The following is a 56,848-nucleotide window of genomic DNA, read 5'->3' on the forward strand; positions in this document are numbered from 1 at the left end:
GTTCTGGCCGTCGTGCGCGAGCTTGCCGCCGAGGGAATGACGCTCCTGATGGTAACCCACGAGATGAAGTTCGCCCGCGACGTCTGCAGTCGCGTCGTCTTCATGCATCAGGGCCGTGTCCACGAAGTAGGCCAGCCGGAGGACGTCTTCGCCAATCCGCAGACGGCAGAGCTGAAGCAATTTCTCGGCGTCAGCTAGAGTATCCGTGTGCTTTCCATGTGAGCGACAAATCGCTGTTATCTATCGCAAGTCGCGCTTCAAACTTGAACCCACCAGATCGTTTCGTGGCTGACCGAGATCGGATGAAGCTCCAGCCGCATGCGACCAGCGATCTGCTCGGGTGACCAACGCGCCTTCAGCCGGTCGATGACGAGGTCGCGCAGATGCGGATGGCGTCTGAGTTTGCGCAACCGTCGTCGGCGCTCCTTGCTCATGTCGTTGGCGATACCGCTGTAATAGCCGCTAGCGATGACGGCCGAGCTGGTGGGCAATCTCCGAGACGGGAACCTTGCGTTCTCTGAGGTGAAATAGGCGTCTGCGGTCAGGCAAGGTGAGCTGCGAATAGCAAAGGGACATGCATATATCTCCAAGGCGAAGCCATTGTTTTTATAAGCATGTCGCACTTGGAAATAGAATGTACCCGGCTACATGCATTGTGGCGGGGAAGTTGGAATGTCCGGATCGGTGCAAAGTAGAAGTGTCACTTTCGGCTGCTGCACGGCACGACGACCAGCCCCGATCTGAGCGGCTGGTCCGGGCTGCAAGGGAGGAGCGGGGGCAGGTGAGGGGCACCTTTCGGCTTTAGCTTTGACAGTTGCAGCAGCCAATCATTCCGCCGCATCGAGGCCAGAGAGCGCCTTCTGCCGTCGGGCAATGACGGCGGGATCGTTCATGAAATCTCTGCCTCGTCCCGGCTTGCGGCCCCGCGGCGTGTAGCCGTTCTTCTCGCTGTTGGTCTTCACCTTCGGCGTCGGCAATTGCTCCTGGCGCTCCTTGATGTAGGCCAGCACATCGGAAAGCCGCTTGTTCTCGGTGATCGCCGCATGCGTCACCCGCTGGTCCTTATCGAACGTCCTGTAGGGCAGGGAATGCCCCTTCCACCGCACATCCAATCGACCGTCCGCATAGGCGTAGGTCTCGACATAGCGACCCGCCAAACCGCGCGTCACCTCGCTCTCCTCCAGCATGATCCGCTGGCGCTCAAACGAAAACGTCAACTGCGATCCGACATAGCGCTGCTCGCGCTTGCACAGAATCTCGCTGAGCCGATCCGGCGCCAGATTCATCGGCCGGTGCAGGTCATCGGACCGGGCAGGGACAATCGCAAACCGGGCATTGTAGTCCTCCATGAAGCCCGGCAAAAACGCATTGCCCGCCTCCATATCGCCGATATCCGCCAGCCGTAATTCCTTGACCAGTCGATCCTGCAGCGTCCGGTTCATCCGCTCGACGCGACCTTTGGCCTGACTGGAATTTGCGCAAAGAATCTCGATGTTTAGCTCGCAAAGCGCACGCCCGAACTGGGTCATGCCCTGGCCACCCTTGGCGTCCTTCTTCGCCACCCGGAATACCGAATGCTTGTCGGAGTAGAAGGCCACAGGCGCGCCGTGACGCTTGAGGTAAAGCGCCAGTGCCTCGAAATAGCTGAAGGCACTTTCCGAGCGTACAAAGCGCAACTGCATCAACCTGCCGGTCGCATCGTCGACGAACACCAGCAGCGAACACGGATCACCGCGGTCCTCAAACCAGCGGTGCTCGGATCCGTCGATCTGCACCAGCTCGCCATAGGCTTCACGCCGCAAGCGCGGCTGATGGAACGTCCGGCGCTGCTTGCGCGAGAGCCACAGGCCCGCATCCACCATCCAGCTGCGCAACGTCTCGCGCGACACACGCAATCCATCGCGCTCGGCAAGCTTCTCGGCCGCCAATGTCGGCCCGAAGTCCGCATAGCGTTCGCGAACCAGCGTCACCGCGTAATCTCGAACACCATCGCTGATCCGGTTGTTCGACGGCCGGCCGATCGCCTTGTGCCGGATCGACGCCGCACCACCCGTGCTGATCCGCTCCAGCAGCCGGCGCACCTGGCGCGTACTCAGATCAAGCACATGCGCCGCCGACACCATCGTCATCCGGTCGGCGATCACCTTCGACAAAATCTCGATCCGCTGCAGATCGCGCTCGCTCATCGCTATCAATCCCATCCGCAATCTCCACCGTCATCAAACCCGGGGAGTGTGACATTCCAACTTTGCAGAAACAGGACACTTCAACTTTGCGGCTACATGCATGTATCGCATAAGGTAGTTTATGGAACTAGAGTAGAGGGCTCTTTTTAGCTCGCTCATCCTGTCTCCGACCCGCCGTGTCCAACCCGCAGAGTCGAGGTGGAAGCAAAACCCTCGAAAATCGACAGACAGTAGCGCCTGCGCCGAAGGTCGGGCTGTTATCGCGGGTGTTGAACCGCCACAGCCGGTTTAAAAGTGCCGCGCCTAGCGCGCAATCGCGGTCACAGCCAACATTGGTGGGGACCGCGCCACTCTTCTCAGTTGATTGGCAAATGCGCATCGATGTGACCGGACGGCAAACTTGGCTGACCGATCCCGAAGAACTCGCGCGCGGTCAAGCAAGCGCCATCCCCTGGGACGCAGGCGCGGCAGACGTCAGGCCGAAGATCGTACACTTGACAGGATGTCTCTGAACCGACGCGACCGACCAGTGCGGAGCAACGCGCACCGTCGCAACGCATTCCCTGCTCGTTCGCGGCTACGAAGTGCGCCGGCAGCAAATCGAGAGCAGCTTCTGTCTCGGTGGAAAATCTGGGCCAGGTCGACGAATAGGAGCAGCAGGCTCCGCAGCTTCGGCAATCAAAATCGATCAGTGATGTCATGAGCCGCTCCTACCACACAGCCTGCCAATGATAAAGCTGCCGGCTAACTTCTTCTCTTGGAGCGAGCGCATCCATCTTCATCAGGCTCCTCGTCCTGACGTTGGGCCTCAAGGCGATCTTGCCGATGCTATCGAGCGCCGCCGATCGCTCGACGATTGAGGCTTACCGGAGCGGCGGTTCGTGCGTCAGGACCATGTCGATCGGCTTTCGGGCCGATACCGGCACGCGAAAATCCTCGCGCATCTCACCGAAACCGATCAGCGTGATGATGATTTCGTTGTCGGGGATGCCGACGCAGGTCCGCATCTTGATATCCTGCTCGCGCGCAGCACTCCAGTTCAGCATACAGGCGCCCAGCCCCTCCGCGTGGAGGCCGAGCGCCAGCGTCATGGCGAACATGCCGCCGTCCACCCATCCCTGGTTTCGTTCGCCGACCGTATTCCAATGCGACAGGTCCACCGTCACGACGAATACGCCGCCGAGTTGCTCGCCGAAGCCGCGATTGCCATCATGATGGGCGAGAACGCGGGCGATCGACGGCTTCTCGGTGAAGGCGTAGACGCGGCATGTCTGTCGGTTGCAGCTCGAAGGCGATTGCTGGGCCGCACGGATGGCTCTTTCGATCTTCTCGAACGCGACTGGCCTGTTGCCGTCATACTGGCGCACGCTGTGGCGTGTCTCCATGAAGGAGACAAAATCCATCCGCGCGTGCCTGACGATCTCGGCTGCACTGACCGCCTCGCTGCCGCCGGGCCGAATATTGTGCCCGGCGCCGGCGACGACGAGCAGATCGTCCAGCAGTGCCTGTGCCTCGCTGACATCGCCCTGCTCCGCATTGAAGGCGACATAGGCCGAGAGCACGGAAAGACCGATATCGGCCGAGGCGTCGCGGCCGTGCTGCTCGATATAGCGGCGCGTCTCTGCTGCCAGCAACCGCACCTTGTCCATGCCGAAGCCATTGCGCGGATTGGAAAGCGACATGCCGTATTCCAGCATATGCGCCAGGAGATGGATATGTGCCCGCCGGTTTTCGCGCGACTGCGCGCCATCGATGAAGGAGGCGCGGCGGAAACGGCGATAGTCGTAAGCGAAATTCGCAAACAGGCGCCACGCCGTTCTGGCGCGATTCTGGAAGGATGATGCGGAAGGCGCGGCTTTGGCCGAAGGCATGGCACGATTCCCCGAGGATGAGCAGGCGGTCTTGAACCTGCTGTCGTCGATGCAGGGTTATTCGTCTGCTCGGCCTCGTCAAACCCCCTGCCTGCAGCGGATTTTCATGCCGGGATGCGATGCCTCTAGAATCGGAAGATCGACAAGCATTTGTTTCTAAATGCTTTTTTCTAAGCATCCCTATCCATTCGGATAGGTTCTCTGCCATCCGTACCGGCCGATGACCCATCCGAATCACATCGGCACCTACTCATTTCCGAACTTCCAAGCCGGGGCGGACTGCGGCACCGTAAGCCCATGAATTGCCCAGAGCGAATTGCGCATCAAGGAGGCCGGCCGTGCAGGATAGCGTCGTAGAAATTCGCGTGGTGTCACCGATCGTCACCAAAGGATTTCGCAAAGTCGCCGATCTCCGGGCGTTGGAATATCCCGGAATCAAGATCAGCCACGCGCAGATTACGGCCGGACCTGGATCGATCGAGAGCGAGTTCGAGGCTGCCCTCTCGGTGCCGGGAACAATCGCCGAAGCGATCAAGGCGCAGAATGAAGGCGTCCATGCCGTCATCATCGACTGCATGGGCGATCCGGGTCTCAGGCCGTCGCGGGAAGCCGTGACGATCCCGGTGCTTGGTCCCTGCGAGACCGGCATGCACCTTGCGGCGATGCTCGGCCACCGGTTTTCCGTCCTCACCGTGATGCGCCGGCTGCGCGCATCCTTTGAAAACACCGCGGCCGTCGCCGGCCTTTCGACCAAGCTCGCCTCGGTGCGTAGCGTCGATATTCCCGTTCTGGAATTGGAGGAAGATCTCGACCGGACCAAGGCGATGCTGATCAAGGAAGGCATCCGGGCGGTCGAGGAAGATGGCGCCGAGGCGCTCGTCTTCGGCTGCACCGGCCTGATGGGTTGCGCCTTCGCTTTGCGCGAGGGACTTCTGGCGCACGGGATCGACGTGCCTGTCATCGATCCCATTCCCGCCGCTGTTTCCGTTGCCGCGGCGCTGGTGCGTTCGAACCTTGCCCACAGCAAGCTGACCTTCCCGCAGCCGCCCGAAAAACAGTTGCTCGGCTACGACTATATTCATCTGCCCATGCCGCTTGCGGCCGAATGAGAGAACGCTGGACGTTCCATTGAGAGGACAGAGATGGCGATTGCGCAAACGGACACCATGACACAAACGGAAGAGCGGAAAGGATCGACCACCGCCCTTCAGGATTTCCGCCTGTGGTGGCTGGTCATCCCGGCGTTCCTCGTCTTCCTCGTCTTCTTCGTGATCCCGACCGCATCACTGTTCGGGCTCGCCTTCAACAAGTCCGTCGCCGGCGTCATCGCCCTCAACAGCCAGATCACCTTCGACAATTTCGTCCGCATCTTCACACGGGCGAGCTATTATGAATCGATCCTGCGCTCGATCTGGATTTCCGCCATCGTCGGCGCCGCCTGCCTGTTCTTCGGCTATCCCCTCGCCTACGTCATCGCAAAAACGGTGAAGCCGAGCCGCGCCACGCTGTTGATGATCCTCGTGCTCTCCTCCATGCAGCTCGACATGGTGATCCGCATGTACGGGCTTATGGTGCTGCTCGGCGATAACGGCCTCATCAACGGATTTCTCTTGAGGGTCGGGGCGATAACGACGCCGCTGCCGCTGATGTATAATGTCTTCGGCGTCATCGTCGGGTTGGTGCAGATCACCCTGCCCTTCATGGTGCTGTCGCTGATCGGCATCATTAAGGCGATCCATCCCTCGCTCGAAGAGGCAGCCCGAAGCCTCGGCGCCTCGCGCTGGCACGCCTTCGTCACCATCGTGCTGCCGCTCTCCATGCCCGGAATCCTGGCCGGCACGCTTTTGGTCTTTGCGCTTTCGATCAGCTCCTACGTCGTTCCCGCTTTGATGGGTGGCTGGAAGGTGATGGTGCTGCCCATCCATATCTACCAGCAGATCGCCGAGGTCGGGCGCTGGCAGTTCGGCGCCGCCATCGCCGTGGTGCTCTTCGTGACGAGCATCGCAGCCGTTGCGGTCTATCACCAGGCAGCGGTCAGAACTTCGGGAGGGCGCACCTGATGCGTGAAGAATCTGCCATCCCCTTTGCCTTCAAGGCCATTTCGCTGCTGTCGCTGGCGATCCTTCTGGTACCGGTCTTCATCGTGGTGCTTGCCGGCCTGAACTCGGGCGACTACCTGACCTTTCCGCCGGAGGGCCTGTCGCTGCGCTGGATACAGGCCTTCTTGACCTCGCCGGTATTCCTCTCGGCCTATGGCGTCAGCTTCATGATCGCATTGGTCTCGACGCTGATCTCGACCGTGATCGGCACGATGGCGGCGATCTATCTGACACGCTCGCAGAGCCGTACCTCCAGCATCCTGCGCGGCTTCTTCATGCTGCCGATCGTGCTGCCCGGCGTGGTGCTGGGGCTTGCCCTCTACGTCTTCTACGTGACGACGGGCATCGGCCTTGCCCGCACCATGCCGGGGCTGATCATCGGCCACGTGATCGTCACCTGCCCCTTCGTCATCGCGACGGTGACGGCGGCGCTGGTCGGTTTCGACCGCTCGCTGGAGGAGGCCGCCCGCAGCCTTGGCGCCTCGCCCTTCACCGCCTTCCGGCTGGTGACGTTGAAGATCATCGGACCGGCGATCTCGGCGGGCACGATCTTCGCATTCATCGTTTCGTTCGGCCAGTTCGAAGTCACGCTGTTCCTGTCGACGCCGAACCTGCAGACGCTGCCGATCGCGATGTATGTCTCCATGCGCTACCAGTTCGAGCCGACGGCCGCCGCCGCGGGCATCTTCGCCATCGCGCTCGTCATTCTCTCCACCGTGCTGACTTCCAGACTCGTCAACCTGAAACGCACCTTCGGGGGATGAATACCGCCACGCCTTCACATCAACGATAGAGCAAAAAAGGGGAACTTCATGACTGAGAAAACGACAGGGCATACCCGCCGCACGATCCTGAAGATGGGCGTCGCTGCCACGACACTGCCCCTGTTCAACATCAATCACGCCTGGTCGCAGGATGTCGCCTTCGACGGCAAGGTCTTCGATGCCGGCGGCGCGGTGCTGCGCGTCGGCGAATGGGGCGGTCCCTGGGGTGAACTGGTCAACAAATACCTGCTGACCGATTTCCAGAAAGAGTTCAACTGCAAGATCGAGTATGACTCGACTTGGCCCTGGTTCCCGAAATTCGTCGCCGGCGGCGCCGAGAAGCCGCCGCTCGACATCACCAACTGGAACCTGCCGGAGATGTTCAAGACGGCAAAAGCCGGCGATTTCTTCCTGAAACTCGACGAACTGCTGCCGAACGTACCGAACGCCAAGAACCTGTGGCCCTTCGCCACCGCCAACGGCGTCGGCGTCACCTGGGCCTTCAACCAGTATGGTTATGCCTATCGCACCGATCTGGTTTCGCCGCCGCCCTCGTCGTTCAAGGATCTCTGGAAACCGGAATTCGCCGGCAAGCGCGGCACCTACATCACCTCAAACACGCTGCAGATGGACTTCTTCCTCGTCGCCTGCGGCATCTTCGGCAAGGACCAGTACGATCTCGATGCCGGTTACGAGGCGATGAAGGCGCTGATGCCGGCCAAGATCTCCGATTTCACCGGCAACATGCAGACACTGATGGACCGCGGCGAAGTAATAGTCGCTGTGCTCGACGATGCCGAGCCGATGCAGGCCCGTGACAAGGGCGCGCCCTTCGCCTTCTGGTACTGGACCGAACAGCAGCCGATCCTGACGCAGACCTATACGATCAGCCGCTACGCCGAGCCGGTGCAGAAGAAGCTCGCCTTCGCGCTTCTTGACCGCGCCCTCGATCCGACCTTCATCGGCAATATGGGCAAGGAATTCTACCTGCGCCCGACGGTCAGCAATGCGGTCCTGCCCGACAACCTCGCCAAGGCCGGCGTCGTCAACAGTGCCGACGCCATCAAGGGCTTCTGGGTGCCGGACTGGAATTCCTATCTCGAAAACGAAGACGACATCGTCGAAACGGTCAACGGCATCTTCGCCAGCTGATCCCACGGCAGCGGGCGGCTTCCACGCCGCCCGCTATTCATCTTCATAACAGGAGAGCCTTCCCCGCATGTCCGATATCCATCTGAAAAAGCTCGCGAAATCCTATGGCGACAGCGTCGCGGTCGCCGGTATCGACCTCCATATCGCCGAAGGAGAGTTCTTTTCCCTTCTCGGCCCATCGGGATGCGGAAAATCGACGACGCTTCGGATGATCGCCGGCTTCGTGCCGCCGAGCGGCGGCGAGATTCTCATCGGCCGCGACGACGTGACGAGATTGCCGCCGGAGAAGCGCGACATCGGCATCGTGTTCCAGAACTACGCGATCTTCCCCCACATGAATGTTGCCGACAACATCGCCTTCGGCCTGAAGCTTCGGAAGCTGCCGAAGGAGGAGATCCGCAAGCGCGTCACCGCCGCGCTGCGCCAGGTCGGGCTTTCGGGATATGAGGAGCGTTTCCAGCGCCAGCTGTCGGGCGGCGAGCAGCAGCGTGTCGCCCTTGCCCGCGTGCTGGTGACGGAGCCCCGCATCCTCCTTCTCGACGAGCCGCTCTCGGCGCTCGACAAAAGCCTCAGGGAGGAAATGAAATACTGGATCAAGGATCTGCAGAAGAAGCTCGGCATCACCACCGTCTATGTGACCCACGACCAGGACGAGGCCTTGACGATGTCCGACCGCATCGGCGTCATGCAGAAGGCGCACATCGTCCAGGTCGGAACGCCCGAGGAAATCTACGAGCGACCGAAGACGCTGTTCGTCACCACTTTCATCGGCCATTCGAACGTGATCGACGTCACGGTCGGCGCCAATGACGGGCAAGGCATGACGGTGCTGCTGGAGGGAAGCGTGTTGCCGACGCGTGGCCCCGAAGGCCTGGCCGCCGGGCAAGCGGCAAAGCTGGTGGTTCGTCCCGAGAATGTGATCATCGGTCCGGACAGCTCATCCGGCGTCAGCCTTCCCGCAACCGTTCTCAGCGAAACCTACCAGGGTGCGCTGGTGCGCTACCGGCTGGCAGTCGGTTCGCAGGAGATCGTCGCCGAGCGCCAGAACCAGTCTCGCACCGAACGATTTTCCCCCGGCGCCGCCGTCACGGTCGGCTGGGATCCCGACCGATCCGAGGCGCTCGCCTGAAGCAACCCGGAAGCAAAGATCATCGCCAGCACCGGAGCCATCCGCTCCGGCGCCACGGCCAAGCATATTCTCACGGAGGTCATGATGCGTATTGGAATAGATGTGGGCGGCACGAATACCGATGCCGCCCTGATGGACGGCCCGCTGGTGCTCGGCGCGTGCAAGAGCCCGACGACCAGCGATGTCGGCTCAGGCATTGTCGCCGTGCTGAAGCAGGTGCTGTCGATGACCGGCGTCTCGGTGTCGGAAATCCAGGCGGTGATGATCGGTACGACGCATTTCACCAATGCCGTCGTTGAGCGCAAGCGGCTGCTCGAAGTCGCCGCTATCAGGCTCGGCCTGCCGGCGACCAAGGCGCTGCCGCCGATGACCGACTGGCCGAAGGATTTGGCCGATACGCTCGGCCGCCACACCTTCATGGTGCGCGGCGGCAACGAATTCGACGGCCGCAAGATCGCGCCGCTCGATGAGCCCGAAATCCTGCGCATCGCCGGCGAAATCCGCAGCCGCGGCCTTAAGGCAGCCTCGATCACCTCGGTGTTCTCGCCTGTCACACCCGACATGGAACTGCGGGCCGCCGAGATTCTCGGCAACGAGATTCCCGGCCTGTCGATATCGCTCAGCCACGAAGTCGGTCGGGTCGGTTTCCTCGAACGCGAAAACGCCTCGGTGATGAATGCGTCGCTCGCCGACCTGTCGCGCAAGGTCGTCAACTCCTTCCGTAACGCCCTGAAGGAGTTGGCGATCAATGCGCCCTTCTATATCAGCCAGAACGACGGGACGCTGATGGTGCCTGATTACGTCGAGCGTTATCCGGTGCTGACATTCGCCTCCGGCCCGACCAATTCGATGCGCGGCGCCGCGATGCTTGCCGGCGAGAAGGAGGCGATGGTCGTCGATATCGGCGGGACCACGTCGGATGTCGGCATGCTGATGCAGGGCTTCCCGCGCGAATCCGCCGTCGCCGTCGATATCGGCGGGGTCAGAACCAATTTCCGCATGCCCGACGTGCTTGCCATCGGTCTCGGCGGCGGCTCGATCGTGCGCGACGACGGCGCCCGGATCGGCCCGGATTCGGTCGGCTACGAAATCACCTCCCGCGCCCTGATCTTCGGCGGCGATACCCTGACCACGACAGACATCATCGTCGCAGCCGGCCTCGAGGATATCGGCGACCGTTCGCGTGTGGCCCATATCCCGGCAAAGACGATCGACACAGCGCTCGACACCATCCACCGCATGGCCGACGAGGCCGTCGACCGGATGAAGACGAGCGCCGAGCCCCTGCCGGTCATCCTGGTCGGCGGTGGTTCGATCCTGATCTCGCGCGACCTGCCTTCCGCGTCGCGCGTCATCCGCCCTGAGAACGCCTCCGTTGCCAATGCGATCGGCGCTGCGATCGCGCAGGTCGGCGGCGAGGTCGACCGCATCTTCTCGCTCGAAGGTACCTCCCGCGACATCGTGCTCGGCGGCGCCAAGAAGGAGGCCGAGGAGCGTGCCGTCAAGGCGGGCGCGGAGGCCGGAACGGTCAAGATCATGGATATCGAGGAAGTGCCGCTCGCCTATCTGCCGGGCAGTGCGACGCGCATCCGCGTCAAAGCCATCGGCGATCTCGTGATCGGATGAGGACCCTATGAAGCTCAACAGTCAACAGCTCTGCGACCTCGCCGTCGGCGCGGCATTTCTCGGGACCGGCGGCGGCGGCGATCCCTATGTCGGCCGGCTGATGGTGCAGCAATGCCTCGATGAGGGGCTCGAGGTGAACATCATCGACCCGAGCGAACTGGCCGACGACATGCTGGTCATACCAACTGCCATGATGGGCGCGCCGACCGTGCTGGTCGAGAAGATCCCGAGTGGCGAGGAGGCGATGTTTTCGCTGCAGCGGCTTGAGCGCCATCTCGGCCGCAAGGCGCAAGCGACGATGCCGATCGAGATCGGCGGCATCAACTCGACGATCCCGCTCGTCGTCGGCGCCCGCCTCGGCCTGCCGATCGTCGATGGCGACGGCATGGGCCGCGCCTTTCCCTTTCTCGAAATGGAGACCTTCGGCGTCTATGGCGTGTCCGGCAGCCCGATGGCCGTCAGCGACGAATATGGCGATTGCGCCATCATCGAAGCGGTTGACAACCGCCAGATGGAATGGCTTTCACGCGCCGTCGCCATCCGCATGGGCGGCTGCGCCTATATCGCCGAATATCCGATGTCGGGCGCCGACGTCAAACGCACCGCCATCCCGAACACGCTGAGCCTTGCCATCCGCATCGGCGAAGTCCTGCGCAACGCCAAAAGCTCGCACGAAAATCCGATCGAGGCACTGCTCGGCTTTCTGCCTTCGACGCTCTATCGCTACGGGCGCATCATCTTCGGCGGCAAGATCACCGATGTCATGCGCGAGACGAAGGCCGGATTTTCGATCGGCCGCATTACGATCGGCGGTCTGCCGCCCTTCAGCTCGACGATGGAGATCGAGATCCAGAACGAGAACCTGATCGCCCGTGTCGACGGCAAGGTGAAGGCGATCGTGCCCGATCTCATCTGCATCATGAACACGGAAACGGCCGAACCCATCACCAGCGAAAACCTCCGTTACGGGCAGCGCGTCACCGTGCTTGCCGTCTCCGTTCCCGAAATCATGCGGACACCGGAAGCGCTCGATGTCTTCGGCCCTGCCTGCTTCGGGCTGAAGGAACCCTTCATTTCCATCGAAGAGATCGGCTGAACACATGGCAATCATCACCAACGAGGATATCGACGATCTGGCGGTCGGCGCAGCCCTTCTCGGCACCGGCGGCGGCGGCGATCCCTATATCGGTAAACTCATGGCAAAGGCGGCGATCGAACGCCACGGCCCGGTCGATCTTCTGGCGCTCGACGATGTGCCTGACGGCATCGAGGTCGCCGCCTGCGGTGCGATGGGGGCGCCGACGATCCTGATCGAGAAGATGCCGAGCGGCGAAGAGATCGGGCTTGCACTCAGAGCCTACGAGAAACGTGTCGGCAAGGCGATGGGGGCGATCATCCCCTTCGAGGCCGGCGGCATCAACTCGATGGTGCCGATCATGCTGGCGGCGGAATGCCGGCTCCCGGTTATCGACGCGGACGGCATGGGCCGCGCCTTTCCCCAACTCGAAATGGAGACCTTCAACGTTTACGGCGTGCCCGCCGCACCGGTGACAGTCGCCGACGAGCAGGGCAACGTCGTGATCATCGAGACGGAAAGTGCCGCCAAGGCCGAATGGCTCGCTCGCGGCGTGACGATCCGAATGGGCGGCCAGTCCTATATCGTCAATTACGGCATGGATGGCCGCACGACCCGTCGCGTATCCGTTCCCGGAACGATGTCGCTTGCCATCGGCATCGGGCGTACCATCCGGCTGGCGCTTGCCGCGCATCACGATCCGCTCGCCGACCTGATCGAATTCTTCTCCGGAACGCACTACGAGACCGCGCGCCTTCTGGCCTCGGGAAAGGTGGTCGACGTCTCGCGGCGTGAGCAGAACGGCTGGTCGGTCGGTGTCGTGACGATCGAACCTTTCGACACAAGCCGCAGGCCGGTGCGCATCCAGATCCAGAACGAGAATCTGGTGGCCGAGGAAGACGGCAGGGTGCTGGCGATCGTGCCGGATCTCATCTGCATCCTCGAAGCCGACACTGCCGAACCGATAACCACCGAACGCCTGCGTTATGGCCAGCGGGTCAACGTGCTCGGCGTCAAGGTGCCGCCGATCATGCGCACACCGGAGGCATTGGACGTCTTCGGCCCCGCCGCCTTCGGCCTGACGCAGAATTACGCACCGCTCGAAGCCGGGTAGATCTAGGCTGGCACGGGATATGCTTCTTAAAGCTCGCAAGTCAGGATGGTCGAATGAGCGAGGCGTTTTTGGATGCATCACAGTCGTTCCGAAGGCAAAACTGCAACCCGCCCCGGCGGGCGTGAACCGAAGACGCTAGGTTCCCGTTTTCGCCCGCCGCGCATGCTGTTCACGGCCATCGACCGTCCTTTTCCCCTTTCGAAGATCCGCGACGGTCTGGCGCGCCAGATCGTCGTCGTCCATGCACCGTCTGGCTTCGGCAAGACGGCGCTGCTCAAGGCAGGATATGAGGCAGTCACTTCCGGCTCCGATTATTTCCAGTCGCTGTTCGATGGCGGCGTCGGTCATTGCGGCTGGATCACGCTGGACCCCTCGCATGGCCGGCCTGCCGAACTGCTGGCCGATCTTTGCCTGGCGCTCGGCATCCACACTCCACGGCCTCCCGCGTCTCTGAGGGAACTGTTCGACATTGTCGCCGACCGGGAAAGCGGCGCAATCCTGTTTATCGACGAGCTCGATATTGCTTCCTCACCCGACGTGCAGGCTTTCCTCGACGGATTTTTCTTAGGTGCCCCCGACAATCTGAGGATCGTCTGCGCGTCGCAGCAGAAACTGCCGCTGCCGCTCGCCCGGCTCAGGGTGCGCGGGCTCGTAACAGAGATCAACGCCGTCGACCTCGCCTTCAGCCGCAACGAGATCCGCAGCCTGTTTCCACGTAATATCAACACTGGCGACGTCGCAAATTTCGTACGCGCCACTCGTGGATGGCCGGCCTTGACGCAGATCGCGCTCGGCGTGATGGAGAGCGGCGGTACAGACGAGCGCGACAGGCTGCTGGCCGGCGAGCATCCCGACCTTTTCCGCCATATCGACGAAGCAATCCTGCGTCCGCTGTCGCCGGCGCTTCGCCGAACGCTCTGCGTCACGTCGATCCTGGAGGAATTCCCGCTGGAGCTGGCAAGCCATCTCTCCGGCACCGATCTGCAGGCAGATGATCTTCGGCTGCTTGAGGATATGACCCCGCTGATCGAAAGGAGCCAGACGGGTGCGGCCTGGTACAGGCTCCATCCAATCGTCCGGAAGTGCCTGACGACCGAACTTGCCGGCGATCCTCAGATCGACGAGGCGAAGCTTCACTCCATGGCAGCAATCTGGTTCGCCGAGCGCGCGTTCCTGGAAAGAGCCGTTGCGCATGCGGCGCGTGCCGGCAATTATTCGCTCGCCGCGCAGACGATCCGGCAAGCCGGCGGCGTCAATCTCTTCATCCGCGCCGGCCACACAGTGCTCGAACATCTGATCGCCGACCTGCCCGCTGGCGTCATCCACGAATCTCCGAGCCTGTCACTGTGTTACGTGCTGGTGCTCGCGAAGAAGGGGCACATCAAGGCGGCGCGCGAGCGGATGGAAGCGATCAAGCAAGGCCGGGCCGTGCATGGCGACGAGTTCCTGACGATCGAGGCATCGACGCTCGATCACATCGACGGGCTGGTTGATATCTATGAGGATCTTCATCTCGACGATGCGCAGATCCTACATCTCGAACGAATGGCATCAGGTTTTTCGCCGCAATCGACCTGGGAGCTCGGCTGGATCTACAACCATCTGTGCATCGCTTATACCAGGCGCGGCAATCTCGACCTCGCGCGGCTGAGTGCCTTGAAGGCATTGGCCTATTATCGCGAGGAAAAGACGGCCTATGCCCAGATCTTCATGCTGATCCATCTGGGGTTGGTCAATACGCTCGCCGGCAACTTCTCGGCGTCGCTGACTTTCTGCCGGGAGGCGCAGGACCTGATCCAAAGCGCGCAGTGGACTGACGTCAATCTCGAAGCGATCTGCCGCGTGGCGACGGCGGATGTTCTCTACCTCCAGGGCGAGATGGCTCTGGTCGAGAAGAGCCTTGGCGAGGCGGTCAATGCCGTGGTCCAGGGCGAAGGTTGGGTCGATATCTATTCCCGGATGTTTTCGCTGCTGGCCCGCAGCCGGCTGCGGTTGAGCGGTCTCGATACGGCAATGGCAGCGATCGACAAGGCGGAAGAGGTCGCCGTCGAACGCGCGCTGCCGCGCCTGAAGATTGCGGCCGACATCATGCGCGTCGATATTTTCTCGAAGACCGGCCTGATTGAATCGGCGGTGCTTCTGGCCGAGCGGCTGGTTTCATCCTTGCGCGATCCCGAACTCGGGCACTTCTGGACATGGCGCGAGGAAAGCGATTTCCTCGTCGCGCGAGCGCGACTTCTCAAAGCCCAGGGACGACCGGGCGACGGGCTCGCCAATCTGGAGATCGTGATGGCGCGAAGCCGCGCGAACGGCAGCGGTTATCACCTGCTGGCGGCGGAAATACTGGCAACGGTCGCCGCCTGGAACGACGGCCGGCATGCCCAGGCGCTCGAATATTTCCAGTTTGCGATCGCGCGTGCTCGCTCGCACGAGGTAACCCAGCTTTTCGAGGACGAGGGGCTCGAATTCTCCACGGTCGTGCGGGCGATCGTGCGGCGTTTCGGCCTGAAGGTCTTCAGTGCCGATGCCGTCGACTTCATCGGTCGCATCATTGGCCAGGGTGAAAAAAGCGTCTTCGGCAAAGCCGCCGACAACGGCCGCCGGATCAAGGGTCCTCTTGCCGGCGGCAAAAGTCTTCTCAGTCAACGCGAGCAACAGGTCCTGCTCTGCCTACACGAAGGTAAGAGCAACAAGGAAATCGCCCGCGCGCTCGGGCTTTCCGAGCCTACGGTGAAATTCCACCTCAAGAACGTGTTTTCTAAATTGGGGGTCAGTCGCCGGGCAATGGCCCTGGCGGTTTCGGCTAAATTGAACCTTAGATAGCACGACGAAGTGCCGGCACTGTCAGCACGAACGATCTATAATCCACATAAGACAATCCGAACCGGGCAATCATGAAATTCTGCCAGCTGGTGATGGTCGGCCAGTGGTATCGGTGTGTTGAGGGTCACGAGATGCACGCTGCTATATCATGAGCGTGTTAGAACAGCCGCAGCCTGGTCGGCGGCCCGTAACCCGCTTTCCCATGCGCCATGCGCGGTCGAAAAGTCGGACTGGTGCGTCGCCTCGCCGGCGAAAAACAGCCGGTCGCCGACCGGTCGCGCCAGGACTGGGCGTGCACCCGCATGGCCAGGCAGTGCATGGCTGTAAGAGCCGCCTATCCAATCGGTGCGACACCAGGAAGAGGCTGCCAGGGGCCGCAAGTGGCGGCGAATGTTGCTGCCGAGCAGCGATGACAGCTGGTCGAGTGCGAAGGCAAATGCGTCCACCAAACCCGCGCGTTCGATGACGACAGCGCCGTTTCCGCCAAAGAAGCCTTCGATGATTGGCCGGCCGAGCGGCCGGATATAATAGCTCCCGGTCTCGGCATTTTGCGGGTCGCCGAGCAGATGGGTTTCCGGCTCTAAACCATGATTGCCATGGAGTTCCAAAAACAGCTTGTCTGCGAGGCCAAGTGGCAGCTGACTTGCGGCATGGAGGTGATCGTCGGCACCCGGGTCGAAGACAATGGCTCCGCGGGCCAGAACGGTGGTCGATACCGTGATGATCGCGGCACCTGATGTGACAGGACCGCGGTCGGTCTCCAGTCGGATGCCGTTTGCGGTCAATGCCACACGCCGAACGGGCGTCGAAAGGCGCAAGGCCACGTTCGAAACGGCCGCGCTGATCAGACTTCCATAGCCTTCGTGCACCCGCCAATTGGCGTCGGTCGCCGCATTGTCATAGGCAAGAAAGTCATCGATCGACAATCGATCGAGCGGTGCGCCGTTCAGATATCCGCTTAAGGACTGGCAGTAGGCGTTCCATTTGCCGCCAGGCTCCAGCACGTCTGACGCCCTGTCGCTGGCGGGGGGGCTGGTCCGCATCCGCTTCTTAAGTGCGTTCCAAGCCGCCGCCGCCGCCGCGCGCTCATCCTGTGTGAAGCCGAGATCGCGCCACTGGCCTTGCCACGCCGTCGGCCCGCGCTCGATATTGAACCCGGCTGCACGGCCAATGGCGACGAGAGGATTGCGCTCGGCAGAATGCAGCCAGCCGCAACCCATATCCAGCGGCATTCCGGCCAGCTCGATTGTCCAGGCTCGTCCGCCCACGCGATCGCTGGCCTCCAGGATGATGACCGAGCGGCCGGCATCGGCCAGCCCTTTTGCTGCTGCAATACCGGCCGCGCCAGCGCCGACAATCGCAACCTCGTAGTCCATCGTCGCCCTCCGCCGCTGCGTCAGCAGCTTGATACGACACAAGCTTTACATCGGGGCTGCACCCGCTTCAATGTGCCCGAAAGCCTGCTAGTATGCTCAAATGACGTTCTTCGAAACACTTGTCGCATTGCTGGCGGTTGCCATCCTGTTGCTGCAGGTGACGCGTCGCACGCGCCTGCCCTACCCCGGCATCCTGGCTGCCGCCGGCGTCGCCGTGGCGATGCTGCCCGGCGCGCCCGCGATCCCGATCGATCCACCGACGGCGCTGGCCTTGTTCATCGCCCCCGTTCTTGTCGACTCGGCCTATGATTTCCCGGTCGGCGCGGCGCGGCGCATGCTGCTACCGCTGTTCTTCTATGCGGTCGTCGCCGTTCTCGTTACGACAGGCGTGGTCGTGTCGATCAGCATGCTGACTGTCGGGCTTCCGATTGCGGTTGCGGTCACGCTGGGGGCAATCGTTGCGCCGCCCGATGCCGCAGCCGCCACGGCGGTCCTTTCCAATTTGCCCGTTGCCCGCCGTGTGGATGCCCTGCTTAAGGGAGAAAGCCTGTTCAACGACGCGACCGCGCTGCTGCTTTTCGGGGCCGCGCTGACTGTCCAGGCGCGGGGTGGGCTGGATGCCGGGACGGCGCTTCAGGTGGGGTTCGCCGCACCTGGAGGAATCCTGTTCGGTATCGCCTTCGGCTTTGTCGTCTCGCGGCTTCGACAGATAACCGAAAATACGGTCGGCGGGACCCTGCTTCAGTTCGTCTACGCTTTTTCGACCTGGTTGATTGCCGAGCATCTTCACCTGTCGGCTGTCCTTGCCACCGTGGCGAGCGCAATGACCATCGCTAGCCTTTCTTCGGTCGAGGATTCGCCACGGATGCGGGTGCATTCCTTCGCGGTCTGGACGACGGTCGTCTTCCTGTTGAATGTGGTGGCTTTCCTGCTGATGGGGCTGCAGGCGCGCCGCATCCTTGAGGCGATGTCGGCTGAAGAGCTTCAGCGGGCGATGGGATTTGCCGCCATCGTGGTGGTCGGCGTCATCCTGGCGCGCATGGCGATGGCGTTCCTGCTTCACGCCGTCGTCGCGTCTCGCCACCGAAGCGGCCATGAATTGGCGCCTTTCACATCCGGGGAAACCTTGCTGGTGGGTTGGGCCGGTATGCGCGGCCTCGTTACGCTGGCGACGGCCTTCGCACTGCCCGCCGACTTTCCCGAGCGAGACCTGGTCGTGCTCACGGCCTTCACGGTGGTGCTCGCGACCCTGGTCATTCAAGGGGCGACCCTGGCGCCGATGATCCATTTCCTGAAACTCGGTCGGCAGGCAGAAGTCCGCGATGAACTCAAGGCGGCCCGAAAATCGCTCGCCGAAGCGGCCTTTCAGCGGCTCGAGAAGGAAGGCGGCACCGAGGCCGAAGCGATCCGGACGATCTGCAAGGATCATTGGACCGCATCAACCGATGCAAACAAGACCTCGCCGCTCGATCGCCGCCGTCACCTGACGATCGCCGCCGTTCTCGCCCAGCGCCAGCGCCTCGAGGAGTTGCGCGACACAGATCAGATCGGCGCGACGCAATATCTCGAGCTGCAGGAGGACCTGGACTGGAAGCAGCTCTCCGTCGGCTCCGATGAAGATCGCCGCATCACAGAAAGCTAGGACGCTACTCGATATCCCTCAGTGCATCGAGCGGGCCGATCAGCGCCGTGCGTTGGGGCACGAGGGTCGGCTGCACCAGATGCGTGATTGGCGGCCGCGGTCCGCATCGAGGATCGTAAACCCCTTGGTGATCATCGCGTCGCTGTCCTGCCGGATCATGAAGACGGGGAAAGGCAGGAAGGAGCCGAAGGGATCGTAGTCATAGCAGCCGACGATGATGTCGGCGAAGATCTCATGCGGGTGCAGCGCTAGAAGCGCACCAGCCCTTCGCGCTCATTTGCAAATGTTGCCGAAAGAAGTTTCTGAAGTCGCGAAAGCCGCCGAATCCTAATGCGCTGGACACGCGCAAAACGGTTGACGGAGAGACCGAGCATAACCTAGCGACGGATGCAGTCGTGCCAAAGGCAACGACATCCGGCCTTGCAAACACCGCTCTCGCGACGAGCTCCTGTTGCGCTGGGAGAGCCAGCCGGTTTGCCACGACCCACTGTTTGAGATCAATAAGATTCGCTGGTCGCGGTGTGTCCAAACGTTCTGTCATTAAAAATCTCTGACGTGGAGTGACCGACATAGAGGTAAGACGTGCCGCTCCTGGCGCGTCCTATCTGTTGCTCTCAATGGCAAGGTCGTTCTGATGGAGGACCAGATGGCTGTCGATTTCTGCTTCCAACTCGGCCATTGCCTCGCCGCCTGCCATCAGGTCTGTGATCTCTTCACGGGATTTCTCACCCCTGCGGAAGTCAGCGGCCTTTGCCCCTCGGATGAGCACGGCGAAATGGTCCCCAACCGTTAAAGCATGAACCACGTTGTGGGTGATAAAGATGACTGCCAGACCTCGCTTGCGGGCCTGAAGAACGATCCGTAGAACATGAGCCGCCTCCTTCACTCCAAGAGCGGCGGTCGGTTCGTCCAAAATCAGGAGACGAGCGCCGAAGTGCACAGCTCGAGCAATAGCCAGTGATTGTCGTTCCCCGCCCGAAAGGCCGCCCACAAGTCGATCACCATCGTCGATACGCGTGATCCCAAATTCTCTGACGGCACGAACAGCGATCTCGTTCGCCGTCCTTCGGTCGAAGACTTTCAGCGGTCCAAAACGCTTAGTGGGTTCAACGCCAACAAAGAACGATCGGCCGATGCTCATGAGGGGAAACGTCCCACCGAACTGGTGGACGGTGGCAATGCCACGTTCACTGGCATCGCGAGGACTGGTAAAGGCGACCGGCTGGCCGTCCATTTCAATCGTCCCGGATGTCGGTTTATAAACACCTGACATTGTCTTGATCAGGGTCGATTTCCCAGCGCCGTTGTCTCCGAGAAGACAAAGCACTTCACCCGCCCGCACTTCAAGCGAGATGTCGTGCAAGACGTCGATGGGACCAAAAGATTTGTTGACGCGTTCGAGTTTCAAAATTGGAGTAGCCATGGTTGCACCTCACTTCTTCTTGCTGCTGTAGGACAATGCCATCGTGCGGAATGTGTTGTTGAGCAGAACCGCGAGCAACATCAGTACGCCGATGATAAGGCTTGCCAGGTTGGCATCGAAGGACGTGAAGTAGATCCCCTGGTTGACGATTGCGAACGTGATCGTTCCCATCACCACGCCAACGATGGAACCATATCCGCCCGTCAAAAGGACACCGCCCACGACCACGCTGATAATGGAATTGAAGATAAAAGAGCTACCTGACGAGACCTGAGCGGAATTGAACAGAATTGCCTGGCTGACGCCGACGAACGATGCCGACACGCTGCTCGCCACGAACAATGCAACGGTTATCTTGTCTGTCGGGATGCCGGCATTCCTTGCGCCGACCTTGTCACCCCCCAATGCGAAGATCCAGTTTCCTGCCGGGGAGAAATGCAAGATGAACGTGTAGATCGCGGCGATCCCGATCCACCAGAAAATCGTAACCTGGAACATTCCGCCGACGAATTCACCGAGAATCGTCTTCACGAACGGAGGCACGTTTACAGCCACGCTTGTCGTCCCAGTGATGAAAACCGAGAGACTGAGGGTAAGGCCAGCGACAGCAAACAGCGTGCCAAGTGTTACGATCAACGATGGGACCGATGTCTTGAGAACGAGCAATCCATTGATCAGTCCCACGATAATTCCAAGTAGCAAGGCGGTGGCAATCCCGGTCCAAACCGGGAAGCCATAATAGCCAGTGATAATAGCGAAGATCATCGAGCCTGCGGGGATCATCGAGCCGATCGAGATGTCGAGTTCGCCCGCGATCATCAGCAGCCCGACAGGCAGCGCTACGATACCAAGCGTCGACGCGACGTTTAGCCAACTTGCGACACCCGCCGCGGATGTGAAGTTGGACTGACCGAAGACGACGAAGAATCCGAAAACGGCTAGCATTCCCAGAAACGATCCTGTTTCCGGCCGGCGGAGCATACCGCCGACCGAGGACACCTTGCTACGCTTTGATATTGGAGTGGCAGCGAGAGCAGCGGTCATGTCAGCGTGCTCCTTTTTGAACGCCGCCGAGTGTCGCATCGATGTTGGCGCTGTCTACAAAGCCCGGACCTGTAAGAATGGGAGACGTGGGAAGTTCCAGACCGTACTCCAGGTAGCTGTTCATCAAACTCACGGCGAGATAGCTTTGAAGATAGGGCTGCTGATCGATGGCGAAGGTCTGGGTTCCAGCCTTGATGCGGCTCAAGCCGGCTTCGTTCATATCAAACGATCCCAGCGCCACTTTCCCGTTCATGCCTGCCTGCATAATACCGCTTGCAGCCCAGTCGGCGACTGCGGGGTTAAGCGTGAGAATGGCGTCAATTGACGGGTCCGTAAGGAGTGTCGCCTTGATTGACTGTGCTACAGCCGCAGCGTTGTCGGCTTGGGTTGACGGCAGCGGAAGTTGCTTGCTTTTCCCACCCTTCGGCGAGATTGCGTCCACAACGCCCTTGCATCGTTGCTCCAGAGGGAACGATCCAGGCACGTGGTTTACACAGAGGACGTTCTTAAAGCCCTTGTCGAAGAAGTATCCTCCGGCTGCTTCCCCGGCGACATATTCGTCGCTTCCGACATAGTTCATTGCGCCGAGTTCTCGTGCCTTATCGATATTGCCGGCATTGTACAGGATGACTTTCACGCCCTTCGCGATTGCGTCCTTGATCGCAGCATCCATCGCGTCAGGCACCCAATTAGCAACGACGATCCCGTCGACACCCTGACTGACAGCGGTTCTGACCATGTTCGCGGCGTCCGGACCGAGGTTGTCATAATTCGCGAGTTGGAGAAAACTCACGGTCCCCTTTGTGAGCTCGATCACCTTTCGCGCATCATCGACGCCTTTCTTGACCGGCTGCCAGAATGTATCATCTGGTTTGCCAGCGATGACGGCAATCTTTGCAGCCTTGGCAATTGTTGCCGAACCTGAAACTGCAATGGCGACGGCAAGGAGCCCCCCGACCAACTTTGAATAAGTCATCATTTCTTTCCTCCTCCAGAGTAAACGGCCAGGTTTCACAACAGGATATGGCCGAAGCATCCTGCTGGCAGTGTCTACGGGATCGGATCAAACCTTCAGCTACGGGGTACTGCTCATTCTCAACCGTTCGCCGTTGGACACCCTAAAGATCGTGGGCCGCCAGAAAGGTAAGTGCGGCCGCGATTATTCGGTCTCGATCCAAGTCAAGCTGCGACACATGGTAAGACTGCTCGAGCCAAAGAACTTCCTTGCTCGGGGCTCCACTGCGAGCCAAGATTTCGTCAGCGCTAGCCTTGGGCACAACGGGATCCAAAATGGATTGCACGACCAGCATTGGAGAGGTGACGAGCGGGAGCAATTCGCGCGCCAGACCGCACATCGAATACAAGTCCGCGCCGCTCTTCTTGTATCTTTTAGGATAGCTTATCTCTTCGACCGGCTCACCGAAGAAGCTCGGAACGTTCCAGCCTTCCAGATAGGGATCTGCTGAACTGGCGACTATCTCGCTTGCGAATGACGAATTGCCCATGAAAATGGGCGCGTTGATAGTGACCAGTCCGTCGATAAGCTGCGGAGAAGTCGCGGCAAGTTGGATAGCCAGCGCTCCGCCCATCGAGACACCCATCACGACAACGGACTGAAAATTGTCTCGCAGTGTTTTGGCAGCATCGCGCGCTGCCTCGTTCCACTCCACAGGCCCGACGGTCAACATCTCTAAGTTAGATGAACCATGTCCTGGCAAAGTCGGGGCGAGCACAGCATGCCCTGCCCCAGCAAGTCCCGATGCCAGGAACCTGACACTCTCGGCACTGGCGGACCACCCGTGAAGCAATAGAAACGCGCTACCCGACGATCCTTCAATAAAATAAGGGGCTGCACCGGAAATAGTGACCATCTGCCCTTGCCGGGCAACGTAGTCCAACGGGTTCTGCAAATTTAAATGCTGATTCATATCGCGCTGGTCTGCAATGCCTGCAACGACCGCTGCAGGCGAGCCAGACCTCCTCCTCGTCCATCCTCCGAGCGCCAGTTAAAGCGCTTTACCTTCGTTTAATTGAAGCGCTTTACCTTGCTTTGTCAAGAGGTGATTGCTACAGAAATTCACGACGCATTGTCGTTTGATGAAAGCTTGATCCGGGGATCGGAAAACAAAATGGCTACGATGGATGACATTGCCGCTCGAGCAGGTGTATCCAGGGGGGCAGTCAGTCTTGCCCTCAGGCGCTCCCCCAAGATTTCAGCGAAAACGACAGAGCACATTTTCAAGGTTGCAAGTGAGATGGGTTATCGACCCAACCTCAATGCCAGTCGTCTGGCGGCAAAGGATTTCTCCACTTTCGGGCTTCTCGTTTCCGATCTTCATAACCCCATTATGGCGGACATCTTGGATGGTTTCGTCATGACAGACGATGGGGACATACCGGATACCTACCTCGCCTCGGGCTTCAACTCGGCCAAAACAGAGCGTGCAATGATCGACTCGTTTCTTTCGCACAGGGTGAAAGGTGTGGTGCTTTTGGGGTCGTTGCTGCCCGACGACGAAATCCGGAAACTGGCCCAGCAATTGCCTACCGTAGCGGTGGGTCGCAGCATCGACAGTGTTGACTGTGTGCTTGTCGACGACGTTCTGGGGGGGCGATTGGCGGCAGACCATATCAAAAAGGCCAGACACACACATGTAGCGCATATCGATGGCGGCGATGGAGCGGGGGCGGCACCACGAAAAACGGCCTTTCTAAACGTCTTTGAATCCAACGATGCTGTCGATCTAACGATACTGAAAGGTGACTACACGCAGGAAGGCGGCTATCGGTGCGCACGCGTGCTTTTCTCGGGACCGCGGCCACCAAGCGCCATATTCGCCGCAAATGATCTAACCGCTCTCGGGGTGCTGGGCGCCGCCAGAGAATTTGGACTGATCGCTGGAAAGCATTTCGATCTTGTGGGTTTCGATGACATCACATTGGCGGCCTACGACTATATCTCACTGACGACAATCTCTTACTCACGGGCCGACATGGGAAGGATAGCAAGAGAACTCGTACAGCGACGTTGTTCCGACGTTCATGCGCCTTTTCAAACTATCGAATTGCCGCCCCAGCTGATAGTTCGGAAAACGTCAAATTCGTCACTGGATTGACTGCCGCGAGGGAAGCTGAAAGCAGCGTCACATTGAAGGAAGCTTCGTCGTCCTTCATTGGCTGGGACTGGAACAGGCATGCGTCTGGATCGATACCAGCGTCAATTAGGCCGCTAAAAGAGGGTCGTCCCTAGCAGAGGGGGCTCCAGCGTTAAGCCGTGCGCCAAAAGACGCTCTTGAAGGACCGCGAAACAATGCCGTGACGCGTGTCACAGAAAGCACACTGAAAACATATCGAATACCAGGTGCAACCGCGATGACTGCTTAGAATAGTCGATGGGTATCAAACGCTCACGCAGTCCCGCGCCGAACAGCCAACGGTGTTGTTCCGGTCCACCCCCGGAATGCTCTCACGAAAGAATTCCCATCCTCAAAACCGAGCAGCAAGGCTATTTCGGCGCTCGACATCATGGTCTTGCGCAAATAGTGCTCGGCCAATGAGGACCGCACGTTATCCAGAGTCTGCTGAAAGAAAGTACCCTCCTCGTGCAGTCGGCGCTGAAGCGTACGGGTTCCAACCCCCATTCGCTTGCTGACAGACTGCATGGAAACTTCGCCCGCTGGCAGAGCTTCGATCAGGGCGCTTCTGACCCGCTCGACCATGCTTGCCGTCCGATCCAAATCCGCCAAGCGCTGGCGCAGCGAAGGTTCGAAAAACAGCCAGATCTTGTGGTTCTCGGTCAGAAATGGGCGTTCGACATCCGCCGTGTCAAACACGAGGGTACCAAGCACCATGTTCTCGACGGGCACACCGAAGAACTCCCGGTACAAGCCGGCGTCCGTGTCCGGCACATCATCCGTGAGTGGCCAGCCGACTTTCAGCGGTTTCATGGCCGTGCGAGTTGCAAGACGTGCAAGCTGGACAAAGAAAACCAGCTTGAAGGCTGAAAAGACATTCGGCGGCGGCTTTGTCTGATCCAGAAAGTCGATGGTAAGAGTTGTCTGAACCGGAGTTCTGTCGAGCGTGATCACCATCGGAGCGATCAGCCGCACATACTTTCCAATGCGCTCTATGGCATTGCCCAAGTTGGCGCTGCACAAGGCGGCAAACAACTCGGGATCAAACCAATCGCTGGTCATGGCCTGCGCAATTCGCAGCGGCGCCGGCAACGCGGCGTCCAGCGATCGCGCCTCCGCCTCGATCGCCTCCCATAGATGAAAAAACTCTAGCGACGTTAGACGAACCTGGTCGCGGGCGAACAGATCCCCTGGCAGCTCCGCGCGCCGCAATATCGGAGGAGCCGCCAAGCCTGCATCCTGCATCAGCAGTCGCCAGCCTGGCCAGACCGCATAGTCCAGAGCTGAAATGGATCGGCCAGCAGCCGGTGCGTGCGTCTTTGTCATACCCGAATTTTAACGAGCAGATCATGCCAGCACAATCGCAGATGACGCCAATCTACACTGCTGGCTTAGTACCTAAAGATGCAGTTGAATATAGGACGCGCGCCCACGGATTGGCGTCTTTCGAATTTCCTTTGGCATGTTTCGCTAGTGAAAAGACGCCCCCTGCAAGGCATATTCCGCCTCACACAAAATCTCATCCGCAGCCACACGACGGAGTAGCCATGACTAAGACAGTTCTCATCACTGGGGCATCATCGGGTTTCGGCCTCATGCTCGCCAAAAAGCTTTATAGCCAGGGTTTCAACGTGATCGGCACAAGCCGCGAGCCCGAGAAATACGCGGGCAAGTTTCCCTTCAAGCTTCTGCGCCTCGACATCGATGACGACGCGTCCATCCAGGCATTTCCGGTTGAACTGTTTCAACATGTCAAGCAGCTGGATGTCCTCGTCAACAATGCCGGCTACATGTTGACAGGTCTTGCCGAAGAAACACCGCTCGACTTGGCCCGGAAGCAATTCGAGACCAATTTCTGGGGAACCGTGAAGGTCACGAATGCGATCCTGCCGCATTTTCGCAAGCAGCGCTTCGGCAAGATCATCACCGTCAGCTCGATCGTTGCCCTGATCGGTCCACCCAATCTTTCCTTCTACACGGCCTCGAAGCACGCCATCGAAGGGTATTTCAAGTCGCTGCGTTTCGAGCTGAACGCATTCAACATCAAGGTCAGCATGGTCGAGCCGGTCTGGTTCAAGACCAATCTTGGCAGCAATGCTATCAAGGCAATTGCCGGAACTATCTCCGACTACAATACCTATCGCAAACAGGCCAATGCCGTGACGCAGAAAGGCATCGATGATGCTGAAAAGCCGGATGCCGTCGTCACGAAGATCGTGGATCTGATCGCGGCGAAGGATCCGAAATTCAGCAACCCCGTCGGAAAGATGACCGGAATGTTCCTCTTCCTGCAGAGCTACGCGCCGAAAATGTTCGAGGGCTCGATCCTGAAGAGCGTCTCCAAGGTAGCCTGAAGGCAGCGTACCGCCAGCAACCCAACCATGGGATCTCGAAAATGAAAAACGATCTCTTACAGGACAGCTCTGGGCAGCCCAGAGGCAGTTCACGCCGCGACGCCTTGCGCGCAGGCGCTGCTGCCCTCACCGCCCTCTCCTTGTCTGGACTTGGCTTGCCCGCCGCCGCACGGGCGAAATCGCAGCCCGCATCGGAGGCGGCCACTCAGTTCGTAGAGGTGGGTGGCCGCAAGCTCGCATACCGATCCGTCGGAAAGGGCAAGCCGATTGTCCTGGCACACCGCTTTCGCGGCGTTCTGGGTCTGTGGGATCCGGCATTCATTGATGCTCTGGCGTCTCAAGGCCGTCAGGTCGGGACCTTCGCAGCCTTCATCAGGAATACCCACAAGGCCTGAAGCCGATGGGCACCGATTGAACACCAAGCAAAATCCGCCGATGCCAAAAGCGCGCGGATTATGGAGCAAGTCAATGAAATGTTACCTTTGCAAATACATCCCGCCACGCGACGATTTCCTGGCGACGATGAGCGCCGACGAAAAGACATGGATGGCGCAGCACGGTGCCTTCCTCGACGACTTGCTCGAAAAGGGAGTGATCGTTGCGCATGGCCCCGTCATGGATCCGGCAGGTGGCTATGGCGTCTCGCTTTACCGGATCGCCGATGATCAGGACATCGCGACGATTACCGCGCGTGATCCCATCGTGGCGAATGGCGCCGGCCACTACGAGCATCACCCGATGCTGCACCTGAAGGCGCGCGACTGACATCGGTAAGGTCGGCGAAAAGGAGCAGCAGGCTCCGCAGCCTCGGCAATCGAAATCGATCAGTGATGTCATGACCCGCTCCTATAACACAGCCTGTCAAGAGCAAAGCCGTTGGCTATCCGCTTCGCTTGGAGCGAGCGCATCTATCTTCATCAGGCTCCTCTGGTCGGCGATCAATTTCTCGAGGTGGCGCGTGCTATGATCGAATCCTCCGCGCGGCACCAGGATCATCAGGCGCGCCTATGTGGTGCAAGCTGCACGCCAAGCATCCTCCGCCATCCTTGATCGTAGCGAAACGAGGCGGGACGCATTACTCGATATCCTTCAGCGCATCGAGTGGGCCGGTCAGCGCCGTGCGCGGTGGGACGAGGGTCGGCCGAACCTGATGCGTGATTGGCGGGCCGCGGTCCGCATCGAGGATCGCAAACCCCTTGGTGATCATCGCCTCGCTGTCCTGCCGGATCATGAAGACGGGGAAAGGCAGGAAGGAGCCGAAGGGATCGTAATCGTAGCAGCCGACGATGATGTCGGCGAAGGTCTCATGCGGGTGCAGCGCGAGGAAGCGCATCAGCCCTTCGAGGTTGATCGAGGAATTGACGAAGAATGTGCGTGGCAGCTTTCCGTGGCCTTCGTAGAAGGCTTCGAAGGCGCGGGCCGTCATGGCAGGGGAATAGCCGGTCGGCTGGATGCAGACATCCGGATCCGCGCCCAGCAGTGCGCGCTTTACGTCGCGGAAACCGCGAATTCGCTCATGACTGGCATGGTCGTTACGGCCGCCGAACAGGTACAGATCGTCAGGCGAAAGCGGTCCATCTTCCTGCGCGCGTTCGATGATCGCCTGTGTCAGCATGCGCGCACCTTCATAATTGTCGCTGATGACCGACGGCGCCAGCGTGCCGGGCAGATCGATGTTGACGTGTTTCAGCCCTGCCTTTTCGCAGACCTTGTGCACACCATCGGGATCGGTTGCGCCCGCGATGAAAAGTTCGTCGATCGAATAGGAGATCAGTGTCTCGACGACCTGGCGCTCCTCGTCCGGATCGCGACAGGCGCTGACGACGAGGGGGCACTGGCCGCGGCTTCTGACTTGAGCCTCGAAAGATTGCGCCATGGAGGAGAAATAGCGGTTGTCGTGCACCGGCAGCAGAAGACCGACGAGGCCGGAGCGGGACGAACGCAGGCCGCGGGCCTGAAGGTTGGCCGTATATCCGTGCTCGTTCGCCAGGTTCTGAATGAGCTGGGCCGTCGCCTCCTTGATACGACGCTTCCGCCAGCTTCCGTTCAGCACGGCGCTTACCGTGGAAGCCGACGCACCCGATAGGATCGAGAGGTCGTAGATTGTCGCCTTCTTCTTGATGTCTGCCATATCTCGCCTTTTCCGCTGTCGTTCCCTTAGAAACAAACCCCTCTTGACGAAAGCCCCACCTTGATCGATAGTCATTGCACCATCGATTGTGCAAAAAAGAAAGATCGATTGTGCAAAGATGGTTCGCCGGAGGAGGCGGGACGGGAGGCAAGGGTATTCCCTCGCCGTGAAGCAACAAGGAACAACCTGCCGCAAAGCGGCCGGTGGTCGTCGTTCGCCATGAGCGACCTTGAGGAGGAGTGAAGATGAGGAGACTTATCGTAGCGGCATTTGCCGCATCGCTGTCGCTTGCCGGGGCGGTGGTCGCGTTTGCGCAGGACGCGCCGAAGGTCGGCGTTGTCGTCAAGATCGGCGGCATTCCATGGTTCAACGCGATGGAGGCCGGCATCAAGGAACAGGGCAAGAAATTAGGCGTCGATGCCTTCATGATCGGCCCGACCAGCGCCGACCCTGCGCTGCAGGTGCGCGCCATCGAAGACCTGATCGCCCAGGGCGTCAAGGTTATCGGTGTGGTTCCGAACGATGCCAAGGTGCTCGAGCCCGTGCTCACCAAGGCGCAAGCCGCCGGCATCAAGGTCATTACGCATGAATCGCCCTCGCAGAAAGGCGCCGACTGGAATTTCGAACTCGCATCGTCGACCGGTTTTGGTGAGGCGCATGGCAAGCTGCTCGCCGAAAAGATGGGCGGCAAGGGCGAATATGCCGTCTTTGTCGGCTCGCTGACCGTTCCGCTGCACAATGCCTGGGCGGACGCCGCAATCGCCTATATCAAGGCGAATTACCCGGACATGAAACTCGTAGGCGACCGTTATGGCGTCGCAGAAGATGTCGACAAAAGCCGCTCGACGGCGCTTGATCTCATCGCTGCCCATCCGGATCTGAAAGGCTTCCTCGCCTTCGGCAGCCAAGGCCCGATCGGAGCCGGGCGCGCTGTCGAGGAACGCCGCAAGACGGGCAAGATCTTCGTGCTCGGCCCGTTCTCGCCCGGCCAGGGCCAAAAGCTGATCAAATCAGGTGCGATATCGGGCGGCTTCATGTGGAATCCGAAACAGGCCGGCGAAGTCTTCGTCACGCTCGCCGATCGCCTGATCAAGGGCGAGAGCGTCAAGGAAGGTGATGACATTCCGGGTCTCGGCGTGATCAAGCCCGTCGGCAACGACATCATCGTCGATCAACTGCTGCCGATCAACAGGGATACGGTCGACGACCTGGCCGCAATGGGCCTCTGAAGAGGCCCCCTCCCCGGGTGTCGGGCCGGTCGACATGGACCGGCCCGACGTTCGGGAAAAAGAGCGGTTATCCGGCCATGGCTGGACCATTGACCTTTCATGGCATTCGACTGGACAGGCAACCGGCATGAGCATGGCAACGGATGATGGTGTGAAGGCCCAGCCGCTTCTTTCGCTTCGCGGCATCAACATGACATTCGGCGGTGTGAAGGCGCTGAAAAACGTCTCCTTCGAAGTCTTGCCTGGCGAGGTGCATTGCCTGGCCGGCGAAAATGGTTCCGGCAAGAGCACCCTTATCAAGGTGATATCAGGCGTCTATCGGCCTGCAGACGGCGCCGAGATCGTCTTCGACGGCGAGACGATATCCCACATGACGCCAGGCATGGCCCAGTCCCGCGGCATCCAGATCATCTGGCAGGACCTCGCGCTCTTTCCGGAAATGAGCGTGGCGGAAAACATCGCCTTCCAGACCCTTGCCGGTTCGCGCCCGCGCTTCGTCAATTATGCCGCGATCCGCAGGATAGCCGAGGAGGCGCTCGCCCGACTCGGCATCACCCTCGACGTCGACAGACCCCTCAAGGACTTCGCCATCGCGCAGCGTCAGATCGTCGCCATCGCCCGCTCGCTGGTCGGAGAGGCCCGGATCGTCTTCATGGACGAACCGACCGCCTCGCTCACCCAGTCTGAGACCGATCATCTGCTGGCGATCGTGCGCACGCTGTCGGCTTCGGGCGTTGCCGTGGTCTTCGTCAGCCATCGTCTTGCGGAAGTGCTGGAAATCTCCTCGCGCATCACGGTGCTGCGCGATGGTGCGCTGGTCGGGATCTATCCGGTGGAGGGCATGACCCAGTCCAAGATCACCGAGCTGATGACCGGGCGTACCTTCGACCAGAATGTTCGCACCCGCGACCTATCGCAGAACCCGGTCCTGCTTTCTGTCAGCAAGCTTTCCCGGCCCGGCGAGTTCGAGGACATTTCCTTCGATCTGCGCCGTGGCGAGACGCTCGGGATCACCGGCCTGCTCGGCTCCGGGCGCACCGAACTTGCACTCACGCTGTTCGGCATGCGCAAGCCCGCCGCCGGCACGATCGTGTTGGAGGGAAAGCCGGTGCGCTTTGCCTCCAACCGCGAGGCGATTGCCGCCGGCGTCGCTTATCTCTCCGAAGACCGCCTTTCGCTCGGTCTCAACCAGCCGCAATCCATCGCCGACAATCTGGTCATGGCCTCGCTTAACCGTATCCTGAGTGGCCGGCTCATTTCGTCGGAAAAGAAGCGCTCGCTGGTTGCGCGCTGGATCGCCGATCTCGGCGTCAGGATCGGCAAGCAGGACGATGCGATCTCGACGCTGTCGGGCGGCAACCAGCAGCGCATTGCGATTGCCAAATGGCTCGCCACCGATCCCAAGGTGCTGATCCTCGATGCGCCGACGGTCGGCGTCGATGTCGGCGCCCGCGCCGGCATCTTCGAAATCGTTGCACGCCTCGCCGAGGCGGGGCTTGCGATCATCCTGATTTCGGACGAGGTGCCGGAGGTCTATTTCAACGCCGATCGGATCATCCATATGGAAAAGGGCCGCATCGCCGGCTGGCACGATCCACGCGCGACCACACTGAAGGACCTGGAGACGGCGGTCTATGCGTAAGCTGTTCCTGTCCCATACCACCGAATTCGTGCTGTTTGCCGTCATCATCGCGATGAGCGTTGTCCTGGCTTTCATGACCGACCGTTTCTTCACGCTCGGCAATGTCTTCGACCTGCTCAATATCAGCGCGGTCAATATCATCTTCGCCGTCGGCCTGCTCGTGGTGCTGATATCAGGCGGGATCGACATCTCCTTCGCCGTCGCCGCCTCGATCGTGCAATATGTCACTGCCCTTGCGCTCGAGCGGATCGGCGGGGGTGGATGGGTATCCGGCTTCCTGATTGCTGCCGGCATCGGCATCGTGCTCGGCATGATCAACGCCTTCCTGATCCACCGCTTCCGGATCATCTCGATCGTCGCGACGATCGCGACCTTCAACGTCTATTTCGGCCTGCTGATGTTTTTCACCAAGGGGGTGTCGATCTACAATCTGCCCGACTGGCTGACGAGCCGCGTCATCATCTACGAGCGCGAAATGGCCGATGGGAGCTGGGCTGAGATCACGTTGCCGGTTGTCGTCATGGCCGTCTGCACCATCTCCACCTGGTTCTTCATTACCCGCACGACGACCGGCCGGCAGCTCTATGCCTTCGGCGACAATCCGGAAGGCGCGCGCCGCTTCGGCATCAATATCGGCGCCATGCAGTTCATCGCCTTCGGCTGGCTTGGGTTGATGGCAGGCATCGCCGGGCTCATGCAGGCGCATTATGCGCAGGAAGTCGTGCCGAACGCACTTTATGGCCGCGAGCTCGATGTCCTGGCCGCAGTTGTGCTCGGTGGGGCGCGGCTGGGCGGCGGCAAGGGCTCGGTGCTCGGTTGCGTGCTGGGCGTGCTGCTCGTCTCGATCACTCAGAACGGCCTCAACCTGATGGGCGTCTCGCCGTTCGCATTCAAGATGATCGTCGGCGCGATCATCCTCGTCGCGATCACCTTGTCGAGCGCCCGCATCGGCAATCTGGTGCCGGTGTTTGCGACCCGCAAATCGACCGGTGACAGGCCTGCAGACAGGGGAGAGAGCTGATGAACGCGCTTGCCGCCCGCTTCAACGCCATCTTCGGGGCCGACATGGCCGGTCCCCTCGCCGCGCTGGCGGCGGTGCTTGTCGTCTTCGGTTTCGCCTCGCCGCATTTCCTGACGGGCGCGACCTTCGGATCGGTTGCCTTTCAGCTTCCAGAGCTTGGCGTTCTGACGCTTGCCATGCTGATGCCGATCCTCACCGGCGGCCTCAACCTTGCGATCACCTTCACCGCCAACATCGCCGGCCTGACGCTCGCCTGGACGCTTCAGGCCAATGGCGGCATCGATGCCGGCCCGGGCGCCTTCCTCCTGGGCTCGGCTCTCGCTCTTGCCGTCGGTGCGGCCAGCGGCCTGGTCATGGGCCTGGTCATCGCCTTTACCCGCGCCCATCCGATCCTCGTTTCGCTGTCGATGATGATCTTCCTGCGCGGCCTCGGCGAGTTCCTGACGCGCGGCGGCGATATCTCGGGCTTCCCCACCTTCGTCGCTCCGATCGGCCACGGCAGCATCCTCGGCATCCCGGTACCTTTGTTGATCCTGATCGCCTGCGTGATCGCCAGCCACGTCCTGCTCTCGCGCTCCAAGCTCGGCTTTTCCACCTACATGATCGGCTCCAATATCGAGTCTGCCCGCTATTCCGGCATCAACACCCGCAAGGTTCTGGTGCTGGTCTATATGCTCTCCGGCGTGATGGCGGCGGTTGCCGGCATCATCATGCTTGCGCGCTTCAATTCGGTGCGCGTCGGCCACGGCGAGTCCTATCTGCTGATCACCGTGCTTGCCTGCTTTCTCGGCGGCATCAATCCCTTTGGCGGCTTCGGCCGCGTCCTGCCCGTCTTCGTGGCGCTTATCGTGCTGCAGCTTCTCTCTTCGGGGCTCAACCTGCTCGGCGCCAACCAGCACCTCACCACTGCCGTCTGGGGCATCCTGCTCATCGTCGTGATGGTGCTGCGGTGGTTCTCGGCCAAGTTCATCAGAATCGTGAAATAGGAGATACGACCATGGAAGGTTTCGGCGTTCACACCAGCATGTGGACCATGAACTGGGATCGCGCAGGCGCCGAGAAGGCGATTGCCGGAGCCGTGCACTACAAGATGGATTTCATCGAGATCGCGCTGCTGAACGCGCCTGCCGTCGATGCCAAACATACCCGCGACCTGCTTGAAAAGAACAAGCTGCGCGCCGTCTGCTCGCTCGGCCTGCCGGAACATGCCTGGGCCTCGGTCCGCCCGGATGCGGCGATCGAGCACCTGAAGGTTGCGATCGAAAAGACCGCAGAAATGAACGCCGAGGCCCTGTCCGGCGTCATCTTCGGCGGCATTGGCGAGCGCACCGGCGTGCCGCCGACGCAGGGCGAATACGACAATATCGCCAAGGTGCTCGACGCAGCGGCAAAGCATGCGAAGAAGTACGGCATCCAGCTCGGCGTCGAGGCCGTGAACCGCTATGAGAACCACCTGATCAACTCGGCGCAGCAGGCCGTCGACATGGTGGAGCGTGTCGGCGCGGACAATATCTTCGTTCACCTCGACACCTACCACATGAATATCGAGGAGAAGGGCGCGGCAAACGGCATCCTGATCGCCCGCGATCATCTGAAATACATCCATCTTTCCGAAAGCGACCGCGGCACGCCGGGCTACGGGAACATCCCGTGGGATCCGATCTATGCCGCGCTCGCCGCAATCGGCTTCAAGGGCGGACTTGCGATGGAAAGCTTCATCAACATGCCGCCTGAGGTGGCCTATGGCCTGGCCGTCTGGCGCCCCGTTGCACGCGATATGGAAGAGGTCATGGACAAAGGCCTGCCGTTCCTGCGCAATAAGGCGGAACAATACGGTCTCATCTGACCCGGTTTGCCCGATATTCTGGATTCAACGGCCGCACGGGCGTCTGGCCGAAGAGTTCTTGCTATCACCGGCAAGGGGGATGACGCCTCATCTCTTCAGCACAGGCACTGAATTTCATTCGGCCCGTGCACGCGGAATGACTCTTGAGAAATATCACGTCGTTTGTGATATTGTTATTGCTGCTTGTTACATTCCTGCTCCTATGCCATTTTGCCGATTAAAATAAGACGCTTGAACGGCTCACGCCCGGGCTCTAGTTTCGAAGAGATGGCGGCGTTTCGATCGACCATCGATATGGGGGAATCTTGGATGGCACGCATTACGCTGAGGCAACTGCTCGACCATGCTGCGGAGGAAGGCTACGGCGTTCCCGCTTTCAACATCAACAACATGGAGCAGGCGCTCGCCATCATGGAGGCCGCGGACGCGTGTCAGGCGCCGGTTATCATGCAGGCGTCGCGCGGAGCCCGCGCCTATGCCAATGACATCATGCTGAAGCACATGATGGATGCCGTCGTTGAAATCTATCCGCATATCCCGGTCTGCGTGCATCTCGATCACGGCAACGATCCGTCCAACTGCATGACGGCGATCCAGGCGGGTTTTACCTCGGTGATGATGGATGGTTCACTGAAGGCGGACGCCAAGACGCCCGCCGACTGGGCCTATAATGTCGGCGTCACCAAGATGGTGACTGATATGGCGCATTTCGGCGGCATCTCGGTGGAAGGCGAACTCGGCGTTCTCGGTTCTCTCGAGACCGGCATGGGCGAGGCCGAGGACGGCCACGGCGCCGAGGGCAAGCTTTCGCATGACCAGTTGCTGACCGATCCGGACGAAGCCGTGAAATTCGTGCGCGAAACCAAGGTCGACGCGCTCGCCATCGCGATGGGCACATCGCATGGCGCCTACAAGTTCACCCGCAAGCCGGACGGTTCGGTACTGGCGATGAACGTCATTGAAGAAATTCATCGTAAGCTCCCGAACACACATCTCGTCATGCATGGCTCGTCCTCGGTCCCGATCGAACTGCAGGAGATCATCAACAAGTACGGCGGGGAGATGAAGCCGACATGGGGAGTGCCGGTCGAGGAAATCCAGCGCGGCATCAAGAACGGCGTTCGCAAGGTCAATATCGATACCGACGGCAGAATGGCGATGACCGGCCAGATCCGCCGTGTGCTGCAGGAGGACCCAAGCGAGTTCGATCCGCGCAAATATCTGAAGCCGGCGATGACGGCGCTGACCAAGCTCTGCAAGGAGCGCTTCGAACAGTTCGGCACCGCCGGTATGGCCGGCCGCATCACGCCCCTTCCCGTTTCGGAAATGGCGAAGCGTTACAAGTCCGGTTCCCTCGATCCGGCTTTCTCCTGAAACTGGGTTAGCCTGACGCCGGGCGCGGTGCCTTTTCCGGCTCGGCGGCAACCTTGCCTGTCAGTGCCTGGCCGTGGAAGCGGCTCAGCTGGCTGACAACGTCCTGAATTTCGCTCGCCGTTCGTTCGGCATTCCAATCGAGCGCTGCCCCGGCAACGCCGGCGATTTCCTGCAGGCCTGCCAGCGTCAACCGGCCCTCGATCGCAAGCGTCGTGCGGCGCATCACGATGTCCGACAGGTGGACGACAATTTCGTTCCGGACGATCCAGTCGATCTCGCGGAGACTGTAACGCGGCGCACCCGTCAGGCGCTGCTCGTCGGTATAGCCTGAAACAGAAGAAAGCAGGGCTGCGGCCGTCGTGCCGTAGCGGCGGAGCAGTTCGTCGGCACGCTCGGCGGCAACGCCGCTGCGTGACGCGGTATCCCTGATCCAGGCGCTACGTTGCTGGGCATCAACCGGAAAGACCTTGCCGCCGCCGATCGCCAGATAACGTGTCGACTGGCTGCGGCTGCGCTGCAGCCGGGAGAGAACGGTGTCGGCGACCTCTTCCGCAAAGCCGCGGAACGTCGTCCACTTGCCTCCGACCAGCGAAATGATCGGAAACGGTCTGCCGCTCCCTGGCTCCTTTACCGGCGCGGAGTGATCGCGGCTGATCAGCCCCGGTGCGGTCGCATCCGATGCCGGCAGCGGGCGGATGCCGCTATAGCTGAAGACGATCTGGTCGCGATCGAAGCGGAGCGTCGGCAGCAGCGAACGGACGCTTTCGAGGAAATACTCGGTTTCCGGCTCCTCGCAGCGGACATTGTCCGGATCATCCGCCGGAATGTCGGTCGAACCGACCAGTGCCAGCCCGAGATAGTCGTAGACCAGGCAGATGCGGCCGTCGTCGGCCTCGAAATAGATCATGTGGCCGTTGAGGCTTCGCACCAATTCGGGATGCTCAAGCAGGATATGGGAACCCTTCGTGCCGCCGATCAGCCGCGATGGAGCGCCGAGCAAAGTGTTGACGTGATCGATCCAAGGACCTGCCGCATTGACGACCAGCTTGGGAGCAACGGTGACATCGCGACCATCGGGCTGCCGGAAGGTCAAATGCCCTTCGGAAACGGCAGCCAGTGTCGCGAAATTTGCCGCGAGGCTCCTCGCATTCGCATCGAGACCATCGCTCACGAGCTCATAGACGAGCCGCTCCGGCCTGCTGATCTTGGCGTCGTAATAGATGCCGCCGGCGACGATGGCGGGGGTGACATGCGGCATTTCCTTGCGCGCCTGTTTCTTCAGGATCAGCCGGTGGCGCGGCATGACCTGGTCGCGCGAACCGAAAAAGTCGTAGAGCCGAAGCCCGATCTTGATGAGCACGGCACCACGGCTGCGTGGCGCCGTCTTCGACCCGAAGAGCGTCCTGATCGCTGCCCAGATACCGCGGGTCCAGGAAAAGACAGGAATGAAGGTCGGCAGCGGCTCGACGCAATGCGGCGCGTTCTTGAGCAGGAGGTTGCGCTCAAGCGTCGACTGCGCAACCAGTCCGAACTCACCCGTTTCCAGATATTTCAGGCCGCCGTGGATGAGACGCGATGGTGCGGCGCTCGTGCCGGAACCAAAGTCGGCCTTGTCGACGATCAGGCAATTGACACCCTGTATCGAGAGGTCACGAAAGAGGCCGGCGCCGTTGATGCCCGCCCCGATGATCAAAACGTCGATATCGTTCTCGCCGAGATTCGAGAAGCGCTGCTGCAAATCGGGGGTCATGCTCATCGTCCTAAATCGCCCGCCGCAGCAGACATCTGTCTTTTCAGTTTGCCGATTGCTCCGGCGCAAGCGCGGAAATCCTAGGCCAAAGGGGGATCATCGCGTCGGCAATGTCGCGGAACACCTGGTAACGCTTCTCATAATCCGCGCTGCGCGCCGCATCGGGCCGGCAAGTCTTTGCGATGGAGGCCGTGTCGCGCGGATCGCTCTGCGGATCGGCGAAGATCCCGGCGCCCGACCCGGCACAAAGCGCAGCACCCCAGGCGGCCGCCTCATCCATCTCGGTTACCGTGACCGGCATGCCAAGCACATCGGCAAACATCTGCACGACGGCAGGGTTGCGCGAGATGCCCCCGGCGAGCCGCGTCTGATCGAAGGCAAAGCCGTCGCGAAGCGCGTCGACATGAATGCGATGATTGAAAGCGATGCCCTCTAGCACGGCGCGCAGCATGTCGCCGCGGTCGTGCCATCCACCGAGCCCGAAGAAGCCGGCGCTGGCCGCCGCGCCATAAGGCGAGCCGAACAGATAAGGATGGAAGAGCGCGGTCGAGGGGCGCTCGAAAGCGGCCGCGATCTCGGGCGCCAGCAGGCTGTGGATCGAGTTGCCTTGCACCTCGCCATTTTTCCGTTCGGCGGCGCAGAGCGTGTCCAGAAACCAGTCGTAATTCGCTGTCGATGCAGGCGAGATCGACATGCTGTTCCAGATGCCGGGCGCAATCCCGTTGCGGCAGAACCAGCGCCGGTCGACACGCGGTTCCGACGAAAGCGTCTCGTTGATCGAATAGGTCCCGGCAATGACCGCGACAACGCCCTTGGCATAGCCCCCTGCCCCGAGCGCCGAGGCCGTGACGTCGTGCAGACCGGCAACGACAGGCGTTCCCTCGGCAAGGCCCGTCAGCTGCGCGGCTTCACGGGTCACGCGTCCGACGATCTGGTCGGAGCGTGAGGCCGGCGGCAGGGCGTGGACGAGATCCTGCAAGCCAAACAGCCGCAGGGCATCCTCACTGTAGTTCTGCGTCTTGACATTGGTGAAGGAGGTGCTGGCTTCGGTGCGGTCCGTACCGATGGTCCCGGTCAGGCAGAACCGCAGCCAGTCCTTGCAGCTGATGAAATGGCCGATGCGCTTGTAGCGCTCAGGCTCCATTTCGCGGATCCAGGCAAGCAATGCCGATGGCGCGGAGACGTGTGGGATCTGCCCCGTCAGTTCGATCGCCAGGTCGGCGACGTCGCTTTTCGTCCACCGGTCGACGATCGCCCCTGCCCGGCTGTCCAGCGAGAGAATGGCCCGGCCAAGCGGCTTTTGGGCGTGATCGAGTAGGTAGATGCCGTCTCCATGCGCAGTAGCGGCAATGCCCTCTATGTCGCTTGCCGGCCGCCCGCTGAGCGAAATCGCTTCGCGGATGGCATTGGCCGTCGCGCTCCACAATTCATCCATGTCGCGCTCGATATGGCGGGCCTTCGGAATAAACTGCGTGACGCGGCGACGCGCGGCTGCAAGCGGCGTGCCGTCGATATCGAAGATGACCGCCTTGGTGACTGTCAAACCACTATCGATCCCGAGCAGTGTCGGCATTCAGGTTTACCTCATGACGAGCAACTGGCCCACGCCGTCAGGAGCGCCCTCCGGCGCCCTTGGCGATGACCACGTTGATATCTCTGGACCGCATGCGGTCGATGTGCACCGGCTGGGTCTTGTCGTCGACGATCACGACGTCGAACTCATCCAGTGCTGCGAAACTGTGGAGTGCGCGCCGTTCGAACTTGGTATGATCGGCAAGCAGGATGCGTTTTACGGAACTGTCGAACATGGCGCGCTTGGTATCCACTGTCTCAGGAGACTGGTGCAGCACCGTGCCGTCGCTGATCGCCGACATCGAGATGAACGCGACATCGGCCCTGAGAGCCTTGATCTCGTTGATGGTCATGCGACCCATGAAGGCATTGCACCAATTGTAATACTGGCCGCCGAGGGCGAGCAGCGTCACGTCGTGCAGACCCGTCAGCGCATTCATCAGCGTCAGGGAATTGGTAATTGCGGTAACCGGCGCCTTCGAAGGCAGATGCGCCGCCATCTGAAGTACCGTGGTCGAGTCATCGAAAAAGATCGCCTGTCCCGGTTCGACGAATTGCATGGCCGCCTCGGCAATTAGCTTCTTTTCGGCCGACTGACGGTTCGAGCGATAGACGTCGCTGGATTCGATGAGATTGGTCGCCGCCGCCGTGACAATGCCGCGCGTCTTCCTGAAGAGGCCGCGGCTGACGAGTTCATCGACATCGCGGTGAGCCGTCATCAGGCTGATCCCAAAGCGGTCGGTCAGGTCTTCAATCCGCATCGAGCCTTCACCCATCACGGCCTCTGCAATCATGCGGCGGCGCGCGATCTGGCGCGTCTGCCGGCTGTCGCTGGTGAGCTGGTCCAACAGATCGTCGTCCCGGCTGGTCTTCTGTGTCACGGGTCACCCCTGTCGCTGAATTATGGATCCCAGCTTCGTACAGTGATTGCCGCGCCAAGGCAAAAAGGAGAAACGCAACCGGCGATTGAACGGCCGACCATCGCTTCCAGCATGAAAATGAGGGCGCTCTTGCGAGCGCCCCTTTACCGTTTACTGCGCTAGAACGAACGGGCCAGTGTACTTGTCGATGTTGTCCTTGGTGATCAACAGGCAATCGAAGAGCTGTTTTTCGCTCTTGGCACCGGTGTTACCCGTCTTGATCAGATTGTCTGCCTGCTTGACGGCTTCTTCGGAGAAGACGGCAACCGGTTGGAGGACGGTGTACTGGAGTTCGCCCGCCTTGATGGCAGCAACGGCATCCGGCGAACCGTCGAAGCCGCCGACCTTCACATTGGCGAGCTTGCCGGCTTCCTTGAGTGCGGAGATCGCACCAAGCGCCATTTCGTCATTGCCCGAGATGACGCCGACGATATCCGGGTTGGCCTGCAGCATGGACTGCATCTTGTTGTGGCCCTGGGTGCGGTCCCAGTTGGCAACTTCCTTGGCGACCTTCTTCAGGTCCGGATACTGCGAAAGGACGGTCTCGTAGCCGTTCGAACGCGTTGCGGCATTGTTGTCGGACGGCGCGCCGAAGAGTTCGGCATAGTTGCCCTTGTCGCCGATCGCTTCGACCCATTGCTGTGCGCCGAGGGCGGCACCCTGTGCGTTGTTGGAAACAAGCTGCGCCTTGGCCAGGCCTTCCTGGTTGATTTCGGCGTTGACGAGGATGACCGGGATGCCGGCAGCAACGGCCTTCTTGACCGCACCGACGGAACCGTCAGCGTTTGCCGGGTCGAGGATGATCGCAACCGACTTGTTGGTGATCGCCGTATCGATCAGGTTGCTTTCGGTATTGGTGTCACCCTTGTGGGCGTTGACCGAGGCCGTGTAGCCCAGCTTTTCGGCAGTTGCCTTGGCGACATTGCCTTCCGTCAGCCAATAGGGATTCGACGGATCATTGACGATGATCGTCATCATGCCCGCTGCCCAAGCCGAGCTTGCCAGAAGCGGTGCTACGGCCGCGGCGGCCAGAAGTATGCGCATGCCTTTCTTAAACATAGTCTCTCTCCCATTTGTGAGCTCAGTTATTGCCGGGGATCCGGCAGTGCTTTCCCCAATCGGCTTCGTGGATTCCAGCCTGCCGTCGTGGATAAGTTTCAGTCTCAGCCGTCAGGACGATTTGACCCGGCGACCGTATTGGATGCTGTTCATGAGGACGGCGAGAACGATCACAGCGCCGGTAAATACGGTCTGCCAGTAGGCCGAGACACCGATGATCACGAGGCCGTCCGAAAGGAAACCGATGACGAAAGCGCCGAGCATCGTGCCGCGAACCGTACCGCGGCCGCCGGTCAGCGCCGCGCCGCCGATGACCACGGCTGCGATCGCCGTCAGCTCGTAGGTTGTGCCTGCCGTCGGACCGGCGGAGGTCAGCTGCGAGGAGAGGACCAGGCCGGCGATCGCAGCACAGACGCCGGAAAGCACATAGACGATGATCTTCACGCGCTTGACCGGGACGCCGGAGAGGTCAGCGGCCCGCTCGTTACCGCCTGAGGCGTAGAGCCAGCGGCCGAAGGCGGTGCGGCTCAGCACGATGCCGCAAATGATGGCGAGAACCGCAAGCACGATGACGCCGATCGGAATGCCTGCGAGGCGGTTGAAGCCGAGCCAGTCGAAGCCGGTATTGCCCAGTTCCGGACGGCCACCGAGATTGTTGTAGGTCAGGCCGTTGGTCATCAAGAGCGCGATACCGCGGGCCACGTAGAGCACGCCCAGCGAGGCGACGAAGGCAGGCACCTTGAGATAGGCGATCAACACGCCGTTGACCGCACCGACCAGCGCACCGAGCGCACATGTGATGACGACGACGGCCCAGACCGGCGGATAGAGGATGACGCCGAAATAGGTGAGCGTGACGCCGTGCATCAGGAAACCGGCGATGCAGCCTGCAAGCCCCAGTGTCGAGCCGACCGACAGATCGATGCCGCCATTCAGGATGACGAGCAGCATGCCGATCGCCAGAATGCCGAAGATCGCGACGTGCGACGCCATGATCAGGAAGTTGTTCAGCGTGAAGTAATAGGGCGACAGGAACGAGAAGACCGCGATGATGACGATCAGCGCGAAGAAGGCCCGGCCCTCCAGGATGAGACGCACGATATTGGTATTGCGCTTCGGCCCGCTGGAAACTGATTTCTTTTCGGTGACGTTCGTGACTGACATAATCAGTGCTCCATAATCCAGGCTAGTGCGCGATCACGGCTTCGCCGGAGGCGGCCATGATCTTTTCTTTGGTAACATCCGAGCCGAACTCGGCCGATATCCTGCCGCGATGCATGACGATGATGCGGTGCGCGATACTCAGGCATTCATTGACTTCGGACGTCGAATAGATGACCGCCAATCCCTGCTTGGCGCGCTCCGCAAGCAACTTGAAAACTTCCGCCTTGGCGCCGATGTCGATGCCGCGGCTTGGCTCATCGAGCAGGATGACCTTCGGCTGGGTTGCCAGCATCTTGCCGATGACGACCTTCTGCTGGTTGCCGCCGGAGAGCGAGCCGATCGAAGCTGCACCGCCATCGGTTTTCACATGCACCCGCCGGATCGCGTCATTGACGAGATCGCGCTCCCGATGGCCGGAGGTGAAAAGCCCTTTGGTGAAGGCGCGGATACTCGCAAGCGACAGATTGGAACCGACCGTCATCGTCTGGACGAGGCCGTCGCGCTGGCGATCTTCGGGAACAAGCACGAGACCGCTGGCAATGCGCCTGGCGATGCTGAGCCCACTGACGTCCTGTCCTTCGAGCAGAACCTGTCCGCCACTTGCGCGCAAACGTCCGGCAATGCATTCGAGCAATTCCGTGCGCCCGGCGCCCATCAGCCCGTAGATGCAGACGATCTCACCGGCACGCACCTTGAGAGACAGACGATCGACTGCATTATAGGCAGCGCCGGAGGGGCCGGGGACACTGAGGTTTTCGATGGAAAGCGAGACGTCACCGAACGGGTGACCTTGCGGCGGGCTGCCAAGGTCGAAATTCTCGCCGACCATGTTGCGGACGATCCATTCGAGATCGATATCCTTGCGCTCGGCATAGGCCGTCATGTTTCCGTCGCGCAGAACGACGGCGTGATTGGTGATCTGCAGCGCCTCTTCCAGATGATGCGAGATGTAGACGATCGACACGCCGCGGCTCGTCAGGTCGTGGATGACCTTGAAGAGCACTTCCACTTCCGTCGCGCTCAGCGCCGAGGTCGGCTCGTCCATGATCAGGATGCGCGAATTGACGGAGAGGGCTCGTGCAATCTCGACGATCTGCTGCTGGCCGAGCCGAAGATCCTCGACACGCGTCAGCGGATCGATGTCTTCCTCGAGCTCTTCCATCAGCGCCCGGGTCTGACGCTCCTCTTCAGCGAAGTCGACGACACCGCCCTTGATGATCTCCCGGCCCATGAAAATATTGTCACGGACACTGAGATTGGGGGCGAGGCTGAGCTCCTGATGGATGATGGAGATCCCGCACTCGCGCGCATGGGTAGACGAGGTAAAGCTGATCGGTGAGCCGTCGAGAATGATCTCGCCCGAGCTTGGCTGCGCCACACCCGAAAGGATCTTCATCAAGGTCGACTTGCCCGCGCCATTCTCCCCGAACAGGGTTGTGACCTGGCCGCGATGGATGTCGAAGTTCACTCCCTTCAGGGCGTGAACGCTGCCGTAGGATTTTGCGATGTTGCGGGCTGCGAGGACGACCTCGCCTTTCGCCCCGTTGCTGCGTTGCGGCTGGCTCATTTGAGCTCGACCTTCACCGGCGTGACCAGCCAGTTCTTCGGGTTGATGAGCTTGAAGACGCCGACCACGGTCGCCTGCTTTCCGTCCAGGGCGTCAGCATCCAGGCCCGCAAAAACCGCCTTCTTCATCTCGTTATTGATGGCCGAGCCGGCATCCTGATATTGGATCTGGTTGGTAAACTGGCCGAATTCGATGGTGCCGGTTGCATCGCGGAGGTCCGTGCCGTTGACCGCAGGGCCGGTCTGGACACGGACCACCGTCTCGGGAGGCAACCCATCAATCTTCATTTGGTTGGTGTTCGACTTGCGGGCGCCGAAAACGCCAGTCAGCGTGACGGGAATGACCGGTCCGGTGCTCGTCGCAGTGCCGTATTTCTCGGCCGCCGCCTTCTTGTCGGCGGCAATGGCGGCCGCGAGATCGGCGGCCGCAATGGCCCGCTCCTCGACATTTGCCTTGATCTTCGGGAACTGCTCGGCGCCGAAGGTTTCCGGAGAGAATACCTGCTGGCGGACATCGTTTTCGGAGCCGATCTTGACGACCGTCGTGTCGAACGCGATCGCTGCAACGACGATGACCGCCAACGCCGCGCTGACAAGGAGCCCGCGATTGCCGCTGCTCGGCTTTGATGCTGCATGATCGAGAGAGGTACTCATGTCGGACGGCCTTTGGCTTGGAATGGCAAGACGGGAGGGCTAGCGCGATGATGATCGCAGGCGCGCTGAAGCATTGCGTCGCACCGGAACAGAAGCCGGCGGGCCACCCGCAAGAGCACAACTCTGGACGAAAATTCCCATTGGAAGCCTCCTCAACAAGACCGGCGGCTGTCTCCTCCAACCGCCTGGGCCTGCAAATTCTCCATCCGGAAGCCCACTTCCGTGATAGAAGTATGTTACTTATGCCGTAAATGATGTTATATATTTTATAAGCTGTCAACGGCACTTTCACGGCAATCCGACTGAAATGCACGATCTCACATCTTGTTCCTCACGCTGCGGTGCAGCAAAAAATGACAGCAAATGCAGGCGCCTTAACACTTGTCATTCTACCGAATTATGGCAACATCTATCTGTTTTTCATGCAAAATGTTACAGATCGAGCATCGCGCGCATTGCCGTTTTCGATGTTTTGTGCCGATAGCTCGGTGGCGCGGAAGTAAGCTCCTTGCTCTCCTATTTTAAATGAAAAAAATTACATCGCTAGAAAAATCTTACTAGCATTGTGGTATCTTTATGTTATCTTTTCGAGCGAGCTTAGGGAGGTTTCGGCTGCACGCCATCTGGGATTTGTCAAAGGCGGTGCGCTTGCCGTTGCCGGTGAAAGGACCGACGTTGGCAGCCGGATGCATCATCCCAGAGAGAGTTTAGGGATCGGGAGGACTTCAGATGAATTTGATGCGCGTATTGCCCGCCGCGGCGCCTGCGGTGGTAGCGAGATAGGCCTGCAATGACATCGACCCAGAAGATCATCATTGGCATAGATGCCGGCACCTCGGTCATCAAGGCCGTTGCTTTCGATCTGTCCGGACGCCAGATTGCCTCGGCCTCCGTTCGCAACAGATACACCACCGGAGACGATGGCTCGGCAACGCAGTCGCTCGATCAGACCTGGCTCGATTGCGCCAGTGCGTTGCGTGGTCTCGGCGAAAATGTCCCTGATCTTGCGTCACGCACCGCAGCCATCGCCGTCACCGGACAGGGCGACGGCACATGGCTCGTCGGCCGCGGCAATAGGCCGGTTGCCGATGCCTGGCTGTGGCTCGACGCGCGCGCCGCGCCGACAGTCACGTCGCTTGCCGGCGGAACGCAGAACCGTGCCCGCTTCGAAGCAACCGGCACCGGCCTCAACACTTGCCAGCAGGGCGCGCAGCTTGCCCATATGGACCGCTTCACGCCGGATCTTCTCGATCGGGCGGAGACGGCGCTGCACTGCAAGGACTGGCTCTATCTCAACCTCACAGGCGTGCGGGCAACCGATCCATCGGAGGCGAGTTTCACCTTCGGCAATTTCAGGACGCGCCAGTATGATGCCGTCGTGATCGACGCGCTCGGCCTTGACCACAGACGCAGGCTCCTGCCCGAAATCATCGACGGCAGCGAGATCAGCCACCCGCTGACGTCGGAGGCGGCGAAGGCCTGCGGGCTTCTTGCCGGAACGCCGGTCTGCCTCGGCTATGTCGACATGGTGATGACGGCGCTTGGTGCAGGCGTGCGCAGCGGCGCTCGCAACGCCGCCTGCTCGACGATCGGCTCGACCGGCGTGCATTTGCGCGCCAAGTCCGTTGCCGACGTTCAGCTCAATCGTCAGGGTACCGGCTATGTGATCGCCCTGCCCATCCCCGGCATCGTCACTCAGGTCCAGACCAATATGGGCGCCACGATCAACATCGACTGGATCCTGGATGTCGCCGCCTATCTCATGGCCGAGGCAGGCAAGCCTGCTTCGCATGCAGACCTCATTGCGCGCATCGACGGCTGGTTTGCAGAAAGCCGACCGGGATCGGTGCTTTACCATCCCTACATTTCCGAAGCGGGCGAACGTGGGCCTTTCGTCAACGCCAATGCGCGCGCGGGCTTCACTGGGCTTTCGATGCGTCACGGCTTCCCCGACCTGCTGCGCAGCGTGGTCGAAGGGTTGGGGCTTGCCACCCGCGACTGCTACGCGGCGATGGGTGCGATGCCCGAAGAGCTGCGGGTCACGGGCGGGGCAACACGCTCCGTCGCTCTTCGCCGTTCACTCTCGGCCGCCGTTAACGCACCGATCCGCCAGTCGCGCCGCGAAGAGACGGGGGCGGCTGGCGTGGCGATGATGGCCGCGGTGGCTGTCGGCGTCTATTCCAGCATGGACGATTGCATTGCAGACTGGGTGACGCCGCTGCTCGGCGATCCGGAGACACCGGATGCCAGCGAGGCCCACCGGTTCGACCGGCTCTTTTCTGCCTATACCGATGTGCGCCAGGCAATGGCGCCCGCCTGGGACAAGCTTGCCGAAGCCGCAACGACGTCGCCGGTGGGCGCGTAATTCTGATGCAGCAGGCATCGAAGGAGCATGACATGACCGAACCCGAACTCCTGGATCTCTTCGTCATCGGCGGAGGCATCAACGGCGCGGGGATAGCACGCGATGCTGCCGGCCGCGGCCTGAAGGTCGTGCTGTGCGAAAAGGACGATCTGGCACAGGGAACCTCGTCGCGCTCGGGTAAGTTGGTGCATGGAGGTCTGCGTTACCTCGAATATTACGAATTCCGCTTGGTGCGTGAGGCGCTGATCGAGCGTGAAGTGCTGCTCAATGCCGCGCCGCATATCATCTGGCCGATGCGCTTCGTCCTGCCGCACAGCCCTGAGGATCGCCCCGCATGGCTCGTGCGGCTCGGCCTCTTCCTCTATGATCATCTCGGCGGCCGCAAGAAGCTGCCTGGGACCCGCACGCTCAACCTGCTCCGTGACCCGGAAGGCACGCCGATCCTCGATCAATACACACGCGGTTTTGAATATTCCGATTGCTGGGTCGACGACGCCCGCCTTGTGACCTTGAATGCGGTCAGCGCAGCGGAAAACGGCGCCCTGGTGCTGACACGCTCGCCGGCCGTGTCGGCCCGCCGCGAGAATGGCGGTTGGACCGTGGTCTCGAAAAACAACTCCACGGGAGAAACGCGAACCTTCCGCGCCAAATGTCTGGTGAATTGTGCCGGCCCCTGGGTGATGGACATCATCAATCGCGTCGCCGGTTCGAACTCCGGTCGCAATGTCCGCCTCGTCAAGGGCAGCCACATCATCGTGCCGAAGTTCTGGGCGGGCGCCAATGCCTATCTGGTGCAGAACCACGACAAACGCGTCATTTTCATCAATCCCTACGAGGGCGACAAGGCGCTGATCGGGACGACCGATATCGCGTACGAAGGCCGGGCCGAGGATGTTGCCGCCGACGAGTCGGAGATCGAGTATCTGCTCAAGGCGGTCAATCGCTACTTCAAGGAAAAGCTGCGTCGGCAGGATGTGCTGCACAGCTTCTCCGGCGTGCGCCCGCTGTTTGACGACGGCAAGGGTAACCCGTCGGCCGTTACCCGCGACTATGTCTTCGATCTCGACGAGACAGGCGGTGCTCCGCTGCTCAACGTTTTCGGCGGCAAGATCACCACATTCCGCGAGCTCGCCGAACGCGGCATGCAGCGCCTGAAGCACATCTTCCCGAACATGGGAGGCGACTGGACTGGGAAAGCGCCGCTGCCGGGCGGCGAAATTCCGAATGCCGATTATGAGAGCTTCGCCAATAGCCTGCGCGATATCTATCCCTGGATGCCGCGCAAGCTCGTGCATCACTACGGCCGTCTCTATGGCGCCCGCGCCAGGAATGTGGTTGCCGGCGCGACAGGCATGGAAGGGCTCGGGCGGCATTTCGGCGGACAGCTCTATGAGGCCGAGGCCCGTTATCTCGTCGCCACGGAATGGGCCGAAACGGCCGAGGACATCCTCTATCGCCGCACCAAACACTACCTCCATCTGAACGAAGCGGAGCGCGTGGCCTTTGGCGAGTGGTTTGCTTCAACCCGCCTTGCCGCCGCCTGAAGGATGCCGCCATGCAGCTGACCCTTTCGCTCAATACCAATCCGCTGGTGAACCGCTTCGCCGACCCAGACGACCTCATCGACACGGTGGCGCGTGATTTGCGGATCCGCGACCTCCAGCTGACCCACGAGTTCATCAATCCGAGCTGGCAGGCGCCGGTCATCCGCCGCCTGACGCGCACGATGAGCGCTGCGCTGAAGCGCACGGGGGTGCGGGTCACTTCGGGCATGACCGGCCCCTATGGGCGTCTCAACCATTTCGGACATCCGGATGCCGATGTCCGCCGCTACTACATCGAATGGTTCAAGACCTTCGCCGATATCACCGCCGATCTCGGCGGCCACTCGGTCGGCACGCAATTTGCGATCTTCACCTATAAGGATTTCGACGATCCGGCCAGACGCGAGGAACTGATCAAAATCGCGATTGATTGTTGGGCCGATGTCGCCGAGCATGCGCGCGCCGCAGGCCTCTCCTACATGTTCTGGGAGCCGATGAGCATCGGTCGCGAGTTCGGCGAGACGATCGGCGCCTGCCTGTCACTGCAGGAGCGGCTGACATCGGCCGGCATGGCCATCCCGATGTGGATGATGGCCGACATCGATCATGGCGACATCACCTCCGCCAATCCCGACGACTATGACCCCTATGCCTGGGCACGCGCCGTCCCGCCGGTATCGCCGATCATCCACATCAAGCAGAGCCTGATGGACAAGGGCGGGCACCGGCCCTTTACCGCCGAATTCAACGCCAAGGGCCGCATACAGCCGGCACCTCTGCTGCAGGCGCTGGCCGAAGGTGGAGCAAAAGACAATGAAATCTGCCTGGAACTTTCCTTCAAGGAACGCGAGCCAAACGATCGCCAGGTCATCCCGCAGATCGCCGAAAGCGTCGCCTTCTGGGCGCCGCATATCGACACCGGCGTCGCTGACTTGAACATCTGAGGCGGAGATCCTTAAAAGGCAGCACTGCGATACGGCGGAATCGCCGCATGACATTCGAAAGGGAGCCGTGATGACGGACGCCGATGATACGCTTGCCGTGCGTGCTGCCTGGCTTCATTATGCCGGTGGCCTGACGCAGTCCGACGTTGCTCGCCGCCTCGGCGTGCCGTCGGTAAAGGCCCATCGCCTGATCGCAAGAGCGGTTGCCGACGGCGTCGTCAAAGTCACCATCGACGGGGATATCGTCGAATGCGTCGAGCTGGAGATGCGGCTTTCGGAACGGTTCGGGCTTCAATATTGCGAGGTCGCACCCGATCTCGGCGAGGAAGGCTTGCCGCTGCGCGCACTCGGCCATGCCGGCGCCGGTTATCTCAAGCGCGAGATCGAGCGCGGCGACAATACGGTCATCGGCCTTGGTCATGGCCGCACGCTTTCCGCCGCCGTCCAATATATGCCGAGGGTGAGCGCGAAGAACCTGCGCTTCGTCTCCTTGCTTGGCGGGCTGACACGAAACTACGGCGCCAATCCCTATGACGTGATGCATCGCATCGCCGAAAAGACCGGCGCCCATGCCTATGTCATGCCGGTTCCCTTTTTCGCCAATACCGGCGAGGACCGCGAAGTGCTGAAGGCGCAGCGTGCCGTCAAGGAGGTCTTCGATCTTGCCAATAATGCCGATCTGAAGCTCGTCGGCCTTGGCACTGTCGATGCCGAGGCGCAGCTGGTTTTGTCCGGCATGGTCGAATCCGGTGAAATCGACGACATTGCTGCGGCAGGCGGCGTCGGCGAAATCCTCGGACACTTTTTCGACGCCGACGGCCACATCCTTGACACCGCGCTGACGGCGCGCACGCTCTCTGCGTCTTTCCCCAAGACCAAGAAAGAGCGGCTTGTGGCGTTGGCGGGCGGACAGTCGAAAGTGCCGGCTATCCGGGCAATTCTGAATAGCCGCCGTCTTTTCGGGCTGATCACCGACGAGCGAACCGCGCAGGCATTATTGAAGTAGCGATCGAAAACAACAACATTTGATCGCAAAATAACATAAATGATGTTGATTATCACGTATGCTCCGTTATCTTAACATCAAACGAGGGTGGAGAGCGGGATGAGGCGGGAAGAGCGGCAACAGTTGATCGTCAACCTGCTCGTCGAAAACAAGACCGTCGATCTCGACGACCTTGCCGATCGCTTCACCGTGTCAAAGATGACGATCCATCGCGATCTCGACGATCTCGAGCAGGCTGGCGTCCTGCGCAAGGTTCGCGGCGGCGCGACCATTGACGCCGGAACGCAGTTCGAAAGCGACTTCCGCATTCGCGAGCGCCAGGGCAACGAGGCCAAGCTGGCCATGGCGCAGACCGCGTTGGAACTGGTCGAGCCGGGGATGACGGTGATGGTAAACGATGGCTCGATGGCGGCCGTGCTCGGCGAAATGCTGCTGCAGAAGCGGCCGTTGACGTTGATCACCAACAATGCGGCGATCATGGAGCGGCTGAAAGGCGAAACCGGCATCACCCTGATCGCGCTTGGCGGCATCTATTCGGCGAAATTCAACGCCTATCTCGGCGTCGTTACCGAGGAGGCACTGTCGCGGCTGAGGGCCGACCTTGCCTTCATTTCCACGCCCGCCGTCAGCGGCAGGCTCGCCTATCATATGGACGACAATGTCGTGCGCGCCAAGCGGGCAATGATCGCATCGTCGACCAGGACCTGTCTTCTGGTCAATCACCAGCGCATCGGCCACACCGCCCTGCATGTCATGGCGGATCTGGCCGACTTCGACGCCGTTATCACCGACAGCGCACCCGATGCTGCTGTCCTGGAGGAATTCGAGCAGGCGGGCATTACGCTCACCATTGCATCAACGCAGGATCCGACATGACCGAAAAGCCGCGTTTCTGGATTGGCACCAGCTGGAAGATGAACAAGACGCTTGCTGAAGCCGAGCATTTCGCACGCGGCCTCGAAGCCGCCGATGCCGCGCGCGACCCGCGCATCCAGCGCTTCGTGATTCCGCCCTTCACGGCGGTGCGCGAGGTCAAGGCGATGCTTGCCAAGACCTCGGTGAAGGTCGGCGCGCAGAACATGCATTGGGCCGACCAGGGCGCCTGGACCGGCGAAGTCTCGCCGGTGATGCTGAAGGATTGCAATCTCGATCTCGTCGAGCTCGGCCATTCCGAGCGGCGCGAACACTTTGGAGAGACCGACGAGACAGTGGGTCTGAAGACCGGAGCGGCGGTTCGCCACGGTCTCATCCCGCTGATCTGCATTGGCGAGACGCTTTCCGACCGCGAAAGCGGAAAGGCCGCCGACATCCTCGCGACCCAGGTGCGCGGCGCGCTTTCGAAACTTTCGGACGCCCAAAAGGCTGCCGAAATCCTGCTGGCCTACGAGCCGGTCTGGGCGATCGGCGAGAAGGGCATCCCGGCGACCGCGGATTATGCGGATGCCCGCCAGTCTGAAATCATCGCCGTTGCCGAAGCTGTGCTGGGCCGGAAGATCCCCTGCCTTTATGGCGGGTCGGTCAACCCACAGAACTGCGAAGAACTGATCTCGAGCCCGCATATCGACGGGCTCTTCATCGGCCGTTCGGCCTGGAATGTCGAAGGTTACCTCGACATCCTGGCCAGATGCGCCGCCAAACTCTGAGGAGAAAGACAATGAAACTTGCCATTGCAGGAGACAGCGCCGGCGAAGGCCTCGCTAAGGTTCTGGCCGACCATCTGAAGGACCGCTTCGATGTGTACGAAGTCTCGCGCACGAGCGCCGGTGCCGATCCTTTCTACGCGAACCTCTCGGACCGCGTTGCCTCAGGCGTCATCAACGGTACCTACGACAAGGCGATCCTCGTTTGCGGCACCGGCATCGGCGTCTGCATCTCGGCCAACAAGGTTCCGGGTATCCGCGCCGCCCTGACGCACGACACCTATTCTGCCGAGCGTGCCGCGCTTTCCAACAATGCGCAGATCATCACCATGGGAGCCCGCGTCATCGGAACCGAGCTGGCAAAGTCGATCGCTGATGCGTTTCTTGCCCAGACCTTCGACGAGAACGGCCGTTCTGCCGGTAACGTCAAGGCCATGGACGATCTCGACGCGAAGTACAGCGCCCGTTGAGGAATGCTGAGGGTGATGCCGGGCCGGAGTGTGTTCGATGCCACAGAGGCCGCACCGGGACGACCAACGCGACGACTGCTCGGCCCAATCCAGTTCCGGCAGCGATGTCGGGACTTGGAATACGGGAGGCATCGACGCGTTAAGTCCTTGAATTGAGATTCGTTTCGAGTCGGAACAATCAGCCGAGTGATTTGGTTGAGTCGCGTTGTTGCCATCGACGCGAAGAAGAAGCAGATGAAAAAGCCGAGCAGGGCACCCGGGGAGGTGTTAGACCTGATCATGAAGCACCCGCGCCGCCCAATTCTGCCCTTGCTTGGCGAGTCACACTCGAAGCTGCAGTCTCGTCCGATCCGCAAGCGCGATCCTGACCAGCCCAGTCTGCCCTTCGATCCAATGCCGCTGCGCGTCGAGCCCTGCCTCGCGCTGCTGAAGCCGACCGTGCCTGTGGGGCCGGACTGGCTCTACGAGGTGAAGTGGGACGGCTACCGATTGGCAATCCACATCGAGCCGAAGGGCGTGCGGGTGATCACCCGCGGCGGCCATGACTGGACCCACCGCTTCCCCGCCATCGTCGCGGCAGCAAAAGAGCTTGGAGTAACCACTGCCATTCTCGATGGCGAGGCGGTTGTGCTCGACGATCATGGCCGGTCGCATTTTGGCGCCCTTCAGCGTTCGCTCGGCGGGCGGGGAGGCAAGCGAGTGTCGACCGAGTCGATCCTCGTCGTCTTCGATCTTCTCTATCTCGACGGGCACGATCTCACTGGCACAGAGCTTGACGTGCGCCGGCACCTCCTTAGGGACCTGATACCGGAAGACGGCGATCAGGCGATCCGCATTTCCGCAGAGATAGAACTGCCGGCCGAAGACCTTCTCGAGCACGCCTGCCATCGTCATCTGGAAGGCATCATCGCCAAGCATCGCGACCGGCCCTACCGCAGTGGCCGCACGGGCGACTGGCTGAAAATAAAATGCGTCCAGAGCGAGAGCTTCATGATCGTCGGCTATGAGCAGTCGGCATCCGCCCGTGGTGGCATCGGCAGCCTGCTGCTGGCCGGCAGACAAGGCTTCGACTGGGTTAACGTTGGGTCGGTCGGGACTGGTTTCGGTGCCAGGGATGCTGAAGACCTGAAAAGGGCGCTCGACCGTTTGAAGACGAGCCGGTCGGCCGTTCCCCTGAAGGGCAAACACCTCGTCTTCGTACAACCGACGCTGATCGCCGAAATCGAGTTTCGCGGCTGGACGGATGACGGCAATCTCCGTCATGCCTCCTACAAGGGACTGCGCGAGGTTCAGGACAATGCCGCTGTTTTCGACATGAAGGGCATCTTGGGCCGTTGAGGACCACGATTTGTCATCCTGGACCGCAGTGCCTGGGCGGTCTGGCTGGATCCGGCCGTCTCTGCGAGGTCGCTGATCGGTCTCTGCCGCCGGCACGCTGGCGATCGAGCAGGTCGGCTAAGTCGCCGTGTCGTAAAACAAGATAAATGGTCGACGAAGCAGCAGACATCACGTATGCCGCTCATATGTCGCTCCGACAGGCAATAGAAAGTGACAACGATGACAAACCCGCCCCGACGACCTGTCAATCCAATGGATGCCGCCGAAGCGTTGTTCAAACCCGCAAAGAAGAAGCTGGAACCAGCTGTCGAGCGGCCGGCGCTGCCGAATACCAAGGAGCTTGTTTCGCTCAAGATCGACAGCGATGTGCTGGCCTTTTTCCAGGAAGATGGCGCTGGCTGGCAGGATCGGATCAATGATGTATTGCGGGCCGCGATGAAGAACAGGGTCTGACCCTGTTGCACCCGAGCCGCGCCGCCGGCCGAGGTGTGGTCAGCTTTACCTATCCAAATATACTGTTTGAAAGCAATTCGCAGCCAATCCTACGCAACGGTTCGAGCCGCGGATCGGCACTCCGCATGCCAGGCCTTAGAGGCGCTCGCAAATGATCGTGTTGATCGACAGGCTGGATTTCCTCGTCTTCCTGGCGCCTATCCATCGCTACGGGTGGCCGCTGTGATGCCGAATGCACTGCACCGGCTTCTCCGCAGCGGCGTTGTCCATGTTCTCTTCGCCTTTTTGGCAATGGGCAGCTGGGCGGTTTTCGCCAATCGCGCACACGCCATGCCATTGCCGCTCTATGCCGGCCTTGTGCAGGGTACGATATCCGCCTGCCTGACGCTTTTCCTGAAATCTGTGATCCACTGGCTTTCAAAACGCTTCGTCGGATCGGTACGATTTTGGGCGCCGCCTCTCATTGCTTGTCTCGGCTCAGCCAGCATTCTCGTGGCGATCCATGCGGCGACCGGCACACCGGAAATACTCAAGACCATCGCATTTCCGCTGCTCGTATCGACGAGCTACGCGGCAATTTACAATTATTCGATCTCGGCAAGACGAGGTTTCGATACATGATGGGACGGCCGCTGATCCCATCTAAGCTGCGGACACGCCTATCATTGCTACTGCGCACCGGTAACACCCAGTCGCAGCTGCTGCGGGAAGCAAGGGCGTGCCCGCGGTAGGTGTCACTCCTTCACCGCCCCGGTCATCGATGAGACGTAGTAGTCCACGAAGAACGAGTAGAGGATGACCACCGGGAGCGAGCCGAACAGCGCGCCTGCCATGAGTGCTCCCCATTCAAAGACATCGCCGCGCACCAGTTCGGTCAGCACGCCGACCGGAATGGTTTTGTTTTCCGACGACTGGATGAAAGTCAGCGCATAGATGAATTCGTTCCAGGACAGCGTGAAGGCGAAGATGCCGGCTGAGATCAGCCCTGGCACCGCGAGCGGCAGGATGATCTTGGTGAGAATCTGCCATCTGTTGGCGCCATCCACCAGCGCGCTTTCCTCCAGCTCGAATGGGATCGAGCGGAAGTAGCCCATCAGCAGCCAGGTGCAGAAGGGAATGAGGAAGGTCGGGTAGGTGAAGATCAGCGCCAGCCGCGAGTCGTAGATCCCGAGCTTGAAAACAATGAAGGCAAGCGGGATGAAGAGGATCGACGGCGGTACGAGATAGGCGAGGAAGATCACCAGGCCGACTGAACGCGAGCCGGTGAAGCGGACGCGCTCGATGGCATAGGCGCCGAAGACCGAGGCTACCAGCGAGAGAAAGGTGGAGCAGACCGCAACCAACATCGTGTTCCACAGCCAGCCCGGATAGGACGTCTCGAAAAACAGATATTTGATGTGATCGAGCGTTGGCCCGACCACCCAGAAGGGGCTGTAGTTGTTATAGTCGGTCAGCTGATCGTTCGGCTTCACCGCGGTGATCGCCATCCAGTAGAACGGGAAGAGCAGCACGACGACGAAGACGGCCATCGGCAGGTAGAGCATCACGATCCGCCGCGGCAGGCGGTTCAGATAGCTCATGCCTTCGGCATTGTCGGTCACGACCTGATCGGCGGCGTTTGAATTTATCGACATCGTCACTCTCCCTAACCCTGGCCTTAATCCTGGCCGCCCTGTTGCCATTTGCGCCGTTGCAGGCCGAAGAAGCTGAACATGATGGCGCCGAGCAGGAAGGGCACCATGGCGACTGCGATGGCCGCACCTTCACCGAGCTGACCGCCGGGAATGCCGCGCTGGAAGGATAGCGTCGCCATCAGATGCGTCGCGTTGACCGGTCCGCCCTTGGTCAGCACGTAGATGAGCTGGAAGTCGGTAAAGGTGAAAAGCACCGAGAAGGTCATCACCACGGCGATGATCGGCGTCAACATCGGCAGCGTCACATAGCGGAAACGTTGCCAGCTCGTGGCGCCGTCGAGCGAGGCGGCCTCCTGCAGCGACGCCGGAATGGTCTGCAGGCCCGCAAGCAGCGAGATCGCCACGAAGGGAATGCCGCGCCAGACATTGGCGACGATGACGGATATGCGCGCATTTATGGGATCGCCGAGGAAGTTGATCGGTCCGCTGATCAGCCCCAGCTTCATCAGCGACCAGGAGATGATCGAAAATTGGGAATCATAGATCCACCAGAAGGCCAGCGCCGAAAGCACCGTCGGCACGACCCAGGGAAGCAGCACGATTGCCCGGAAAAAGGATTTGAACGGCAGGTGCTGGTTGAGCAGCATCGCCAGCCAGAGGCCGAGCGCGAATTTCAATACCGAGGCAACGGAGGTATAGAGAATGGTGTTGAAG

At 60.6% G+C, this 56,848-nt stretch carries 50 protein-coding genes and 4 pseudogenes (2 of these 54 only partly in view); 31 read left to right on the forward strand and 23 right to left on the reverse strand.

What is annotated here, in order from left to right; translation table 11 throughout:
- Window positions 1–198 carry the 3' end of an amino acid ABC transporter ATP-binding protein gene (locus tag CUJ84_RS24580; RefSeq protein ID WP_003562518.1) on the forward strand. It extends 528 nt beyond the left edge of the window, so 198 of the gene's 726 nt are visible here — the last part of the coding sequence; the start codon falls outside the window, past its left edge; the stop codon is at window positions 196–198.
- Window positions 199–272: 74 nt separating this feature from the next.
- Here the strand turns inward: CUJ84_RS24580 and CUJ84_RS24585 are convergent.
- The 4 genes and pseudogenes from CUJ84_RS24585 to CUJ84_RS24600 all read right to left on the reverse strand — a co-directional run.
- A pseudogene (locus tag CUJ84_RS24585) lies at window positions 273–576 on the reverse strand (helix-turn-helix domain-containing protein); the annotation flags it as partial.
- A 251-nt stretch (window positions 577–827) separates the two neighbouring features.
- Window positions 828–2,201, reverse strand: coding sequence for an ISNCY family transposase (locus tag CUJ84_RS24590; protein WP_105008341.1), 1,374 nt, complete (start codon window positions 2,199–2,201; stop codon window positions 828–830).
- 341 nt (window positions 2,202–2,542) lie between these two features.
- Window positions 2,543–2,887 (reverse strand): YkgJ family cysteine cluster protein, encoded by a 345-nt coding sequence (locus CUJ84_RS24595; RefSeq protein WP_105008342.1) that lies wholly within the window; start codon window positions 2,885–2,887, stop codon window positions 2,543–2,545.
- A gap of 162 nt (window positions 2,888–3,049) precedes the next feature.
- Complete coding sequence (locus CUJ84_RS24600; protein ID WP_105008343.1) at window positions 3,050–4,057, reverse strand: nitroreductase family protein; 1,008 nt, start codon at window positions 4,055–4,057, stop codon at window positions 3,050–3,052.
- A 338-nt stretch (window positions 4,058–4,395) separates the two neighbouring features.
- On the opposite strand from CUJ84_RS24600, the gene CUJ84_RS24605 reads away from it, so the two are divergent.
- The 9 genes from CUJ84_RS24605 to CUJ84_RS24645 all read left to right on the forward strand — a co-directional run bounded on the left by CUJ84_RS24605 (window position 4,396) and on the right by CUJ84_RS24645 (window position 15,839).
- The gene (locus tag CUJ84_RS24605) at window positions 4,396–5,166 is read left to right on the forward strand and encodes an aspartate/glutamate racemase family protein (RefSeq protein ID WP_105008344.1); all 771 of its coding nucleotides are present in this window, start codon (window positions 4,396–4,398) and stop codon (window positions 5,164–5,166) included.
- A 33-nt stretch (window positions 5,167–5,199) separates the two neighbouring features.
- Window positions 5,200–6,117 (forward strand): ABC transporter permease, encoded by a 918-nt coding sequence (locus CUJ84_RS24610; RefSeq protein ID WP_105008345.1) that lies wholly within the window; start codon window positions 5,200–5,202, stop codon window positions 6,115–6,117.
- On the forward strand, window positions 6,117–6,920 hold the full coding sequence (locus tag CUJ84_RS24615) for an ABC transporter permease (RefSeq protein ID WP_105008346.1): 804 nt from the start codon (window positions 6,117–6,119) through the stop codon (window positions 6,918–6,920). Before CUJ84_RS24610 ends, CUJ84_RS24615 begins: the two co-directional genes overlap by 1 nt.
- A gap of 48 nt (window positions 6,921–6,968) precedes the next feature.
- Window positions 6,969–8,072: an ABC transporter substrate-binding protein gene (locus tag CUJ84_RS24620; protein WP_105008347.1), complete on the forward strand. Its 1,104-nt coding sequence runs from the start codon at window positions 6,969–6,971 to the stop codon at window positions 8,070–8,072.
- Window positions 8,073–8,139: 67 nt separating this feature from the next.
- Window positions 8,140–9,201 (forward strand): ABC transporter ATP-binding protein, encoded by a 1,062-nt coding sequence (locus CUJ84_RS24625; protein ID WP_105008348.1) that lies wholly within the window; start codon window positions 8,140–8,142, stop codon window positions 9,199–9,201.
- An 84-nt stretch (window positions 9,202–9,285) separates the two neighbouring features.
- Window positions 9,286–10,827, forward strand: a complete 1,542-nt coding sequence (locus CUJ84_RS24630; protein ID WP_105009150.1) for a hydantoinase/oxoprolinase N-terminal domain-containing protein — start codon at window positions 9,286–9,288, stop codon at window positions 10,825–10,827.
- A 7-nt stretch (window positions 10,828–10,834) separates the two neighbouring features.
- Entirely contained in the window at window positions 10,835–11,923 is a 1,089-nt protein-coding gene (locus CUJ84_RS24635) for a DUF917 domain-containing protein (protein ID WP_105008349.1), read from the forward strand.
- Between the two features lie 4 nt (window positions 11,924–11,927).
- A complete protein-coding gene (locus tag CUJ84_RS24640) occupies window positions 11,928–13,016 on the forward strand; it encodes a DUF917 domain-containing protein (protein WP_105008350.1) in 1,089 nt (362 codons plus the stop codon).
- A gap of 72 nt (window positions 13,017–13,088) precedes the next feature.
- Window positions 13,089–15,839 (forward strand): LuxR C-terminal-related transcriptional regulator, encoded by a 2,751-nt coding sequence (locus tag CUJ84_RS24645; protein WP_105008351.1) that lies wholly within the window; start codon window positions 13,089–13,091, stop codon window positions 15,837–15,839.
- Between the two features lie 146 nt (window positions 15,840–15,985).
- On the opposite strand, the gene CUJ84_RS24650 is transcribed toward CUJ84_RS24645, so the two are convergent.
- Window positions 15,986–17,215, reverse strand: coding sequence for a flavin monoamine oxidase family protein (locus tag CUJ84_RS24650; RefSeq protein ID WP_105008352.1), 1,230 nt, complete (start codon window positions 17,213–17,215; stop codon window positions 15,986–15,988).
- A gap of 100 nt (window positions 17,216–17,315) precedes the next feature.
- On the opposite strand from CUJ84_RS24650, the gene CUJ84_RS24655 reads away from it, so the two are divergent.
- A complete protein-coding gene (locus tag CUJ84_RS24655; RefSeq protein ID WP_105008353.1) occupies window positions 17,316–18,857 on the forward strand; it encodes a cation:proton antiporter in 1,542 nt (513 codons plus the stop codon).
- Between the two features lie 4 nt (window positions 18,858–18,861).
- Here CUJ84_RS24655 and CUJ84_RS38840 read toward each other — a convergent pair.
- The 6 genes and pseudogenes from CUJ84_RS38840 to CUJ84_RS24685 all read right to left on the reverse strand — a co-directional run.
- Window positions 18,862–19,159, reverse strand: a pseudogene (locus CUJ84_RS38840) (LacI family transcriptional regulator); the annotation flags it as partial.
- A 35-nt stretch (window positions 19,160–19,194) separates the two neighbouring features.
- Window positions 19,195–19,428, reverse strand: a pseudogene (locus CUJ84_RS24665) (hypothetical protein); the annotation flags it as partial.
- 30 nt (window positions 19,429–19,458) lie between these two features.
- Window positions 19,459–20,280, reverse strand: coding sequence for an ATP-binding cassette domain-containing protein (locus CUJ84_RS24670; RefSeq protein ID WP_105008355.1), 822 nt, complete (start codon window positions 20,278–20,280; stop codon window positions 19,459–19,461).
- A 9-nt stretch (window positions 20,281–20,289) separates the two neighbouring features.
- Window positions 20,290–21,324, reverse strand: coding sequence for an ABC transporter permease (locus tag CUJ84_RS24675; protein ID WP_105008356.1), 1,035 nt, complete (start codon window positions 21,322–21,324; stop codon window positions 20,290–20,292).
- Window position 21,325: 1 nt separating this feature from the next.
- Window positions 21,326–22,303, reverse strand: a complete 978-nt coding sequence (locus CUJ84_RS24680) for a sugar ABC transporter substrate-binding protein (protein WP_199788846.1) — start codon at window positions 22,301–22,303, stop codon at window positions 21,326–21,328.
- A 139-nt stretch (window positions 22,304–22,442) separates the two neighbouring features.
- Entirely contained in the window at window positions 22,443–23,222 is a 780-nt protein-coding gene (locus CUJ84_RS24685; protein WP_158686959.1) for an alpha/beta hydrolase, read from the reverse strand.
- 231 nt (window positions 23,223–23,453) lie between these two features.
- On the opposite strand from CUJ84_RS24685, the gene CUJ84_RS24690 reads away from it, so the two are divergent.
- A complete protein-coding gene (locus tag CUJ84_RS24690; RefSeq protein ID WP_105008359.1) occupies window positions 23,454–24,440 on the forward strand; it encodes a LacI family DNA-binding transcriptional regulator in 987 nt (328 codons plus the stop codon).
- A 291-nt stretch (window positions 24,441–24,731) separates the two neighbouring features.
- On the opposite strand, the gene CUJ84_RS24695 is transcribed toward CUJ84_RS24690, so the two are convergent.
- On the reverse strand, window positions 24,732–25,703 hold the full coding sequence (locus tag CUJ84_RS24695; RefSeq protein WP_105008360.1) for an AraC family transcriptional regulator: 972 nt from the start codon (window positions 25,701–25,703) through the stop codon (window positions 24,732–24,734).
- Window positions 25,704–26,005: 302 nt separating this feature from the next.
- Between CUJ84_RS24695 and CUJ84_RS24700 the strand changes: the two genes are divergently transcribed.
- From CUJ84_RS24700 to CUJ84_RS24710, 3 genes are all read left to right on the forward strand, one after another.
- Entirely contained in the window at window positions 26,006–26,812 is an 807-nt protein-coding gene (locus tag CUJ84_RS24700) for an SDR family NAD(P)-dependent oxidoreductase (RefSeq protein ID WP_105008361.1), read from the forward strand.
- A gap of 41 nt (window positions 26,813–26,853) precedes the next feature.
- The gene (locus CUJ84_RS24705; protein ID WP_105008362.1) at window positions 26,854–27,207 is read left to right on the forward strand and encodes a hypothetical protein; all 354 of its coding nucleotides are present in this window, start codon (window positions 26,854–26,856) and stop codon (window positions 27,205–27,207) included.
- Between the two features lie 73 nt (window positions 27,208–27,280).
- Entirely contained in the window at window positions 27,281–27,577 is a 297-nt protein-coding gene (locus CUJ84_RS24710; protein WP_029871574.1) for a YciI family protein, read from the forward strand.
- A gap of 3 nt (window positions 27,578–27,580) precedes the next feature.
- On the opposite strand, the pseudogene CUJ84_RS39290 reads toward CUJ84_RS24710, so the two are convergent.
- A pseudogene (locus CUJ84_RS39290) lies at window positions 27,581–27,649 on the reverse strand (YkgJ family cysteine cluster protein); the annotation flags it as partial.
- A gap of 238 nt (window positions 27,650–27,887) precedes the next feature.
- Window positions 27,888–28,943, reverse strand: a complete 1,056-nt coding sequence (locus CUJ84_RS24720; protein ID WP_105008363.1) for a LacI family DNA-binding transcriptional regulator — start codon at window positions 28,941–28,943, stop codon at window positions 27,888–27,890.
- 245 nt (window positions 28,944–29,188) lie between these two features.
- On the opposite strand from CUJ84_RS24720, the gene CUJ84_RS24725 reads away from it, so the two are divergent.
- The 6 genes from CUJ84_RS24725 (at window position 29,189) to fba (ending at window position 36,055) form a co-directional block, all read left to right on the forward strand.
- Window positions 29,189–30,172 carry an autoinducer 2 ABC transporter substrate-binding protein gene (locus CUJ84_RS24725; RefSeq protein WP_105008364.1) on the forward strand — a complete coding sequence of 328 codons (984 nt, stop codon included), beginning with the start codon at window positions 29,189–29,191 and terminating at the stop codon, window positions 30,170–30,172.
- 127 nt (window positions 30,173–30,299) lie between these two features.
- On the forward strand, window positions 30,300–31,814 hold the full coding sequence (locus tag CUJ84_RS24730; protein ID WP_105008365.1) for a sugar ABC transporter ATP-binding protein: 1,515 nt from the start codon (window positions 30,300–30,302) through the stop codon (window positions 31,812–31,814).
- Window positions 31,807–32,835 (forward strand): ABC transporter permease, encoded by a 1,029-nt coding sequence (locus CUJ84_RS24735; RefSeq protein ID WP_105008366.1) that lies wholly within the window; start codon window positions 31,807–31,809, stop codon window positions 32,833–32,835. Before CUJ84_RS24730 ends, CUJ84_RS24735 begins: the two co-directional genes overlap by 8 nt.
- Window positions 32,835–33,821, forward strand: a complete 987-nt coding sequence (locus CUJ84_RS24740; protein WP_105008367.1) for an ABC transporter permease — start codon at window positions 32,835–32,837, stop codon at window positions 33,819–33,821. Before CUJ84_RS24735 ends, CUJ84_RS24740 begins: the two co-directional genes overlap by 1 nt.
- Before the next feature lie 11 nt (window positions 33,822–33,832).
- Entirely contained in the window at window positions 33,833–34,681 is an 849-nt protein-coding gene (locus tag CUJ84_RS24745; RefSeq protein WP_105008368.1) for a sugar phosphate isomerase/epimerase family protein, read from the forward strand.
- 309 nt (window positions 34,682–34,990) lie between these two features.
- On the forward strand, window positions 34,991–36,055 hold the full coding sequence (gene fba / locus CUJ84_RS24750; protein WP_105008369.1) for a class II fructose-bisphosphate aldolase: 1,065 nt from the start codon (window positions 34,991–34,993) through the stop codon (window positions 36,053–36,055).
- A 7-nt stretch (window positions 36,056–36,062) separates the two neighbouring features.
- Here the strand turns inward: fba and CUJ84_RS24755 are convergent, their stop codons facing one another.
- The 7 genes from CUJ84_RS24755 to CUJ84_RS24785 form a co-directional block, all read right to left on the reverse strand.
- Complete coding sequence (locus CUJ84_RS24755; RefSeq protein WP_105008370.1) at window positions 36,063–37,811, reverse strand: glycerol-3-phosphate dehydrogenase/oxidase; 1,749 nt, start codon at window positions 37,809–37,811, stop codon at window positions 36,063–36,065.
- A 37-nt stretch (window positions 37,812–37,848) separates the two neighbouring features.
- Window positions 37,849–39,378 (reverse strand): FGGY-family carbohydrate kinase, encoded by a 1,530-nt coding sequence (locus tag CUJ84_RS24760; protein ID WP_105008371.1) that lies wholly within the window; start codon window positions 39,376–39,378, stop codon window positions 37,849–37,851.
- 37 nt (window positions 39,379–39,415) lie between these two features.
- On the reverse strand, window positions 39,416–40,258 hold the full coding sequence (locus tag CUJ84_RS24765; protein WP_105008372.1) for a DeoR/GlpR family DNA-binding transcription regulator: 843 nt from the start codon (window positions 40,256–40,258) through the stop codon (window positions 39,416–39,418).
- Between the two features lie 150 nt (window positions 40,259–40,408).
- Window positions 40,409–41,356, reverse strand: coding sequence for a D-ribose ABC transporter substrate-binding protein (locus CUJ84_RS24770; protein ID WP_105008373.1), 948 nt, complete (start codon window positions 41,354–41,356; stop codon window positions 40,409–40,411).
- Window positions 41,357–41,467: 111 nt separating this feature from the next.
- Entirely contained in the window at window positions 41,468–42,520 is a 1,053-nt protein-coding gene (locus tag CUJ84_RS24775) for an ABC transporter permease (RefSeq protein WP_003562489.1), read from the reverse strand.
- A 22-nt stretch (window positions 42,521–42,542) separates the two neighbouring features.
- The gene (locus CUJ84_RS24780) at window positions 42,543–44,087 is read right to left on the reverse strand and encodes a sugar ABC transporter ATP-binding protein (RefSeq protein WP_105008374.1); all 1,545 of its coding nucleotides are present in this window, start codon (window positions 44,085–44,087) and stop codon (window positions 42,543–42,545) included.
- Window positions 44,084–44,740 (reverse strand): DUF2291 domain-containing protein, encoded by a 657-nt coding sequence (locus tag CUJ84_RS24785; RefSeq protein ID WP_105008375.1) that lies wholly within the window; start codon window positions 44,738–44,740, stop codon window positions 44,084–44,086. The genes CUJ84_RS24780 and CUJ84_RS24785 overlap by 4 nt, the downstream gene beginning before the upstream one ends.
- A 790-nt stretch (window positions 44,741–45,530) precedes the next feature.
- On the opposite strand from CUJ84_RS24785, the gene CUJ84_RS24795 reads away from it, so the two are divergent.
- The 10 genes from CUJ84_RS24795 (at window position 45,531) to CUJ84_RS24845 (ending at window position 55,121) form a co-directional block, all read left to right on the forward strand.
- Window positions 45,531–47,105, forward strand: a complete 1,575-nt coding sequence (locus tag CUJ84_RS24795) for an FGGY-family carbohydrate kinase (protein WP_105008377.1) — start codon at window positions 45,531–45,533, stop codon at window positions 47,103–47,105.
- Between the two features lie 32 nt (window positions 47,106–47,137).
- Window positions 47,138–48,649 (forward strand): glycerol-3-phosphate dehydrogenase, encoded by a 1,512-nt coding sequence (locus tag CUJ84_RS24800; protein WP_105009151.1) that lies wholly within the window; start codon window positions 47,138–47,140, stop codon window positions 48,647–48,649.
- 11 nt (window positions 48,650–48,660) lie between these two features.
- Window positions 48,661–49,593: a sugar phosphate isomerase/epimerase family protein gene (locus tag CUJ84_RS24805; protein WP_105008378.1), complete on the forward strand. Its 933-nt coding sequence runs from the start codon at window positions 48,661–48,663 to the stop codon at window positions 49,591–49,593.
- Between the two features lie 70 nt (window positions 49,594–49,663).
- Window positions 49,664–50,599, forward strand: a complete 936-nt coding sequence (locus tag CUJ84_RS24810; protein ID WP_105008379.1) for a sugar-binding transcriptional regulator — start codon at window positions 49,664–49,666, stop codon at window positions 50,597–50,599.
- Between the two features lie 99 nt (window positions 50,600–50,698).
- Complete coding sequence (locus CUJ84_RS24815; RefSeq protein ID WP_105008380.1) at window positions 50,699–51,475, forward strand: DeoR/GlpR family DNA-binding transcription regulator; 777 nt, start codon at window positions 50,699–50,701, stop codon at window positions 51,473–51,475.
- A complete protein-coding gene (locus CUJ84_RS24820; protein ID WP_105008381.1) occupies window positions 51,472–52,242 on the forward strand; it encodes a triose-phosphate isomerase in 771 nt (256 codons plus the stop codon). The genes CUJ84_RS24815 and CUJ84_RS24820 overlap by 4 nt, the downstream gene beginning before the upstream one ends.
- An 11-nt stretch (window positions 52,243–52,253) precedes the next feature.
- Window positions 52,254–52,709 (forward strand): RpiB/LacA/LacB family sugar-phosphate isomerase, encoded by a 456-nt coding sequence (locus CUJ84_RS24825; RefSeq protein WP_105008382.1) that lies wholly within the window; start codon window positions 52,254–52,256, stop codon window positions 52,707–52,709.
- 279 nt (window positions 52,710–52,988) lie between these two features.
- Window positions 52,989–54,047: a non-homologous end-joining DNA ligase gene (gene ligD, locus CUJ84_RS24830; protein ID WP_105009152.1), complete on the forward strand. Its 1,059-nt coding sequence runs from the start codon at window positions 52,989–52,991 to the stop codon at window positions 54,045–54,047.
- Between the two features lie 219 nt (window positions 54,048–54,266).
- Complete coding sequence (locus CUJ84_RS24840; protein ID WP_105008383.1) at window positions 54,267–54,500, forward strand: BrnA antitoxin family protein; 234 nt, start codon at window positions 54,267–54,269, stop codon at window positions 54,498–54,500.
- A gap of 225 nt (window positions 54,501–54,725) precedes the next feature.
- Complete coding sequence (locus CUJ84_RS24845) at window positions 54,726–55,121, forward strand: hypothetical protein (RefSeq protein ID WP_105008384.1); 396 nt, start codon at window positions 54,726–54,728, stop codon at window positions 55,119–55,121.
- Between the two features lie 113 nt (window positions 55,122–55,234).
- On the opposite strand, the gene CUJ84_RS24850 is transcribed toward CUJ84_RS24845, so the two are convergent.
- Both CUJ84_RS24850 and CUJ84_RS24855 read right to left on the reverse strand, forming a co-directional pair.
- On the reverse strand, window positions 55,235–56,134 hold the full coding sequence (locus CUJ84_RS24850; RefSeq protein ID WP_105008385.1) for a carbohydrate ABC transporter permease: 900 nt from the start codon (window positions 56,132–56,134) through the stop codon (window positions 55,235–55,237).
- Between the two features lie 23 nt (window positions 56,135–56,157).
- A protein-coding gene (locus CUJ84_RS24855; protein WP_018516760.1) for a carbohydrate ABC transporter permease crosses the window boundary here: on the reverse strand, window positions 56,158–56,848 show its 3' portion. It continues 242 nt past the right edge of the window; 691 of the gene's 933 nt are visible here — the last part of the coding sequence; its start codon lies off the right edge, out of view; the stop codon is at window positions 56,158–56,160.

Origin of the sequence: Rhizobium leguminosarum, assembly GCF_002953715.1 — a bacterium.
GTDB classification, from domain to species: Bacteria; Pseudomonadota; Alphaproteobacteria; order Rhizobiales; family Rhizobiaceae; genus Rhizobium; species Rhizobium leguminosarum_V.

What these genes read in the sequence shown, in the direction of transcription:
- CUJ84_RS24590 (WP_105008341.1), bottom strand. Translation starts at nt 2,201, where the DNA reads ATGGGATTGATAGCGATGAGCGAGCGCGATCTGCAGCGGATCGAGATT.
- CUJ84_RS24595 (WP_105008342.1), bottom strand. Translation starts at nt 2,887, where the DNA reads ATGACATCACTGATCGATTTTGATTGCCGAAGCTGCGGAGCCTGCTGC.
- CUJ84_RS24600 (WP_105008343.1), bottom strand. Translation starts at nt 4,057, where the DNA reads ATGCCTTCGGCCAAAGCCGCGCCTTCCGCATCATCCTTCCAGAATCGC.
- CUJ84_RS24610 (WP_105008345.1), top strand. Translation starts at nt 5,200, where the DNA reads ATGGCGATTGCGCAAACGGACACCATGACACAAACGGAAGAGCGGAAA.
- CUJ84_RS24615 (WP_105008346.1), top strand. Translation starts at nt 6,117, where the DNA reads ATGCGTGAAGAATCTGCCATCCCCTTTGCCTTCAAGGCCATTTCGCTG.
- CUJ84_RS24620 (WP_105008347.1), top strand. Translation starts at nt 6,969, where the DNA reads ATGACTGAGAAAACGACAGGGCATACCCGCCGCACGATCCTGAAGATG.
- CUJ84_RS24625 (WP_105008348.1), top strand. Translation starts at nt 8,140, where the DNA reads ATGTCCGATATCCATCTGAAAAAGCTCGCGAAATCCTATGGCGACAGC.
- CUJ84_RS24630 (WP_105009150.1), top strand. Translation starts at nt 9,286, where the DNA reads ATGCGTATTGGAATAGATGTGGGCGGCACGAATACCGATGCCGCCCTG.
- CUJ84_RS24635 (WP_105008349.1), top strand. Translation starts at nt 10,835, where the DNA reads ATGAAGCTCAACAGTCAACAGCTCTGCGACCTCGCCGTCGGCGCGGCA.
- CUJ84_RS24640 (WP_105008350.1), top strand. Translation starts at nt 11,928, where the DNA reads ATGGCAATCATCACCAACGAGGATATCGACGATCTGGCGGTCGGCGCA.
- CUJ84_RS24645 (WP_105008351.1), top strand. Translation starts at nt 13,089, where the DNA reads ATGCATCACAGTCGTTCCGAAGGCAAAACTGCAACCCGCCCCGGCGGG.
- CUJ84_RS24650 (WP_105008352.1), bottom strand. Translation starts at nt 17,215, where the DNA reads ATGGACTACGAGGTTGCGATTGTCGGCGCTGGCGCGGCCGGTATTGCA.
- CUJ84_RS24655 (WP_105008353.1), top strand. Translation starts at nt 17,316, where the DNA reads ATGACGTTCTTCGAAACACTTGTCGCATTGCTGGCGGTTGCCATCCTG.
- CUJ84_RS24670 (WP_105008355.1), bottom strand. Translation starts at nt 20,280, where the DNA reads ATGGCTACTCCAATTTTGAAACTCGAACGCGTCAACAAATCTTTTGGT.
- CUJ84_RS24675 (WP_105008356.1), bottom strand. Translation starts at nt 21,324, where the DNA reads ATGACCGCTGCTCTCGCTGCCACTCCAATATCAAAGCGTAGCAAGGTG.
- CUJ84_RS24680 (WP_199788846.1), bottom strand. Translation starts at nt 22,303, where the DNA reads ATGATGACTTATTCAAAGTTGGTCGGGGGGCTCCTTGCCGTCGCCATT.
- CUJ84_RS24690 (WP_105008359.1), top strand. Translation starts at nt 23,454, where the DNA reads ATGGCTACGATGGATGACATTGCCGCTCGAGCAGGTGTATCCAGGGGG.
- CUJ84_RS24695 (WP_105008360.1), bottom strand. Translation starts at nt 25,703, where the DNA reads ATGCAGGATGCAGGCTTGGCGGCTCCTCCGATATTGCGGCGCGCGGAG.
- CUJ84_RS24700 (WP_105008361.1), top strand. Translation starts at nt 26,006, where the DNA reads ATGACTAAGACAGTTCTCATCACTGGGGCATCATCGGGTTTCGGCCTC.
- CUJ84_RS24705 (WP_105008362.1), top strand. Translation starts at nt 26,854, where the DNA reads ATGAAAAACGATCTCTTACAGGACAGCTCTGGGCAGCCCAGAGGCAGT.
- CUJ84_RS24710 (WP_029871574.1), top strand. Translation starts at nt 27,281, where the DNA reads ATGAAATGTTACCTTTGCAAATACATCCCGCCACGCGACGATTTCCTG.
- CUJ84_RS24720 (WP_105008363.1), bottom strand. Translation starts at nt 28,943, where the DNA reads ATGGCAGACATCAAGAAGAAGGCGACAATCTACGACCTCTCGATCCTA.
- CUJ84_RS24725 (WP_105008364.1), top strand. Translation starts at nt 29,189, where the DNA reads ATGAGGAGACTTATCGTAGCGGCATTTGCCGCATCGCTGTCGCTTGCC.
- CUJ84_RS24730 (WP_105008365.1), top strand. Translation starts at nt 30,300, where the DNA reads ATGAGCATGGCAACGGATGATGGTGTGAAGGCCCAGCCGCTTCTTTCG.
- CUJ84_RS24735 (WP_105008366.1), top strand. Translation starts at nt 31,807, where the DNA reads ATGCGTAAGCTGTTCCTGTCCCATACCACCGAATTCGTGCTGTTTGCC.
- CUJ84_RS24740 (WP_105008367.1), top strand. Translation starts at nt 32,835, where the DNA reads ATGAACGCGCTTGCCGCCCGCTTCAACGCCATCTTCGGGGCCGACATG.
- CUJ84_RS24745 (WP_105008368.1), top strand. Translation starts at nt 33,833, where the DNA reads ATGGAAGGTTTCGGCGTTCACACCAGCATGTGGACCATGAACTGGGAT.
- fba (WP_105008369.1), top strand. Translation starts at nt 34,991, where the DNA reads ATGGCACGCATTACGCTGAGGCAACTGCTCGACCATGCTGCGGAGGAA.
- CUJ84_RS24755 (WP_105008370.1), bottom strand. Translation starts at nt 37,811, where the DNA reads ATGAGCATGACCCCCGATTTGCAGCAGCGCTTCTCGAATCTCGGCGAG.
- CUJ84_RS24760 (WP_105008371.1), bottom strand. Translation starts at nt 39,378, where the DNA reads ATGCCGACACTGCTCGGGATCGATAGTGGTTTGACAGTCACCAAGGCG.
- CUJ84_RS24770 (WP_105008373.1), bottom strand. Translation starts at nt 41,356, where the DNA reads ATGTTTAAGAAAGGCATGCGCATACTTCTGGCCGCCGCGGCCGTAGCA.
- CUJ84_RS24775 (WP_003562489.1), bottom strand. Translation starts at nt 42,520, where the DNA reads ATGTCAGTCACGAACGTCACCGAAAAGAAATCAGTTTCCAGCGGGCCG.
- CUJ84_RS24780 (WP_105008374.1), bottom strand. Translation starts at nt 44,087, where the DNA reads ATGAGCCAGCCGCAACGCAGCAACGGGGCGAAAGGCGAGGTCGTCCTC.
- CUJ84_RS24785 (WP_105008375.1), bottom strand. Translation starts at nt 44,740, where the DNA reads ATGAGTACCTCTCTCGATCATGCAGCATCAAAGCCGAGCAGCGGCAAT.
- CUJ84_RS24795 (WP_105008377.1), top strand. Translation starts at nt 45,531, where the DNA reads ATGACATCGACCCAGAAGATCATCATTGGCATAGATGCCGGCACCTCG.
- CUJ84_RS24800 (WP_105009151.1), top strand. Translation starts at nt 47,138, where the DNA reads ATGACCGAACCCGAACTCCTGGATCTCTTCGTCATCGGCGGAGGCATC.
- CUJ84_RS24805 (WP_105008378.1), top strand. Translation starts at nt 48,661, where the DNA reads ATGCAGCTGACCCTTTCGCTCAATACCAATCCGCTGGTGAACCGCTTC.
- CUJ84_RS24810 (WP_105008379.1), top strand. Translation starts at nt 49,664, where the DNA reads ATGACGGACGCCGATGATACGCTTGCCGTGCGTGCTGCCTGGCTTCAT.
- CUJ84_RS24815 (WP_105008380.1), top strand. Translation starts at nt 50,699, where the DNA reads ATGAGGCGGGAAGAGCGGCAACAGTTGATCGTCAACCTGCTCGTCGAA.
- CUJ84_RS24820 (WP_105008381.1), top strand. Translation starts at nt 51,472, where the DNA reads ATGACCGAAAAGCCGCGTTTCTGGATTGGCACCAGCTGGAAGATGAAC.
- CUJ84_RS24825 (WP_105008382.1), top strand. Translation starts at nt 52,254, where the DNA reads ATGAAACTTGCCATTGCAGGAGACAGCGCCGGCGAAGGCCTCGCTAAG.
- ligD (WP_105009152.1), top strand. Translation starts at nt 52,989, where the DNA reads ATGAAGCACCCGCGCCGCCCAATTCTGCCCTTGCTTGGCGAGTCACAC.
- CUJ84_RS24840 (WP_105008383.1), top strand. Translation starts at nt 54,267, where the DNA reads ATGACAAACCCGCCCCGACGACCTGTCAATCCAATGGATGCCGCCGAA.
- CUJ84_RS24845 (WP_105008384.1), top strand. Translation starts at nt 54,726, where the DNA reads ATGCCGAATGCACTGCACCGGCTTCTCCGCAGCGGCGTTGTCCATGTT.
- CUJ84_RS24850 (WP_105008385.1), bottom strand. Translation starts at nt 56,134, where the DNA reads ATGTCGATAAATTCAAACGCCGCCGATCAGGTCGTGACCGACAATGCC.